This is a genomic window from Luteimonas lutimaris (assembly GCF_039537065.1).
GTDB lineage: Bacteria > Pseudomonadota > Gammaproteobacteria > Xanthomonadales > Xanthomonadaceae > Luteimonas > Luteimonas lutimaris.
In genome coordinates, this window is sequence record NZ_BAAAZU010000003.1 from 419146 (window position 1) to 463732 (window position 44587).

40 protein-coding genes and 4 tRNA genes are annotated in these 44587 nt (G+C 69.6%); 23 read left to right on the forward strand and 21 right to left on the reverse strand.

Annotation, left to right across the window (positions count from 1 at the left end; genetic code table 11):
* Positions 1–12: 12 nt before the first annotated feature.
* Positions 13–2901, reverse strand: a complete 2889-nt coding sequence (locus ABD679_RS03955) for a TonB-dependent receptor plug domain-containing protein (protein WP_344758632.1) — start codon at positions 2899–2901, stop codon at positions 13–15.
* A 252-nt stretch (positions 2902–3153) separates the two neighbouring features.
* Between ABD679_RS03955 and ABD679_RS03960 the strand changes: the two genes are divergently transcribed.
* The gene (locus ABD679_RS03960; RefSeq protein ID WP_344758633.1) at positions 3154–3951 is read left to right on the forward strand and encodes a DUF1223 domain-containing protein; all 798 of its coding nucleotides are present in this window, start codon (positions 3154–3156) and stop codon (positions 3949–3951) included.
* Between the two features lie 23 nt (positions 3952–3974).
* On the opposite strand, the gene ABD679_RS03965 is transcribed toward ABD679_RS03960, so the two are convergent.
* A complete protein-coding gene (locus ABD679_RS03965; protein ID WP_344758634.1) occupies positions 3975–4466 on the reverse strand; it encodes a hypothetical protein in 492 nt (163 codons plus the stop codon).
* 103 nt (positions 4467–4569) lie between these two features.
* Positions 4570–5079: a hypothetical protein gene (locus ABD679_RS03970; protein ID WP_344758635.1), complete on the reverse strand. Its 510-nt coding sequence runs from the start codon at positions 5077–5079 to the stop codon at positions 4570–4572.
* 128 nt (positions 5080–5207) lie between these two features.
* Between ABD679_RS03970 and pdxR the strand changes: the two genes are divergently transcribed.
* On the forward strand, positions 5208–6731 hold the full coding sequence (gene pdxR, locus ABD679_RS03975) for a MocR-like pyridoxine biosynthesis transcription factor PdxR (protein ID WP_344758636.1): 1524 nt from the start codon (positions 5208–5210) through the stop codon (positions 6729–6731).
* On the opposite strand, the gene ABD679_RS03980 is transcribed toward pdxR, so the two are convergent.
* A complete protein-coding gene (locus ABD679_RS03980; protein ID WP_344758637.1) occupies positions 6640–7053 on the reverse strand; it encodes a hypothetical protein in 414 nt (137 codons plus the stop codon). The two genes, pdxR and ABD679_RS03980, sit on opposite strands and share 92 nt — an antisense overlap.
* 156 nt (positions 7054–7209) lie before the next feature.
* Here ABD679_RS03980 and sufT point away from each other — a divergent pair, with 156 nt between their 5' ends.
* The gene (gene sufT, locus ABD679_RS03985; protein WP_344758638.1) at positions 7210–7761 is read left to right on the forward strand and encodes a putative Fe-S cluster assembly protein SufT; all 552 of its coding nucleotides are present in this window, start codon (positions 7210–7212) and stop codon (positions 7759–7761) included.
* 596 nt (positions 7762–8357) lie between these two features.
* Entirely contained in the window at positions 8358–10646 is a 2289-nt protein-coding gene (locus tag ABD679_RS03990; protein WP_344758639.1) for a M4 family metallopeptidase, read from the forward strand.
* 188 nt (positions 10647–10834) lie between these two features.
* Here ABD679_RS03990 and ABD679_RS03995 read toward each other — a convergent pair whose 3' ends face one another.
* Complete coding sequence (locus ABD679_RS03995) at positions 10835–12451, reverse strand: tetratricopeptide repeat-containing sulfotransferase family protein (protein ID WP_344758640.1); 1617 nt, start codon at positions 12449–12451, stop codon at positions 10835–10837.
* 718 nt (positions 12452–13169) lie between these two features.
* Here ABD679_RS03995 and ABD679_RS04000 point away from each other — a divergent pair.
* Both ABD679_RS04000 and ABD679_RS04005 read left to right on the forward strand, forming a co-directional pair.
* Positions 13170–15434 (forward strand): M4 family metallopeptidase, encoded by a 2265-nt coding sequence (locus ABD679_RS04000; RefSeq protein WP_344758641.1) that lies wholly within the window; start codon positions 13170–13172, stop codon positions 15432–15434.
* A gap of 211 nt (positions 15435–15645) precedes the next feature.
* Positions 15646–17886, forward strand: coding sequence for a M20/M25/M40 family metallo-hydrolase (locus ABD679_RS04005; RefSeq protein WP_344758642.1), 2241 nt, complete (start codon positions 15646–15648; stop codon positions 17884–17886).
* A gap of 249 nt (positions 17887–18135) precedes the next feature.
* Here the strand turns inward: ABD679_RS04005 and ABD679_RS04010 are convergent, their stop codons facing one another.
* From ABD679_RS04010 to wrbA, 4 genes are read right to left on the reverse strand one after another with little or no spacing between them, the layout of a single operon-like run.
* A complete protein-coding gene (locus ABD679_RS04010) occupies positions 18136–18621 on the reverse strand; it encodes an asparaginase domain-containing protein (protein ID WP_344758643.1) in 486 nt (161 codons plus the stop codon).
* 1 nt (position 18622) lies between these two features.
* Positions 18623–19360, reverse strand: coding sequence for a hypothetical protein (locus ABD679_RS04015; RefSeq protein WP_344758644.1), 738 nt, complete (start codon positions 19358–19360; stop codon positions 18623–18625).
* On the reverse strand, positions 19360–19704 hold the full coding sequence (locus tag ABD679_RS04020; protein ID WP_344758645.1) for a DUF2069 domain-containing protein: 345 nt from the start codon (positions 19702–19704) through the stop codon (positions 19360–19362). The genes ABD679_RS04015 and ABD679_RS04020 overlap by 1 nt, the downstream gene beginning before the upstream one ends.
* Positions 19701–20291 (reverse strand): NAD(P)H:quinone oxidoreductase, encoded by a 591-nt coding sequence (gene wrbA, locus ABD679_RS04025; protein ID WP_344758646.1) that lies wholly within the window; start codon positions 20289–20291, stop codon positions 19701–19703. Before wrbA ends, ABD679_RS04020 begins: the two co-directional genes overlap by 4 nt.
* 252 nt (positions 20292–20543) lie before the next feature.
* On the opposite strand from wrbA, the gene ABD679_RS04030 reads away from it, so the two are divergent.
* From ABD679_RS04030 to ABD679_RS04045, 4 genes are all read left to right on the forward strand, one after another.
* Positions 20544–21818 carry a YihY family inner membrane protein gene (locus ABD679_RS04030; protein ID WP_344758647.1) on the forward strand — a complete coding sequence of 425 codons (1275 nt, stop codon included), beginning with the start codon at positions 20544–20546 and terminating at the stop codon, positions 21816–21818.
* Entirely contained in the window at positions 21815–22414 is a 600-nt protein-coding gene (locus tag ABD679_RS04035; protein ID WP_344758648.1) for a TlpA family protein disulfide reductase, read from the forward strand. Before ABD679_RS04030 ends, ABD679_RS04035 begins: the two co-directional genes overlap by 4 nt.
* Before the next feature lie 3 nt (positions 22415–22417).
* Positions 22418–22687, forward strand: a complete 270-nt coding sequence (locus tag ABD679_RS04040) for an acylphosphatase (RefSeq protein WP_344758649.1) — start codon at positions 22418–22420, stop codon at positions 22685–22687.
* Between the two features lie 99 nt (positions 22688–22786).
* A complete protein-coding gene (locus ABD679_RS04045) occupies positions 22787–23254 on the forward strand; it encodes a hypothetical protein (protein WP_344758650.1) in 468 nt (155 codons plus the stop codon).
* A gap of 74 nt (positions 23255–23328) precedes the next feature.
* Here ABD679_RS04045 and ABD679_RS04050 read toward each other — a convergent pair whose 3' ends face one another.
* The 8 genes from ABD679_RS04050 to hemA are packed head-to-tail and all read right to left on the reverse strand — an operon-like array spanning position 23329 to position 29357.
* Entirely contained in the window at positions 23329–23772 is a 444-nt protein-coding gene (locus ABD679_RS04050) for a hypothetical protein (RefSeq protein WP_344758652.1), read from the reverse strand.
* 11 nt (positions 23773–23783) lie between these two features.
* Positions 23784–23924 (reverse strand): hypothetical protein, encoded by a 141-nt coding sequence (locus ABD679_RS04055; RefSeq protein ID WP_344758653.1) that lies wholly within the window; start codon positions 23922–23924, stop codon positions 23784–23786.
* Positions 23924–24262: a helix-turn-helix domain-containing protein gene (locus tag ABD679_RS04060; protein ID WP_344758654.1), complete on the reverse strand. Its 339-nt coding sequence runs from the start codon at positions 24260–24262 to the stop codon at positions 23924–23926. The genes ABD679_RS04055 and ABD679_RS04060 overlap by 1 nt, the downstream gene beginning before the upstream one ends.
* Positions 24263–24264: 2 nt before the next feature.
* Positions 24265–24783 (reverse strand): molybdenum cofactor biosynthesis protein B, encoded by a 519-nt coding sequence (gene moaB, locus ABD679_RS04065; RefSeq protein ID WP_344758655.1) that lies wholly within the window; start codon positions 24781–24783, stop codon positions 24265–24267.
* Positions 24784–24841: 58 nt separating this feature from the next.
* Positions 24842–26530 carry an O-linked N-acetylglucosamine transferase, SPINDLY family protein gene (locus ABD679_RS04070; protein ID WP_344758656.1) on the reverse strand — a complete coding sequence of 563 codons (1689 nt, stop codon included), beginning with the start codon at positions 26528–26530 and terminating at the stop codon, positions 24842–24844.
* Positions 26531–26546: 16 nt separating this feature from the next.
* Complete coding sequence (locus ABD679_RS04075) at positions 26547–27008, reverse strand: GNAT family N-acetyltransferase (RefSeq protein WP_344758657.1); 462 nt, start codon at positions 27006–27008, stop codon at positions 26547–26549.
* A 2-nt stretch (positions 27009–27010) separates the two neighbouring features.
* Positions 27011–28096: a peptide chain release factor 1 gene (gene prfA / locus ABD679_RS04080; RefSeq protein ID WP_344758658.1), complete on the reverse strand. Its 1086-nt coding sequence runs from the start codon at positions 28094–28096 to the stop codon at positions 27011–27013.
* Complete coding sequence (hemA, locus tag ABD679_RS04085) at positions 28074–29357, reverse strand: glutamyl-tRNA reductase (protein ID WP_344758659.1); 1284 nt, start codon at positions 29355–29357, stop codon at positions 28074–28076. Before hemA ends, prfA begins: the two co-directional genes overlap by 23 nt.
* Before the next feature lie 109 nt (positions 29358–29466).
* Here hemA and ABD679_RS04090 point away from each other — a divergent pair, with 109 nt between their 5' ends.
* The 8 genes from ABD679_RS04090 (at position 29467) to ychF (ending at position 36624) form a co-directional block, all read left to right on the forward strand.
* Complete coding sequence (locus ABD679_RS04090; protein WP_344758660.1) at positions 29467–31152, forward strand: tetratricopeptide repeat protein; 1686 nt, start codon at positions 29467–29469, stop codon at positions 31150–31152.
* Entirely contained in the window at positions 31149–31832 is a 684-nt protein-coding gene (gene lolB / locus ABD679_RS04095) for a lipoprotein insertase outer membrane protein LolB (RefSeq protein ID WP_344758662.1), read from the forward strand. Before ABD679_RS04090 ends, lolB begins: the two co-directional genes overlap by 4 nt.
* The gene (gene ispE, locus ABD679_RS04100; RefSeq protein WP_344758663.1) at positions 31829–32710 is read left to right on the forward strand and encodes a 4-(cytidine 5'-diphospho)-2-C-methyl-D-erythritol kinase; all 882 of its coding nucleotides are present in this window, start codon (positions 31829–31831) and stop codon (positions 32708–32710) included. The genes lolB and ispE overlap by 4 nt, the downstream gene beginning before the upstream one ends.
* A gap of 33 nt (positions 32711–32743) precedes the next feature.
* Positions 32744–32820 (forward strand) — tRNA-Gln (locus ABD679_RS04105).
* Positions 32821–32931: 111 nt separating this feature from the next.
* Positions 32932–33894, forward strand: coding sequence for a ribose-phosphate diphosphokinase (locus ABD679_RS04110; RefSeq protein ID WP_344758664.1), 963 nt, complete (start codon positions 32932–32934; stop codon positions 33892–33894).
* A 174-nt stretch (positions 33895–34068) separates the two neighbouring features.
* A complete protein-coding gene (locus tag ABD679_RS04115; protein ID WP_344758665.1) occupies positions 34069–34755 on the forward strand; it encodes a 50S ribosomal protein L25/general stress protein Ctc in 687 nt (228 codons plus the stop codon).
* A 51-nt stretch (positions 34756–34806) separates the two neighbouring features.
* Positions 34807–35412, forward strand: a complete 606-nt coding sequence (gene pth / locus ABD679_RS04120; RefSeq protein WP_344758666.1) for an aminoacyl-tRNA hydrolase — start codon at positions 34807–34809, stop codon at positions 35410–35412.
* A 120-nt stretch (positions 35413–35532) separates the two neighbouring features.
* Entirely contained in the window at positions 35533–36624 is a 1092-nt protein-coding gene (gene ychF, locus ABD679_RS04125) for a redox-regulated ATPase YchF (protein WP_344758667.1), read from the forward strand.
* Here ychF and ABD679_RS04130 read toward each other — a convergent pair.
* From ABD679_RS04130 to ABD679_RS04145, 4 genes are all read right to left on the reverse strand, one after another.
* The gene (locus ABD679_RS04130; protein ID WP_344758668.1) at positions 36614–36769 is read right to left on the reverse strand and encodes a hypothetical protein; all 156 of its coding nucleotides are present in this window, start codon (positions 36767–36769) and stop codon (positions 36614–36616) included. The genes ychF and ABD679_RS04130 overlap by 11 nt on opposite strands.
* 131 nt (positions 36770–36900) lie before the next feature.
* Entirely contained in the window at positions 36901–39936 is a 3036-nt protein-coding gene (locus tag ABD679_RS04135) for a TonB-dependent receptor domain-containing protein (RefSeq protein ID WP_344758669.1), read from the reverse strand.
* A gap of 122 nt (positions 39937–40058) precedes the next feature.
* Positions 40059–41177, reverse strand: coding sequence for a FecR family protein (locus ABD679_RS04140; RefSeq protein WP_344758670.1), 1119 nt, complete (start codon positions 41175–41177; stop codon positions 40059–40061).
* Positions 41155–41742, reverse strand: a complete 588-nt coding sequence (locus tag ABD679_RS04145) for an RNA polymerase sigma factor (protein WP_344758671.1) — start codon at positions 41740–41742, stop codon at positions 41155–41157. The genes ABD679_RS04140 and ABD679_RS04145 overlap by 23 nt, the downstream gene beginning before the upstream one ends.
* A gap of 122 nt (positions 41743–41864) precedes the next feature.
* On the opposite strand from ABD679_RS04145, the gene ABD679_RS04150 reads away from it, so the two are divergent.
* From ABD679_RS04150 to ABD679_RS04170, 5 genes are all read left to right on the forward strand, one after another.
* Positions 41865–42947, forward strand: coding sequence for a cyanophycinase (locus ABD679_RS04150; RefSeq protein WP_344758672.1), 1083 nt, complete (start codon positions 41865–41867; stop codon positions 42945–42947).
* Positions 42948–42984: 37 nt separating this feature from the next.
* A complete protein-coding gene (locus tag ABD679_RS04155; RefSeq protein WP_344758673.1) occupies positions 42985–44022 on the forward strand; it encodes an isoaspartyl peptidase/L-asparaginase family protein in 1038 nt (345 codons plus the stop codon).
* A 120-nt stretch (positions 44023–44142) separates the two neighbouring features.
* Positions 44143–44228, forward strand: a tRNA-Tyr gene (locus ABD679_RS04160).
* A gap of 17 nt (positions 44229–44245) precedes the next feature.
* Positions 44246–44319: transfer RNA gene (locus tag ABD679_RS04165), tRNA-Gly, on the forward strand.
* A 47-nt stretch (positions 44320–44366) separates the two neighbouring features.
* Positions 44367–44442: transfer RNA gene (locus ABD679_RS04170), tRNA-Thr, on the forward strand.
* Positions 44443–44587 lie beyond the last annotated feature (145 nt).

A 44587-nucleotide genomic window follows, 5' to 3' on the forward strand; every position in this document is an offset into this window, starting at 1 on the left:
CGTGGCGCTGCGTCAGAAGCGTTGCTGGTACTTCAGGTACCAGAAGCGACCGATGTCGAAGCCGCCGTAGTAGGCGAAGCTGCTGTTGGGCTGCGAGTACATCTGCGGGCCCATGTGGTCGAAGATGTTGTTGGCGCCCAGCGAGGCGGTGGCGTTCCAGGGCAGCTTGACCGCGAACTGGAGGTCGTGGAACACGTTCGAACCCGTCCGGTTCTGCGGCTGCGGGTTGCCGTAGACATCGACGTGGTCGGGATCACTGCAGGGCTTCCTCGGGTCGGATGCGCATTCTTCCTTCATGCCCGAGTAGTAGCGGGCCATGTAGCTCAGCGAGTAGTCGCCGCGGCTCCAGTCCAGCCCGAAGTTGGAACGCACGCGGAACACGCCGGGAGTTCCGACGAATCCGACGTATCGGGTGTCGGGTTCCTGGTCGGCCCGCTGGTCGAACACGCTGGTGTACGAGGTCTGCCATTTGAGGTTGAACTGCCCGATCGCGAATTCCGGCAATCGGTAGTTGACGCCCAGGTCGTAGCCTTCGGTCTCGATGGTGCCGATGTTCCTCAGGCCGAGGAAGATGGACGTGACCGAGTGGTTGTTCGCACTGCGCTGGATGGTGGCGCAGCGCGACTCGATGTTGTTGAGGTAGCAATCGTTGAGGATCGTCGTCGGGCTTTCGGCGACGATGGCCGAGTCGATCGTGACCTTGTACCAGTCGAGGGTGAAGTCCAGGCCATCGACCCATTTCGGGCTCCAGACGATGCCGGCGGTCTTCGACTCGGCCAGCTCCGCGGTCAGGTCCGGGTTGGACCCGGTCACGAACTGGTTGTTGGTCTGGCACGGAACCGCGGTGCAGGGGATGTTGCCCTGGCCGAGCTGCACGTAGTCGGCGGGTACCCCGTCCTGGGCGCAGCGGGCATTGCCCGCGCCTGCGTAGCCCGCCTGGCAGGGGTCGATGTAGAACGCATAGGTGCCGCCGGTCCCGCCATACAGGTCCTCGATGGACGGCGCGCGGAAGCCCTCGGCGTAGGTGGCGCGGACCAGCAGGCCGTCCATCGGGCGCCAGCGCATCTGGAACTTGTTGTTGACCGTGTTGCCGAAGTTCGAATAGTCCGAATAGCGGCTGGCAACGTTGAACGTCAGTTCCCTGGCGCCGGGCACGTCGGCCAGGACCGGGATCTCGAGTTCGACATAGGCTTCGTCGAGATCGTAGCTGCCGGCCGTGGTGGTCGCCGGCAGGCCCGTGCTCTGGCCCACCTGGTTGACCGCGTCGGGGACGAAGCGGCCCTGCTCGCGACGGTGCTCGACCCCGACCGCGAGGCCCAGGTCGCCGGCAGGCAGGCTGAACAGCGTGCCGGCCAGGTTGGCGGTGTAGTCGGTGGTCCTGGTGGTGCCGTGGTCGTGGTACTCGGGGAACAGGAACTGCTGCAGGGTCGGATTGGCCAGCGACCCGTCGCCGGCTTCGCCGAACGGCAGCAGCGGGTTGAACGGGATGCACTCGCCGGCGCCGAGCGCACCGCCATAGGCGATCGGGTCGGCGGCGGTGCCGCATTCCACGCGTCCGGTTTCGGCGTTGTAGAACGACGGTCCGATCGCGGCCTGCAATGCCGGCAGGTAGGCGTCGCCGTGGTTTTGCTTGTTGTTGGTGTTCTCGTTGGAGAGGAAGCCGACGTCCCAGTTCCACAGGCGGTCCTCGCCGAACTCCAGGGTGCCTTCCAGGCCCAGGGTCACGCGGAAGGTGTCGAGCTGGTTCTCGGTCGTGCGCGGCACTTCCCAGAAGCGGCGGAACCAGGCCTGGTCGTCGCCGGGAGATGGATTGAAGTAGCTGTCGGCGGAGATCAGCCCGTAGTAGTACTGGCCCGGGTAGCCGGCGATCTGCTGGTCGGTGGTGCGGCGGTTGTAGCCGATGTCGGTGGTGAAGCGGATGCTGTCGGAGATGTCGTAGAAGCCGCTGACGAAAAGCGACTTACGCTCGACGCCGGTCTGCACCATCATCTGTTCGTTGGCATTGGCCCGCTCGGCCAGCGTGAGGTCGTGGTAGTTGGCCGGATTGCGCGGATCGGTGCCCCTGTCCAGGGTGCAGTAGCCGGAAGGGCAGGGGCCGCCGACCGGCGCGCCGTCCGCCCCCAGCGGGCCGATCCATACGCCGTTCTGGCTGACCAGGCTCCAGCCGTCGTACGGGATGTCGGGACTGTTGCCGTATTTGGAGAACTCGCGGTCCTTGCCGTAGACCGGATCGTCCTTGGCGTACTCGGCGCTGATGGTGACGCCGCCGCGGTCGTTGCTGGCGCCCATGGTGAGGCTGTAGTTCTGCTTGGCCTCGCCTTCGTCGAACGCACCGACGTAGCCGTTGAACTCGGCGCCTTCGAAGTTGCGGCGGGTGATGACGTTGATCACGCCGGCGATGGCGTCGGAACCGTAGTTCGACGAGGCGCCGTCCTTGAGGACTTCGATGCGCTCGATCGCGGACATCGGCACCTGCCCGAGGTCCTGCAGGCCCGCGGACGAAACGCCAAGGCGCTTGCCGTTGAGCAGCACCAGGGTGCGCTGCGGCCCCAGGTTGCGCAGGTCGACGAAATAGCCACCCACGTCCTCGCCGGACGAGAGCGCCATGGAGCGCGATATCGCGGGCGAGCCGGAAGAGGTGAGGTTCTGCAGGATATCGGCGACCGAGTTGAAGCCCTGCTCTTCGATCTGGGCGCGACTGATGGTGATGATCGGCTGCTCGTTTTCGATTTCCGCGCGCGGGATGCGCGAGCCGGTCACCTCGATGCGGTCGAGCGTGGTGGGCTGGCCCGCTGGCTCCGCGTCCTGCGCGCGGGCGTCCTGCGCAACCGCCAGCGCAAGCGGGGACGCCGCCAGCGCCGCGAGGATCGCGCCGTGAAGCCGGTGGATTTGCAAGGTCATCTCGATCTCCAGGTCTTGGAAAAATGAAGGAAGCCGTCCACCGCGAGCTGGGCGGAGGAGGGACCGGTTCGAAATTACGAATCCTTAACCAGGCGTGCTGCGCGCCCCCGGATGAAAAAGATGTGCCGCGATTGGGGAGTCGACACCGACGCCCGGCGTGCGCCACCGGGCCTTGCAGGAGCGCAAGCGGTGCACATCGCGGGCGGGGCTGCCGCAATACGCTCGCGTGGCTGGCGCAGCCCCGGAGGAACCATGAGTCGACGCGACCCGATGCTTGCAGCCCTGCTGCTCGCGATCGCCGCAACGCCTTGCGCCGCCGGCGCGTGCAAGGTGGAGAGCGGTGCGCAGGTGCTGCCGCTGGTGGAGATCTACACCGCCGAGGGTTGCAACGAATGCCCGCCGGCCGACCGCTGGTTCTCGGCACTCTCGCGCACGACATCGCCAACGCAGGCGGCGCTGCTGGCGTTCCACGTCGACTACTGGGACGAATTCGGCTGGCCGGACCGGTTCGCCGACCACGCCTACAGCCAGCGCCAGGACCTTCGCATCACGCTGGCGAAGCAGAAGGTCACCTACACGCCGCAGGTGATGATCGGCAGCGACGTGCGTGTGAAGTGGCAGGATGCCGCGCGGTTGCGGTCAACGCTCGAGCGCGTGCGTGCGCGGCCCGCGGCGGTCGACCTGGCGCTGGATGTGTCCAGGACGGACGACGCGCTGCACGTCGGCGTCGGCGCGTCGCGCGCGGCCGGGGACGGAGCGGAACCGCTGCTGGTGTGGCTGGCGCTGTACCAGGATGGACTGAGCAGCCGGATCGAGGCCGGCGAAAACAAGGGTGCCGTGCTGGACCACGACCGCGTCGTGCGCGCGCTGGTGGGGCCGTGGCGCATGGATGCGGCGTCGTTGTCCGACGATGTGCAGATCCGCTGGCCGTCGATGGCCGATGCCGCGCACATGGGGCTGGTGCTGTTCGCCGAATCGGGCAGGACCGGAGAAGGCATGCAGGCACTGGCCCTGCCGCTTGATGCCTGCCCGGCGCAGGACCCGGACTGAGCCCGCGGCGGGCGCGCATGACTTCAGGGTGCGTTGCTCGGCACGAGCGCCCGCCGTGCGCCCAGCGCGCAGGGAATGCCGACCAGGACCATGTGGCCGGCGATGTGGGACAGGTTTTCCCAGCGCCACGCCGGCAGCTGGCCGCTGCCGGCATTGGACAGCGGCACCACGACGTAGGTCATCGCCGCGTAGAGCACGAGCCCGTACAGCGCGCCGTATACGGCAGGCCGCAGTACCAGTGCCGGCCGGCGCCGGGCTGCGAGGAAGAAGGCCATCGCCATCGCGATCGCGATGGCGTAGTGCGACGTGGCGCCAAGCAGTGCGGCAGGCACTCCTCCACCGTAGGCCGCGTCGCGCCCGAGCCAGCCGGCGGCCACCGATTGCAGGATCTGCAGCGGCGTGAAGCCCAGCTGGATTCCCCAGAACGTCGATGCGTACACCAGGTCGAGCGTGCCGGCGACGATGCCGGCAAGCGCGACGACGGCGAGCTGCCGGGCGGGAAGGTGGCTTGGCATGGGGCGTTACCTCGGGCTGCGGCGGAGGCGCGATTGGACGCATTCTTCCGCACGCCTGCCAGTTCCAACCCGGCCGCCATGGATGGGGCCAATCCTGTCGCTGCTACCGCCGTCGCGCGCCCGCTGCGCGCGAGAACAGCGCGCATGGAATGCCGACCAGGGTCATGTAGACCACGATGCAGGTCAGGATCCATGCCGGTTCGCCGAGGCTGGCCGGCTTGCCGGCCAGCAGCGAGGCAAGTCCGGCGAAGATCGCGAAATAGGCAACCGCGCCATAGGCCGCACCGCACAGGATCGGCCGCCGCAGCAGGACCGGATGGCGCCTGGCAATGGCGTGGTAGAGCGCCACCACGCCCCACATCAGGTGTCCGTAGACGAGCGCGCCGAGCGTGGCGGTGGCGGCCCCGCCCGAATACGCGGCCGGGCCCAGGAACCAGGCCGCGAAGGTCTGCAGGATCCGGCCCGCGCCCACGCCCTGGGGTGCCCAGTAGGCGATCGCGCAGAGCACGTCGAGGGTGGCGACGGTGTAGCCGCCCAGCAGCAGCCAGGGCAGGGACCGTTGGCGCGCGCGTGCGGCGGGATGCAGGGCGGTGGGTGACAGGGTGATCGGCATGGCGAGTTCCTGCTTTTCCGGCAAATCCGGGGATTGCGACGATTGGCCCTATCAGGAACGACGGAAGTGGCACTATCAAGGGCCAATTGCTGCGATTGAAATGGGGCCAATCCCGGGCGGAGTACGCCATGCACCTGCAACTCGACGGAAACGGACCGCTGCACGCGCAACTGACGCGGGCGCTGAAGGCGGCGATGCGATCGGGCCTGGTGGCCGGCAGCCGGTTGCCGGCGACGCGGCAGTTGGCGCGCGAACTGGGCATGTCCCGGAACACGGTCATGGCCGCCTACGAACAACTGCGGGCCGAGGGCTTCATCGAGGGCCGGGTCGGCTCGGGCAGCTATATCGCCGCGTCGCTGCCGCGCGCGCGGCCTCCGGCGCAGCCGGTGGAAGGCAGTATCGCGCCGCAGTCGGCCTTCGCCAGGCGCATGCGCGAGTGCCACCAGGGCTTCGGCGGGGTCGTCGCCGAAGGCGTGTTGCATGCCTTCCAGTGCGGCGAGCCGATGACCAACCCGATGCTCACCACGGTCTGGGCCCGCGAGCTTTCGCGCGCGGCGCAGTACACGGCGCCCGGATATGCACCGATCCGCGGCCTGCCGGCGCTGCGCGAGGCGACCTGCGATTACCTTGCCCGCCGGCGCGGCGTGCATGCACGGCCCGAGGACGTGCTGATCGTCGCCGGGACCCAGCAGGCGATCGCGCTGATCGCGGACGTGCTGGTCGATCCGGGCGACCTGGTCGCGATCGAGGAGCCGCACTACCCCGCGATCCGCAAGGTGCTGCAGTCGCACGGCGCGCGCATGCACACCACGACGGTGGACCACGAAGGCCTGGTGTGCGCGGCCCTTCCCGAGGGCGGCGCCAAGCTTGTCTGCGTGACGCCGTCGCACCAGTTCCCGACGGGTGCGGTGATGTCGCTGCAGCGACGCATGGAACTGCTCGACTACGCGTCCCGGCACGATGCCTGGATCTTCGAGGACGACTACGACGGCGAGTTCCGCTACGACGGCAAGCCGCTGGCGGCGCTGCGCTCGCTCGACGACCACAACCGCGTGATCTACGTCGGCACCTTCTCCAAGGCGGTGTCGCCGACGATCCGGCTGGGCTACCTGATCATGCCGCCGCAGCTGCAGCGCGACTTCACGTCGGCGAAATGGATGAGCGACTTCTCCTCGCCCGGCGTGGAACAGGCTGCGCTGGCGCAGTTCATCGACAACGGCGGCTTCGAGCGCCACCTGCGGCGCAGTGCCCAGGTGCTGAAGGAGCGCCGCCGGGTGCTCATCGATGGACTGCGCGCCTGCGGCCGCGGGCGCCTGCTGATCGAGGACTCGCGGGCCGGCATGCATTTCGTGGTCTGGTTCCCGGGACGCAGCGATGCCGAGGTGGCGACGCTGGTGGAGCACGCCCGCCGCGCGCGGCTCGGCTTGTATTCGATCGCGCCGCTATACCTGCGTCCCTGTGGCCGCGCCGGGCTGGTGATGGGTTACGGCGGGATGTCCGTCGCCGAGATCGAACAGGCGCTGGTGCTGTTCGAACGCTGCCTCGACGAAATCTTTCCGGTCAGCGCGAAACCGTTGCCGCGACGACCAGCGCAGCGCCCCACCAGGCGAAGTCGGCATGGCCGTTCACGAGCATCGTCAGGGTCCAGATGAAGCCCGGGCCCAGCCGGGTCATCGATTCCCACGGCAGCAGCCCCATGGGCGCGCCCATCTGCATGGCCACGATGCCCCAGTTGGCCAGCGCGATGGCCAGCGCCGTGCCCAGCACCGCCAGCCCCGCGCGCGCCCAGCCGCCGCGCATGCCGCCCAGCCGCAGCATCAGCGCGGCATCCAGCGCGGCCAGCACGGCGATCCAGCTCAGCTGCCCGCTGCCCATGCGCGCGGCCAGGATCCAGGCGGCGGCCATGCCGGCGCTGCCGAGCAGCAGCAGGAACGGGGCGAGCAACGGCATGCGTTGCGGGGAAGAGGCGGGCATCGTGCGGCCGTCGGGACGAAAGCCGGACAGGATACCGCCCGCGCGGCGATACAATGGCGTCCTTGCGTGGCGGCGCACCGCCACCATTTAGGGCCTGTACCGCCGTCGCGCGGAAGCGACCCGCCCGACAGCAACAGACGCAGGCCTTCGAACACCATGTACTCCCGCAGCAGCGAACCCGTCCGCTTCGAACGCGATTGCACCGCCGTCCTGGTCCCGCAGGGCGACGTGGTGACCCTGCCGGCCGGCAGCATCGGCTACATCACCCAGGCGCTCGGCGGCAGCTACACCGTCTTCATCGAGGGCAACCTGTTCCGCATCGCGGGCGAGGACGGCGATGCGATCGGCAAGGAGCCGACCGAGCCGCTGTCGCTGCCCGACGACGCCAGCGACGACGCGGTCGAGAAGCTGGTCTGGCAGCAGCTGCGCACCTGCTTCGACCCCGAGATCCCGATCAACGTGGTCGACCTGGGCCTGGTCTACGAAGCGCAGGTCACCCACCGCGACGACGGCAGCCGGCTGGTGGAAGTGAAGATGACGCTCACCGCGCCCGGCTGCGGCATGGGCGACATCCTCGTCGACGACGTGCGCAGCAAGCTGGAAATGATTCCGACCGTTGCTGAAGCGGACGTCGAACTGGTCTTCGACCCGCCGTGGAACCGCAACATGATGTCGGACTCGGCCAAGCTCGAGACCGGCATGCTGTAGCCCGCCGGTGTGCCCGGTCCCGCCGGCCTCCGCCCAACACCTCCTCAATCCATCCGCTCTCGCGGCAGCGGGGCCCGGGATCGTGCCGGTTCCGTCTGGAATTGTGACTTGAGTCACAAATCATGTAATCGATGCCGGATTATTCCAGCTGAACGCCCGATAAGTTGCCATTTTTCGTCAGTATCGGGACGTGCAGGTCACATGCCGGAATCGCTCCGGCATGGCCATTCCGGCCACCTCGCCAGCCGCCTTCCGCCACCCACCGGGTCCGCGGTGGCCGGTCGGCTCCGGCAACCGGGAGACCTGCGCCATGGGGAGTCGCGGGGCTGATCTCCAGACGGGTTCCGCGCCTGGTTCCATTTATTCGTTGAAGGAGGTTCGTGCGGCAAGAAGCTGCGGGGGGCATCGGCACTCCATCGCGCCCAAGGGTCCCGAGGGACCGCGGGCGCCCGGTGCGGGCCGGCCCAGGACAGCAGCAAGGGTGTGCCGGCCGCGGGGGGTGGCCGGCACAGCCGTTGGAGAACAAGGGAAGACCGGCCAGCCGGCCGGCCGTTTGTCGAACTTATGCGTGTCGAACTTATCGGGAGACCCACAGAGTGACTAACTCCAAGAAGCGTTCCCTGGCGCTGGTGGCATTGACGCCACTCGCACTCGCCTGCATGGCGATGTCGGCCCAGGCCGCCACCCGCGTCAACCTGCACCAGCAGGATGTTTCCGCCATCAACAGCCAGTACGCCAACGCCAGCGTCGCGATCGGCGTGAGCAAGCAGGCCAGCGTCCGCCATGCGGAGATGCTGGGCCTGGGGACGGACTCGGCGCTGTCGTTGATCGGCAGCCATACCAACGCCAACGGCGTGCGCAACAGCCGTTACGTGCAGACCTTCCAGGGCGTACCGGTCTACGGCGAGCACGTGATCGTCAGCGAGGACGCCAGCGGCCAGGTCCGCACGCTGTTCGGCAGCAAGGTCGACGGCCTCGACCAGGACCTGCCGTCGATGACGGCGCGGATCAGCAGCGCCCAGGCGCTGACCTCGGCCAAGCGCGCCGCGCTCGGCAGCCGCCTGCTCGGCCTCAAGGTGCAGGGCGAGAAGAGCCGCCAGGTCATCTTCGTCGGCGACGACGGCCGCGCGCGCCTGGCCTGGGAGGTGTCGTTCTTCGCCGATGCCCCGCAGGGCGGTTCGCCGACCAGCCCCAAGGTCATCGTCGATGCCGCCAGCGGCGCGATCCTCAAGCAGTTCGACGCGCTGAAGAACGCCGAGATCGGCACCGGCCCCGGTGGCAACGAGAAGACCGGGCAGTACGAGTACGGCACGGACTTCGGCTTCCTCGACGTGCAGGAAAACGGCACCGACTGCACGATGGACAGCGAGAAGGTCACCACGGTCAACCTCAACCATGGCACCAGCGGCTCCACGCCGTGGACCTACACCTGCCCGCGCAACACGGTGGAGGAAATCAACGGCGCGTACTCGCCGCTCAACGACGCCCATTACTTCGGCCACGTCGTGTTCGACATGTACAGCGACTACCTCGAGACCTCGCCGCTGACCAACAAGGTGACGCTCAAGGTGCATTACAGCACCAACTACGAGAACGCCTTCTGGGAGCCGGCCACGCAGACGATGTACTTCGGCGACGGCTTCAACACGTTCTACCCGCTGGTGAGCCTGGACGTGCTTGCGCACGAGGTCTCGCACGGCTTCACCGAGCAGAACTCCGACCTGGAGTACTCGCTGCAGCCGGGCGGCATCAATGAGGCGTTCTCCGACATGGCCGGCGAGGCCGCGGAGTTCTTCTTCAAGGGCGAGAACGACTTCCTGATCGGCGGCGAGATCTTCAAGGCGCCGGGCGAAGCATTGCGCTACATGGAAGACCCGACCCTCGACGGCATCTCCATCGGCAGCGCCAACGACTACTACGACGGCCTCAACGTCCACTATTCGTCGGGCGTCTACAACAAGGCCTTCTACCTGCTGGCCACCAGCGATGGCTGGGACACCTACAAGGCCTTCATGGCCTTCGCCGTGGCCAACCGGGACTACTGGTCCCCGAGCACCAACTTCTACGACGGCGCCTGCGGCGTCGAGACGGCCGCCGAGGACCTGGGCTACGCCAAGGCCGACGTGACCGCGGCGTTCGCCGGCGTCGACGTCGAGTGCGGCGGCGGCCCGCCGCCCGACCCGGATCCGGTCGCGCTGGAGAACGGCGTGCCGGTGACGGGCCTGGAGATCGGGACCAACCACGCGCTGCGCTACACGCTGGACGTGCCGGCGGGTGCGTCGAACCTGAGCTTCACCATCTCCGGTGGCACGGGCGACGCGGACCTGTACGTCAAGTTCGGCGAGGAAGCCACGGACACGGTGTACGACTGCCGTCCGTACAAGTCCGGCAATTCGGAAGTGTGCGAGTTCCCGACCCCGTCGGAAGGCACCTACTACGTCCGGGTCAAGGCGTACCAGGCGTACAGCGGCGTGACCCTGGTCGGCGAGTACGAAGGCGATGACGGCGACCCGGGCGATCCGGGCGACCCGCCGGACGACGAAGTCCAGACCTACGACAACGACACCGACTTCGTGATCAACGACTACGGTTCGGTCCGCAGCCCGGTCGAAGTGTCCGGTCGCACCGGCAGCGGCCTGGCCGAAACGCAGGTGAGCGTGGACATCTCGCACACCTACATCGGCGACCTCAAGGTCGACCTGATCGCCCCGGACGGCAGCGTGTACGTGCTGCACAACCGCACCGGCGGCAGCTCGAACGACATCGACATGACCTACACCGTCGACCTGTCGGGCGAGAGCCTCAACGGCGAATGGAACCTGCGCGTGAAGGACAACGGCAGGGGCGACACCGGCACGCTCAATGGCTGGAGCGTGACGTTCTGACCGTGCCCGGTCCCGGCCGCGTGCCGGGACCGGAGTCGGATGGAAGCACGGAAGCAGGGGGCAGGACGCCGACGGGCAGGGACGTCGACCGGTAAGGATGCCAACAGCAGGAAGCACGCACGGGCGGGGCATTGTCCCCGCCCGTTTTTTTCGGCCGGTTGCCGGGTGTCTGGTGCCGGGAAGAGGCGTCAGGTGCCGGACAGGCCGGCGCGGGCCAGCGCGGCGCGCAGGGGGGCGAGCAGTTCGCCGTAGCCGTCGACGCGCCCGGTATCGGCCGCGAGCGGCTGCCTGACCTGCGCGGCGCTGGCGGTGCGCACGCTGCGGCGGGCTTCGTGGAAGCGCAGGCACGCCGGGTCGAAGGCCAGCCCGCAGGCGTCGAGCAGTGCGCGGATGACGCCTTCCGGGTCGCGCAGCAGGGCTTCGTAGGATTGCAGGTGGACGTGGCCCGGGTCGCGTTCGCGCCACGTGTCCATCGCCCGCTGGCAGTCGCGGATGAAGGCGGCGATGTCGTCGAAGTCGCAGGAAAAATGCGGCAGGCGGTAGAAGTGCTGTTTGTAGCAGGACCACGCGGTTTCGAGCGGGTCGCGGCGCGTCTCGATCACCGTCGCACCGGGCAGCATCGCGCGCAGCACGCCGGCGTGCAGCCAGTTCTCCGGCATCTTGTCGGTGAAGCGCGGGCACCGTTCGCGCCAGCGCGCGGTGCGTTCCAGGTATTCGCCTCCCAGCCGCCGCCAGTCGCCGGCGGTGGCCTGCGCGACCCACGCGGGGAAGGGCTGCCCGCGCCGCGTCGATTCCCCGCGCAGCACCAGTTCCAGGTCCGGCAGTTCGCTCGCCCCCTCGACTTCGGGGTGCGCGGCGAGGATCTGTTCGAACAGCGTCGAGCCCGAGCGCGGCATGCCGACGATGAAGATCGCTTCGCGCCCGGGCAACGGCTCGACCGGCGCGGGCAGGTGCGCCGTGGCGGCGATGATCGCGTCCACGCGCGCGCCGAAGGCGCCCGCGTCCCACGGCGCTTCGCGCCGCAGCCGTCCGTTGGCCGACTGCAGGGCGGCCAGGGCCTCGGCGTGGCGGCCGTGGTCCTCGCAGGCCTTGCCCAGCGCGTAGCCCATCGCCACGCGGTCGGGCTCGCCGATGTCGGCGCGGTCGTGATTGAGTGCCAGCTGCTCGCGGTCTTCCTCCGACAGCGGCCGTGTCTTCAGGTTGGCCAGCCCGCGCCAGGCGTCGCCGCAGGCCGGATTGCGCCACAGCGCCTCGCGGTATTGCGCGTCGGCCTCGTCGAGGCGGCCGGCGTGCACCAGCGCGTCGGCCAGCAGGATGCGCGCGGGGATGAAGTCCGGCGCGAGCCCGGCCGCCTGCGAGAGCAGCTCGATCGCCGCGTCGGTCCGACCCTCCAGCTGCAGGCTGCGGCCCAGGTTGTAGGGCGGCATCGGGTGCGCCGGCGCCAGCGCGGCGGCGCTGCGCCAGCTCGCGCGTGCGCCCTCCCGGTCGCCGCAGCGCTGCTGCGCATTGCCCAGATCGATCAGCACCAGGGCGTCGCCCGGGCGTCGCTCCAGCGAGCGCTGCAGGGCGTCGCGCGCCAGTTCGTGGCGGCCGCCCACGGCATGCGCGATGCCCGCCAGGCGCAGGGCCTCGGGGTGGTCCGGGGTGCCGGCGAGGACCCGGCCGGCCTGCTGTAGCGCCGTGTCCGCATCACCGCGCTGCAGCGCCTGCAGCGCGGCCTGCACGTGCGCCACGGCGCTGGCCGGGAGCCCGGCCAGGCGCGGATCGGCCGCAGGGGCGCCGGGAGTCGTTGTCTGTTGCGTCATCGGGAGGCCTGACGGGAAAGCCCCGATGGTAAGCGCCATGCGGCGCCGAGGGCGGCCGATCCGGATCGCCCCCGGCCGCGGCCGTTTTGCGGCAAACCTTGGCGGCATCTGCCGGGCAGCGGTTCCGGAATAGTTCCGGATGTAACCGTCTACATTCCATATTTGTGATTAATGTCACTATTGATCGCCGAAAAATGCTGCGGTTGCAGCGTGAATCGCTTCTGAACTGTCCGATATTGTCGATTAAGGACGCATTGCGTCATGCGTCCTCATTTCCCGGCGGACAGGGAGTTCGACACGGTCCGCCGGCTTGCCGGTCACGGCGATCCTTCCAGGCATGAGGCTGTCGATGTCGGGTCACTCCAGCGTTGCATCCCACCTCCGCGTGCCGGCCGCCAGGCCGGACTGCGCGGAGGCAGGCGCGGCGCGGAGACCCTGGCCAGGTCCCGGAAGGCCGCGCGTGGCGGCCGCGTCGACAGCATCGTCGGCGCGCCTTGCCGGAATTTCGTCGGACGCACCAACGATCGATACCTGAAGAAGCTGCAGGGAGCCCGGAGCCAGCGGACGGGGGGCCGTCGTCGCCGGTGGGCCGGGTCCCGCACAAGCAGTGCTCCAGCCGGATGCGGGAGGGACGGGCAAGCCCGCACCGGTGCAGTTGGAAACAAGAACGGCCGCCATGAGGCGGCCGGCCATCCAACCATTCGGGAGAAAACCAATCGTGACCCATTCCACCAAGCACCCGCTCGGTCTGTACGTCGTGACACCGCTGGCGCTCGCGCTTGCGGCCGTGTCGGCGCAGGCCGCGACCCGCGTCAACCTGCAGAAGCAGGACGTGGCAGCCATCAACAGCCAGTACGCACAGGCCAGCACGGCCATCGGCGTCAGCAAGCAGGCCAACCTGCGCCACGCCGAGATGCTCGACCTCGGCAGCGATTCGGCGCTGAACGTGATCAGCGCCCGCCAGATCGAGGACGGCGCGCGCAACTACCGCTACGAGCAAACATGGCACGGCATCCCGGTGTACGGCGAGCATATCGTCGTCAGCGAGGACGCCAACGGCCAGGTGCGCGCGATGTTCGGCCGCAAGATCGCAGGCCTGGAGAGCGAACTCCCGGCCACGATCGCGCCGAAGCTGACCAGTGACCAGGCCCTGGCCACCGCCAAGCGCGCAACGCTCGGCAGCCGCCTGCTGGCGATGCACGTCGAGCGCGAGGAAAGCCGGCAGATGGTCTACGTCGACGACAACGACCGCGCGCACCTGGCGTACGTGGTCACGTTCTTCGCCGACGCCGCCAACGGAGGCAGCCCGACCCGGCCGGTGGTGATCATCGACGCCAACAGCGGCCGCATCCTCAAGCAGTACGAGAACCTGCAGAATGCCGAGATCGGCACCGGCCCCGGCGGCAACCAGAAGACCGGCCAGTACGAATACGGCACCGATTACGGCTATCTCGACGTGGCGCAGAGCGGCAACAACTGCACCATGGACAATTCCGTGGTCAAGACGGTGAACCTCAACCACGGCACCAGCGGCAGCACCGCGTTCTCGTACACCTGCCCGCGCAACACGGTGAAGTCGATCAACGGCGCCTACTCGCCGCTCAACGACGCGCACTACTTCGGCAAGGTCATCTTCGACATGTACGACGCCTACGTCGGCTCGTCGCCGCTGACCTTCAAGCTGACGATGAAGGTGCACTACAGCAACAACTACGAGAACGCGTTCTGGGACGGCTCGTCGATGACCTTCGGCGACGGCCGCAACACGTTCTACCCGCTGGTCAGCCTGGACGTGTCCTCGCACGAGGTCTCGCACGGCTACACCGAACAGAACTCCGGCCTGAACTATTCCGGCCAGCCCGGCGGCATCAACGAAGCGTTCTCGGACATGGCCGGCGAGGCCGCCGAGTACTTCTTCAACGGCGGCAGCAACGACTTCCTGGTCGGCGCGCAGATCTTCAAGGGCAATGGCGCGCTGCGCTACATGGCCAACCCGCCGCAGGATGGCGCCTCGATCGGCCACGCCGACGACTACTACAACGGCCTGGACGTGCATTACTCGTCGGGCGTGTACAACAAGGCGTTCTATCTGCTGGCCAACAAGAGCGGCTGGAACACGCAGAAGGCATTCCAGGCCTTCGCCCGCGCCAACCGCGACTACTGGACGCCGAGCACCAACTTCGACGACGGCGCGTGCGGCGTCGAGGAAGCCGCGAGCGACCTGGGCTTCACCGTCGCCGACGTGACTTCGGCGTTCGCCGGCGTCGGCGTCAGCTGCGACGGCGATACCGGCCCGGGTCCGGGTCCCGGTACCGTTGTCCTGAGCAAGGGCGTCCCGGTGACCGGCCAGTCCGGTTCGTCCGGCACGTCGCTGTCCTATACGCTGGCCGTCCCTGCCGGCGCGTCGAACCTGGTGTTCACGATGTCGGGCGGCAGCGGCGACGCCGACCTGTACGTGAAGTTCGGCAGCGCGCCAACCGACAACTCCTGGGACTGCCGTCCGTACAAGGCCGGCAACAGCGAGAGCTGCACGTTCGCCGCACCGTCGGCGGGTACCTACTACGTGCGGATCAAGGGCTACTCGGCGTTCTCGGGCGTGAGCCTGGTCGGTGACTACTCCACCGGAAGCGGTGGCGGCGGAACCCAGACCTACAGCAACTCGACCGACTACACGATCTACGACTACGCCACCGTCAACAGCCCGATTACGGTGTCCGGCCGCAGCGGCAAGGCGTCGACGAGTAGCTCGGTGAGCGTGGACATCAAACACACCTACATCGGCGACCTGAAGGTGGACCTGGTCGCGCCGGACGGCAGTGTGTACGGGATCCACAACCGCACCGGTGGCAGCGCCGACAACATCATCGGCACCTATACCGGCGACCTGTCGAGCGAAAACCTCAACGGCACGTGGAAGCTGCGCGTGACCGACTATGCCGGCGGTGATACCGGCAAGATCGACAGCTGGAGCATCACGTTCTGACCAGCAGTGCAGGGGCCCCGGTCGAAGGACCGGGGCCCCGTTTCCGCGCAAGCGGGCCTGGCGGCCGGCGGGGCAGGATGCCCGCCGGTCGGCACGGTCCGCTTTCCGTGCTTTCCGGTCCGGGCTTTTCCGGCGCCGGACGCTTTGCATCTCCGTCCCCGAACAACCCGGTCTGCCGCGCCGCGCGGCTGGCCGCCAAGGAGCAACCCCGATGAAACCGCATTCCCTGCTCGCCGGCCTGCTCGCCGGCGCGCTGCTGTCCGGCGCGCCCGCCGTGCACGCCGGCGCATCCCCGCACGACCACCACGCGGATGAAACCGCCGCGCTGGCGCGGCAGTCCGATCCGTTCGCGCCGGTCTACATCGTCGCCTCGCGCGACACCTGGCGCGGCGGCCTGCAGGCGATCGCCGGCGACGGCGTCGAACGCCGCGACAGCGTCGGTACCCCGCTGGTACTGGCGCGCGTCCAGGCCCACCAGCTCGGCGAGGTGAGCGAGTTCGTGCACGTGCACGAGAAGCGCTGCGGGGGCTACTTCGCATTCCCGACCCTCGCAGAGGCGGAGGCGTTCATCGCCGCCGACCGTTCCGCGCTGGCACGCAACGCGGTGTTCCTCGCCGATTACACGGTCGACAACCAGGCCACGGTCGGCCCGTGGTTGCCGCAGGTGAGCGAGGAGAACATCCACGCCACCATCGAGCACCTGTCGACGGCGTGGCCCAACCGCTACTACAGCAGCACCCACGGCAAGGCAGCAGCCGAATGGATCCGCGACACCTGGCTGTCGCTGGCCGATGGCCGCAACGACGTGAGCGCCGAACTGTTCACCGGCTGCAGCGACTGCTCGACCCAGCCATCGGTGATCCTGACCGTGCAGGGCGCCGAACTGCCCGACGAAGTCGTGGTGCTCGGCGGCCACCTGGACTCGATCTCCTGGTCCGGCAGCGGCGACAACATGGACGCGCCGGGCGCCGACGACGACGCCTCCGGCATCGCCACGCTCACCGAGGTGCTCCGCGTCGCGCTCGCCAGCGGCTGGCAGCCCAGGCGCACGGTGAAGTTCATGGGCTACGCCGCCGAGGAAGTCGGCCTGCGCGGCTCGAACGCCATCGCACAATCGTTCCAGGACCAGGGCGTCAACGTGGTCGGCGTGCTGCAGCTGGACATGACCAACTACGCGGTCGGCGCCAGCGGCGACATGCAGCTGATCACCGACTACAGCAACGCCGGGCTGCAGCAGTTCGTGCGCGACGTGTTCGACGAGTACCTCGCGCCGCTGGGCCTGACCCGCAGTACCTACACCTGCGGCTATGCGTGTTCGGACCATGCCTCGTGGACCAGCGCCGGCTTCCCGTCGACGATGATGTTCGAGGCCGGTTTCAACAACGACATCCACACGCCGGACGACACCCTGGCCAACATGGGCGACACCGCCGCGCCGAGCGTGCCGCTGGCCAAACTGGGCCTGGGCTTCCTCGGCGAGCTGGCCAAGAGTGCCGGTGGCGGCAGCGACGAAAACGTGCCGCCGGTGGCCGACTTCAGCGCCGTCCCGGACGGGCTGTCGGTGGTGTTCACCGATGCGTCGAGCGACAGCGACGGTAACATCGCGACGCGCGACTGGGACTTCGGCGACGGCGGCACGTCGGCCGACGCGAACCCGGTCCACACCTACGCCGCGCCCGGCACCTATGACGTCACACTGACGGTGACCGACGATGACGGCGCCAGCGACAGCAGGACCGTGGCGGTGACGGTCAGCGGCGGCGACACCGGTGGCGGCGTTCTCGAAAAAGGCGTGCCGCAGGACGGGCTGTCCGGCGCGGCCGGGCAATCGCTGGACTTCACCATGGAGGTGCCGGCGGGCGCGGCGAACCTGGTGTTCACCCTGTCCGGTGGCAGCGGCGATGCCGACCTGTACGTGCGCTTCGGCAGCGCGCCGACCGACAGCGCCTACGACTGCCGCCCCTACAAGTCCGGCAACGCCGAGAGCTGCAGCTTCGCGTCGCCGTCGGCCGGGACCTGGCACGTGCGGATCAAGGGCTACTCGGCGTTCTCGGGCGTGAGCCTGGTCGGCGACTACGCCGCCGGTGGCGGTGGTGACGACGGCGGCGGCATGCAGACGTATGCCAATGACACCGCTTACGCGATCGACGACTACGCCACGGTGTTCAGCCCGGTCACGGTGTCCGGCCGCAGCGGCCAGGCGCCGGCCGACGCGCAGGTCGACGTCGATATCCGCCACACCTACACCGGCGACCTGCGGGTCGACCTGGTGGCGCCGGACGGCAGCACCTACCTGCTGCACAACCGCAGCGGCGGCAGTACCGACAACCTGGTGCGCAGCTACAGCATCGACCTGTCGGCCGAAGATCTCGACGGCACCTGGAAGCTGCGCGTCACCGACCGCGGCAAGGGCGACACCGGCACGCTCGTCGGCTGGAGCGTGACGTTCTGACAGGGCGCGGCCGCCTGGCCGCAGGGAACGCAACGGCCGGGGCCAAGGCCCCGGCCGTTGTCTTTCGGGCCGGGCCCGCGGTTCCGCCGGCTGCCCGCCGCGTGCAAGCGGTGCGCAAGCGACCACCAGCACATCGGACATGGCGGCTGGGCGGCCGCTTCCAGTGGGTTGCCCCGGCAATAGGCCGAGGAAGAAGGAGATTCCGGCGCGCGCCGGGGCCTCCAGGCTGCCGGATTGACCCGTGCGGCGTCAGACCGCCTCGAACCTGTTCGCGTCCACGTTCTTGCGCACCTTGAGCGGGTCCCAGATGCGGCCGTTCATGGCGATGTGGACGCCGCCGGGCAGCGATTGCACCGCGCCGACCGCGCAGCCGATGTTGAACTCGGCGTCCGAGCCGCGGAAGCGCGCGGGGTTGAGCGCGCCGGTCAGCACGATGGTCTTGCCGGGGATCGAAGCGAGCACCTTCGCCGTCTCCACCATCGTGTCGGTGCCGTGCGTGACCAGCACGTGCCGCGCCGGCTGCGCGGCGATGGTGGCACGCAGCAGCTCTCGGTCGTTGGCGTTGATGTGCAGCGAGTCCTTGCGGATGATCGGGATCACCCGGAACCGGAACGCCACACCCAGCTCTTCCAGGATGCGTCCGATCTGCGGCTCGCCGACCTGGTAGTCGGACTTGTCGTCGAAGTACACCTTGTCGATCGTGCCGCCGGTGGTGACGACGAGAAGCTCTTCCATTTCACTGCTCCTGCCGGCGCGCTTCCGCGCCTGGCGTGGGGTCCGGGGGTTTGAGGCGGTAGTCCTTGTCATAGACCTCGCACAGAGTTTCGAGCGCAGGCGAGGGCGGGGCAACCGCCTGCCAATTATCGCCGCTGCCGCGCAGGAAGACGCAATCGAAACCCTCCTCGTCCATGATGGCGCCGACCTTTACCATGAGGTCCATGGTGTCGTATTCCCCCAACGGCAAGGTGTGGTTTCCTCCGAGGTTCCAGAGGTGGTACTCCCAGGCGCAGCAACTCGCGCGACCGCTTTCCACCAGCCAGCCATCACGCGTGAAGAGCTCCGAATAGCCACCGCTGAACAGGTGGACGAGCTTGCCCGCGTCCGGGTCGACAGCGTAGACATCGCCTTCGCAATTCGGCCCCGCGCCGCAGGAGCCGGTGACCTCGATTTCGTGCATGCCGTCGTCGCCCAGGTCGATGATCCGGGCGCCGCCTGTCAATGCGTATTCGCCGGGCTGCTCCAGTTCCATGCGGTCGCAGCGCCGGCCGTTGGCGCAGTCCAGCGTGACCACGTGGCGGCGCAGGTCCGGCGTGGGGCATTCGGTTGCCAGTGCCAGGACGCTGCCGTCGCTGTTGCGGACCTGTTCGACGGGCCGCGGCGAGCAGTAGCCGTCCCCCGCGTCCGCATCGACCTGCGCCTGCGCCGGGGCCATGACGGACAGCAGGAGGAGCAGGACGCACGCGCGCATCGTCATCAGCGGCGCCCGAACCGTGCCTGCAGCCCCGGCCAGCTGCCGGCCACGATGACCACCAGCGACAGCGCGATCTCCGCCCAGGCCCAGCCGGCGTCGGTGCGGTGGCTCCAGGCGATCATCACCCCGTGCGAGAACCAGAACAGGCCGAGCACGCCGGCCCAGAACGCGGCCTTCGACGCCGTGGCGCCGCCGCGCAGCACGCCGGCCAGCGCCAGCAGCGGGGGCAGGGCGAACACCAGCATCGCCGCCAGCCGGTGGCGGTCGTCGTGGAACCAGGTTGCGTACAGCACCGACAGCGCGAGCAGCGCCGCCGCCAGCACGATCCGCGAGCGTGGCGCGCTCATGCAAGCTTCGCCGCGATGGTGGCCACGCGCCGGCCCAGGGCGCGCGCCAGCTGTGCTTCTTCGTCGCTGGGCTGCGGGTCGTCCTGCAGGCCGGCGACGTGGCTGGCGCCGTACGGCGTGCCGCCGCTGCGGGTGGTGTTGAGCGCGGACTCGATGAACGGAATGCCGGCGACCAGGCAGCCGTGATGCAGCAGCGGCAGCAGCATGGTCAGCAGGGTCGACTCCTGGCCGCCGTGCATGGTGGCGGTGGAGGTGAACGCCGCCGCCGGTTTGCCCACCAGCGTGCCGCTGGCCCACTGCGCGCCGAGGCCGTCGATGAAGTGCTTGAGCGGCGCGGCCATGTTGCCGAAGCGGGTGGGGCTGCCGATCAGCACGCCGGCGCATTCATCAAGGTCGGCCGGCTGCACGTAGGGTGCGCCGTCCTCGGGCACCGGCGGCGCGGCGACCTGGGTAACCGCCGACACCGGCGGCACCGTACGCAGGCGCGCGGACATGCCGTCGACTTCGCCGACGCCGCGGGCGACGTGCCGGGCGAGCCTGGCGACCGAGCCGCCGCGGCTGTAGTAGAGAACGAGGATGTCGGGCATGGCGTTCGTCGCGGCGTGCAATGCCGCACATTGTCGCAGGTAGCAGGCCTTCCAGCCCCTCCCGCCTGCGGGAGAGGGAGGCGCAGCGCCGGGGGCCTGCTTTTCACGGCGACCCGGCGTGCCCACCCCAAACCCCCTCCCGAGTCGCAGGAGAGGGGCCATGACCGCTTCGCGGGTGAGGTCTGAAGCGGAATGCAAATCAAGCCCGGGCAGCGCCGTCCCCTGCCACCACCCTTTGCTACCCTTCGCCCGATGGAGCCCCTCGACACCCTGTACCGCTGGAGCGAACGCCTCCGTGACCGCGCGCGGACGGGAACGTTTCTGCGCTTCCTGTGGCGCCGCTTCCTCGACGACCGGCTGTTCGAATCGGCCGGCGCGCTGTCGTTCACGATGGTGTTCGCGCTGGTGCCGCTGTCGATGGTGGTGTTCGGCGTGCTGTCGGTGTTCCCGGCGTTCAACGACTGGAGCGACCGGCTCAGCGACTACATCTTCTCCAACTTCGTACCGGGCTCGGCGCGCGCCATCGAGGGCTACCTGCGCGAGTTCTCGCAGAACACCGACAAGCTCACCGCGGTCGGCGTGGTCGCGCTGGTGGTGTCGCTGCTGGTCACCCTGGTGAGCGTGGAGGCCACGTTCAACAAGATCTGGCGGGTGAAGACGGCGCGGCCCAAGTTCAGCCGCTTCCTCGTCTACTGGACGGTGCTGACCCTCGGTGCGCTGGTGGCCACGGCCAGCCTGGCGCTGTCGACGCGCTTCTTCGCGCTGGGCATCTTCAAGACCGCTTCCGGGCAGTGGCTCGAAGGCGTGCTGTTGCAGATGGCGCCGATGCTGATCGAGCTGATGGCGTTCACCGCGATCTACCGCGTGGTCCCGCACCGCACCGTGCAGTGGCGCCATGCGATCGCCGGCGCCGCGCTGGCGGTGGTTCTGCTGGAGTTCGTCAAGTGGGGCATCGGCCTGTACCTGGGCAGCTTCGGCGCCTACGCGAAGATCTACCAGAAGCTCGCCTTCGTGCCGATCTTCCTGCTGTGGATCTACTTCGGCTGGATCTCGATCCTGCTCGGCGCGTCGTTCGCCTCGTCGATCTCCGCGTTCCGCTACCAGCCCGCGTCGATGCGGCTGCCGGTCGGGCACGAGATCTATGGCCTGCTGCGGATGCTCGGCCGCTTCGCGATGGCGCGCCAGGCCGGCAAGGGCCTGCACAGCGACGAGATTCAGGACAAGGAGCCGATGCTCACCGACGCGCTGGTGCAGCAGATGCTGGCGCAGCTGGGCGAGATCGGCCTGGTCACGCGCGCCGAATCCGGCGAGTGGCTGCTGGCGCGCGACCTGGACGACCTGTCGCTGGCCGAGCTCTACGAAGCCTGCAACCTGCGCATCCCGATCAACGAAGCGCACCTGCCCTGCCGCGACGACGCGCTGGGCCAGAACGCCATCCGCACGCTCGACGACCTGCGCATCCCGCTGCGCGAACTGCTCAAGCGCCGCGTCTCCAGCCTGTACGAACTGCCCGGTGAACCGCCATGAACCTCCGCCACCTGATTGCCCTGTGCCTCGCCGTCGCCGTGCTCGGCGGCTGCAAGCGCCCGGCCGACGAGCCCGCCGCTGTCGCGCCGCCCGCCAAGCCGGCAACCGAAACGCCTGCCGCCCCGGCCGATGCTCCTGCGGCGGCACAGGACGACGCGGTCGTGGAAATGCCCGCGCTCAGCGTCGTGACCGTCGACGGCAAGGCCTACGACCTCGCCGACCATCGCGGCAACTGGGTGGTGGTGAACTTCTGGGCGACCTGGTGCGCGCCGTGCCTGAAGGAGATGCCGGAGCTGTCCGCGCTCGACGCCATGCGCGAGCACATCGAAGTGGTCGGCCTGGCCTACGAGGACATCGAGCCGAAGGAGCTGCGCGCCTTCCTCGAAAAACACCCGGTGGTGTATCCGGTCGCGATCATCGACGTCTACGATCCGCCGGCCGACTTCGCCACGCCGCGCGGCCTGCCGATGACCTACCTGATCGCGCCTGACGGGCGGGTCGCCAAGCGCTTCCTCGGCCCGGTGACGGCGCATGACATCGAGGCCGCCATCGCCGCGGCCGGCGGCCCTGCGGTGACGGGCGAAGCGCAGGGCTGACCCGTGGCCGCGGCGCGCTTCCTGGTGAGCGGCCGGGTGCAGGGCGTGTTCTTCCGCGCGAGCACCCGCGAGCAGGCACAACGGCTGGGCCTGTGCGGCCACGCGCGCAACCTGCCCGACGGGCGCGTCGAGGTCGTGGCCGCGGGCACGGACGAGGCGATTGACGCGCTGGCGCAGTGGCTCCGGCACGGCCCGGCGAACGCGCGCATGGAAGAGCTGCGGCGCGAGGCGGTGGAGGGACCCGCAGTGAAGCAGGGCTTCGCGGTCCTGTAGGGCCGATACGGGCCGGCGTGCGCCGTTCCCGTGCCGGCCCTGGTGTTTGCATTATCTGGACCACGATTTCGATCGCGCACGACCGACAAGGAGGTCACCATGCAGGACAATCCCTACACAGCACCCAACGCGCGGCTGGATGCAGCCGGCGCCGCCGATGCGGTCCGCCTGTACTCGCCGGGCCAGGTCGCTGCGGCCGGTTTCCTCGGCGGACCCGTGGGGCTGATCTGGTTCCTGAAGGCGAACTTCGCGGCGCTGGGCAACTCCCGGCTCGAAACGAAGACGGTCGTGCTGGGCGTGGTCCTGCTCGTCGCGCTGGTCGCGATCATGCCGTTGCTGCCCGAGCAGTTCCCCGGCGTGCTGTTCACGGTCGTGTACATCTTCATCGGCCGGTACGTGGCCGAGAAGTACCAGCTGACCAGGAAGGCGATCGCCGAATCGGAACGTTTCACGCTCCATTCGAACTGGCGCGTGTTCGGGCTCGGGCTGTTGTGCCTGCTCGCATCGGTGGCGGTGATCGTGGTGCCGCTGATGCTGCTGGCGGCCTCGGGGGTCTGGACTCCGTGAAGCCGCGCGCGGCGATGGCTCAGTCCTCGAAGTCCGGGATCGGCCCGAGCACGCGGTAGCGCTCCTTCAGCGCCTCAGCGCGGCTGCGCGCCGGGCGAGGACAGGTCTTGCGAACGGTCCATCTGCTCGTCGTCGAGCGGAGGCGCGCGCGCGATCGCAGGCTGCACCTCGCGCTTCCAGCCAGGCAGGCTGCGTGCGGTGGCGGTCGCACCGCGTATGAGCTGCTGGCCGAGCCACGCCGGCACGCCGCCGTCGAGTCCGAACTGCTCGGCACTGCGCGGCGGGCGCCAGTTGCGCTGGAGGTGCCCGCGGAACTGTTCCTGCGCCGTCGGCGGCCGCTGCGCCGTGACGTGCAGCGTTTCCAGCGTCTGCGCGTCGTCCTGCGCATGGTCGTCCTGCGGCCTGGCGTCGTGCGCCGACGGCGGGCCGGGCGTCTGCGCATGCACGGGCCGGCCGCATGCCAGCGTCGCAAGCAGCGCCATCGCGCAGGCATGCGCCGGTGTGCGGACCCGGGACACGCAGCAGCGACTCAGGCGCCGAACGGGTGGAGCGGTGTCGGCGCGGAGTCAGGCGACTTCCGCGGCGTGCCGTCCGGTAGCGGGAGTGCGACACGCTCCGGTGCGACCGTCGCGTCGGGCAGGCGGTCGGGCAGGGCGAAGGACGTGTCCATCACGCTTTCCTGCGCGCCTTGTGGCCGGCCATGCCGCGCGCGACTTCGAGCAGCGCGCCCTGCTGGCGGGTGTTGAGGTCGCGGTAGGCCGCGAGCAGGTCGTGCTCGCCCTTGGTCCGCGCTGGATCAAGCGTGCTGGCCAGCTCCGAGAGCAGGGCGCTGGCAGGCACGCCGAAGGTGCGGGCGAGGGCATCGAGCTGGTCGCGTCCCGGCAGCTTGTCGCCGCGCATCCACGCCGACACCGTGGCCGCGCCGGCGCGCGGGATCGCCGTGGCGATATCGGTCACGGTCAGGCCACGGGCTTTCGCCAGCAACCGCAGGGTCTGGTCGATCGACATGCTCACTCCTTCAGCCGGGGCTTCAGTGTCGCCAGGTTGCACGGGCGGGTGCGTGCATCGAGCTGGGCGCGGATGATCTTCTCCCACGCCGTGCGGCAGGCGGACGTCGAGCCTGGCAGCGCGAACACGAAGGTGCCGTTGGCCAGCCCGGCGAATGCCCGCGACTGCAGCGACGAGGTGCCGATTTCCTCGAAGCTGACCGAGCGGAACAGTTCGCCGAACCCCGGCATCTGCTTGTCCAGCAGCGGCAGCAGCGCCTCGGGCGTGGAGTCGCGCCCGGTGAAGCCGGTGCCGCCGGTGACCAGCACGCCGTCGACGGCGTCGTCGGCGATCCACTGCGAGACCGTCGCGCGCATCCGGTAGCGGTCGTCGGGCAGCAGGCTGCGTTCGTGCAGGCGGTGGCCCTCGGCTTCGAACGCGGCGACGAGGTAGTCGCCGGAGCTGTCCTCGGCCAGCGTGCGCGAATCGGACACGGTCAGCACGCACAGCGACAGCGGGATGAAATCGGTCTTCGCGGTCATGGCGTGAAGCCTACGCCATCTGCCCGCGCGTGCGCTTGGGCGTAACGCGGCGCCGGTCTCAGGTGCCTGAGGCCATGGCGCGCGCCGCTGCCGCGAAGTCGCTGGCGAAGCCGGCCATGTCGAACAGGCCGGAGGCCTGCTTCGCCACCCGCAGTTGTTCGCGCAGCGCCTGCAGGCGCGCCGGTTCGCGGCCCAGGGCGACGGCGAGTGCGACGTAGGCGTCGTCGTCGCCGACGTTCATCGCGTCCATCCCGAGGTGGTGGTTGAGGCTGCCGGCCACGCGCGCGGCGAAGGTGTCGCCGGGCCGGCTCAGCACCGGGCAGCCGGCCCACAGCGCGTCGGACGCGGTGGTGTGGGCGTTGTAGGGATTGGTGTCGAGGAACAGGTCGGCCAGCTGCAGCCGGGCGAGGTATTCGTGCTGCGGCTGCTTGTCCATGAACACCAGCCGCGCGGGATCGACGCCGGCGGCGCGTGCGGCCTCGCGCAGGCGCTCGTTCGAGCGTCCCGGTCCGGACAGCAGCCACAGCACGCTGTCTTCCACGCCGTCCAGCACCCGCATCGCGCGCGCGAAGCTGGCCGGATTGAGCTTGTAGCTGTTGTTGAAGCAGCAGAACACCACGCCGCGCTCGGGCAGGCCGTAGTCGGCGCGCGGCCGCGGCGCGGGGATCGCGCGCGTCGTGTCGGAGGGCTGGAAGCAGCGCGGCAGGCGCACCACGCGCTCGCTGAAGTGCGGGGCCAGCGGCGGCGGCAGCACGAAGGCGTCGGCCAGCACGCAGTCGATCCATGGCGCGCCCGAGGTGCCGGGGTAGGCGAGCCAGTTCACCTGCACCGGGGCCGGGCGCAGCGCCAGCACCTCCGGTGCGCCGCCGCCGCCCCAGCCGCGCAGGTCGAACAGCACGTCGATGCCGGCGCCGCGGATCGCGGCGGCGACGCGGTCGTGCGGCATCCGCGCCACCTCGTGCAGTCGCGTGCAGGCCTGCAGGCGGCGGCGGATATCGCTGCCGTCGTCGGGGTTGAGCGCGAACAGCTGCGCGCGGATGCCGGCGTGCGCGGCGAGCGCTTCGAGGAAGGCGACCACGAGCAGCCCGGTCGGGTGGGCGCCGAAGCCGTTCGAGAGGAAGCCGATCTGCAGTTCGCCATCCGCAGGCGCCGCCGGCAGCGGCAGCGGCAGCGGGCGGATCGCGGCGGCGATCGGCGCGGCGCGCAGGCGCGCGCACTGCAGCTGTTCGGCGGCGCTGGCGTCCTCGCTCAGGAACGCGAACGGCTCGACCGAGGCCTGCGCGCGGCGCACCGACTCGCGCACCTGCCGCGAGAGCCGGTCGACGTCGCGCCAGTCGCACAGGCGCCGGCGCCAGGCCAGCAGGTAGGCAGCGACCAAGGGGTTGCCGGGTTCGAGCAGGTGCGCGCGGGCGTAGGCCTCGCTCGCCGCCTCGGCTTCGCCGATGTCTTCCAGCACGTGGCCCAGCCAGACGGCGATGCCGGGGTGCTGCGGTGCGTTGTTCGATGCCGCGCGCAGGCTGTCGGCGGCGGCGCGCAGGTCGCCCAGCATCCAGTGCGCGCGACCGAGGCGCGCGAGCGCTTCCGGATGTCCCGGCGCGAGCTGCAGCGCGCGCTGTGCGGCGGACGCACCGGCCCTGGCGTCGCCGGCGTCGAGTTCCGCGTCGGACAGCAGGATCCAGGCCAGGGCGCGCCGCGGTTCGCGCTGGACCGCGCGGCGGGCTTCGAGGCGGGGATCCTGCGGGAGCATCACCACGCCCGGCCGGTCAGCCGAAGGACCGCGAGTACCACTGCGTCGCGTCTTCCTGCCAGCCCGCGCTGCGGTACAGCGCGCGGGCGGCGGCGTTGTCGACGGTGGTTTCCAGGGCGATGCCGGCGGCACCGTCTTCGCGCGCGAAGTCGGCGGCGGCGTCCAGCAGCGCGCGGGCCACGCCCTTGCGGCGCGTGGCGGCGTCGACGTAGAGGTCGTTGAGGATCCACGTCCGCGCCATGCGCACCGAGGAATACATCGGGTACAGCTGGACGAAGCCGGCCATCGCGCCATCGCGCCGCGCCACCAGCACCACCGATTCGCCGAAGCGCAGCCGCTCGCGCAGCCACTGCCGCGCGCGCGGAACGTCGGAGGCCTGTCTGTAGAACCGGCGGTAGGCGTCGAACAGCGCGGCCAGCGCGTCCAGGTCGGCCGGGGTGGCGCGGGACACCGTGGTGTCCGGGGGCGTGGAATCCATGCTCATGCCTCCTGCGTCAGCCGCGCCAGTTCGTCGGCCTGGTGCTCGCGCGAGAGGCGTTCGACCAGTGCGTCGAGCGCGCCTTCCATCACGTTGGGCAGGTCGTACAGGGTCAGGCCCTCGACGCGATGGTCGGTGATCCGGCCCTGCGGGTAGTTGTAGGTGCGGATGCGCTGGCTGCGGTCGCCGCTGCCGACCTGCAGCTTGCGCGTGGCGGCGGTGGCGGCGGCCTGCTTCTCGGCCTCGGCCTCGGCCAGCATCGCCTTGAGCCGCTTCATCGCCTTGTCGCGGTTGGCGTGCTGCGAGCGCTCGGTCTGCGATTCGACCACGATCCCGCTGGGCACGTGGGTGATGCGGATCGCCGACTCGGTCTTGTTGACGTGCTGGCCGCCGGCGCCGGAGGAACGGTAGGTGTCGACCTTGAGGTCCGCCGGGTTGATCTCGACCGGCGGGCCGTCTTCCTCGACCGGGATGATCGCCACCGTCGCCGCCGAGGTGTGGATGCGGCCCTGCGATTCGGTCTCGGGCACGCGCTGCACGCGATGGGTTCCGGATTCGAATTTCAGGTGCGCATACGCGCCGCGGCCCTCGACGCGGGCGATCACCTCGCGGAAGCCGCCGTGCTCGCCGGGGCTGGCCGATTCGATCTCCACCCGCCAGCCCTGGCGCTCGGCGTAGCGCGTGTACATGCGCAGCAGGTCGCCGGCGAAGATCGCCGCCTCGTCGCCGCCAGTGCCCGCGCGCACTTCCAGGTACAGGTCGCCGTCGTCGCGCGCGTCGCGCGGGACCAGCAGCGCCATGAGGGCGGTGTCGAGGTCTTCCAGCCGCGCCTTTGCCGATTCGATTTCCTCGGCGGCCAGCTCGCGCAGCTCCGGGTCGTCCTGCATCGCCTGCGCGGCGGCGAGGTCGTCGCGCGCGCGGCGCTCGTCGGCCAGCGCGGCGGCCAGCGGTTCGAGCTGCGCGAATTCGCGCGAGAAGGCGCGGAAGCGGTCCTGGTCGGCCGCCACGCCGGGATCGGCGAGCAGGCGTTCGAGTTCGTCGCGTCGTTCGGCCAGTGCCTCGAGCTTACGGCGCAGGGTCGGCAGCATCGTCGTCCTTGTCGGCGGCCGCGCCGTGCATCAGCCGGTCGACGGCGTGCATCAGGTCGGTGTCGCCGCTGATCGCGGCCTCGCGCAGCGCCACGGTCGGCGCGTGCAGGAGGCGGTTGGTGAGGGTGTGGGCAAGGAAGTCGAGCACCGCCTCGGGCGATTGTCCAGCGGCCAGCTGCTGCCTGGCGCGCGCCAGCACCTCGGCGCGGGTGCTTTCGCCGTGCGCGCGCAGGCGCTTGAGCGGCGCGTTGCGGGTGCCGGCGGCAAGCACCTCGACGTAGCGGGCGACCTGCAGGTCGACGATCGCCTCGGCCGCGTCGGCGGCCTCGCGGCGGCTCTGGCGGTTGTCCTCCACTGCGCGCTCCAGGTCGTCGACGGTGTAGAGGAACGCGTCCTTGAGCGAGGCCACGTCCGGCGCGATGTCGCGCGGCACGGCCAGGTCGACCAGCAGCATCGGCCGGTGGCGGCGCGCGGCCAGGGCGGCGGCGACCTGCGCCTTCGACAGGACCGGTTCGCGCGCGGCGGTGGCCGAGAACACGATGTCGGCGAGGAACAGGTGGCGGTCGAGTTCGTCCAGCGGCAGCGCCACGCCGCCGTGGCGCGCGGCCAGGTCCTGCGCGTGCGCGTACGTGCGGTTGGCGACCAGCAGTTGCTTTACCTTGGCCTGGGCGAGGTGGCGCGCGGCCAGCTCGATGGTTTCGCCGGCGCCGACCAGCAGCACGGTCGAATCCGACGGCTGCGCGAACGACTCCTGCGCCAGCCGCACCGCCACCGACGCCACCGACACCGGGCTGTTGCCGATGCGGGTTTCGGTGCGCGCGCGCTTGGCGGTAACGAAGGCATGCTGGAACAGCCGGTCGAGCTGCCCGCCCAGCGTGCCGGCGCCGCGCGCCAGCGACCAGGCGTGTTTGACCTGGCCCAGGATCTGCGGCTCGCCCAGCACCAGCGAATCCAGCCCGGTGGCGACCCGGAACAGATGCCGCGCCGCGTCCCCGTCCTGGTGGCGGTACAGGTAGGCATGCAGCTCGTCGCTGCCGGACGGGTGCGTGGCCAGCCATTCGACCAGCGCATTGCCGTCGCCCTCGGCCACCGCGTACAGCTCGGTGCGGTTGCAGGTCGACAACAGCGCAACCTCGCGCACCTGCGGCAGCGCGCGCAGCTGCGCCAGCGCGGGCGCGATGGCGTCGTCGCCGAAGGCGATGCGCTCGCGCAATGCGACCGGTGCGGTCTGGTGGTTGATGCCGAGTGCGAACAGGCTCATGGATGGCGGGCTGACCGGATGCAAAGCGCTCTGGGAGCGTCCTGCATTCAGGCGCTTGCGATAAGCTCGTTGGACTTGAGGCCCTCATTTTACGGCCCGGCCGCCCCAGATGCCCGTGACACTCCGTTTCAAGCCACTCGCCCTGCCGTTCGCCCTGCTGTTGTCCGCCTGCCTGGCCGCGCCGCCGGCACTGTCCCGGCAGCCCGAAAAGGCTCCGGTCGACACCCTGACCGCCACCATGGCAGGCGAATTCGCCGTGCAGTCCGGGCGCCTGGACGAGGCCGCCGACTGGTACCTGCAGGCCGCGAGCAGCGCCGACGGCGACGCCGGCCTGGCCGAGCGCGCCACCCGCATGGCGCTGCTGGCCAACGACAACGACCGCGCCGCCCGCGCCCTGGCGCTGTGGCGCGAGCGCGCGCCCAGTTCGCTGCAGATGGTGGCTGCGCAGGCCACGCTGTCGCTGCGCAACAACAACCTGCGTGCCGCGCGCCGCCAGCTCGAATCCCTGCTGCGCGACCCCGACCCCCACGGCTGGGGCTACGCCGTCGCGGCGCTGGGCAGCGGCAGTCGCAGTCCCAAGGCAGCGGCCAAGGTGCTGGGCCAGCTGGTCGATTCCGACGCCATCCCCGACAACCTGCAGGCTTGGCTGGTGATGGGCGGGCTGGCGCAGCGGCTGGGAGTCCCGGCGCTGACCGAGCGCATCGTCGACAAGGTCATCGCGCACTTCCCCGACGAGCCGCGCGTGGCCCTGCTGCGCGCCACCCAGCTGCGCGAGGCGGGCAAGACGGAGCAGGCCCGCGAGGTGCTGGCGAGGCTGGCACGGGCCGAGCCGATGGGCGCGGACCTGCGGCTGTCGGTCGCGGTCGAATTCAACGCCCTGGGCGATACGCGCGAGGCGGCGGCGGTGCTGGCCCGCGGCCCGCAGGACGACCAGGTCTACCGCCTGCGCGCCTCGCTGCTGGCCGATGCCGATGACAAGCAGGCGCTGGAAGCGCTGTACGGGGAGCTGAAGCAGGACTCGGCCAGCCCGGATCCCTCGCGCCGGCTGCTGCTGGGCCAGGTGGCCGAATTCTTGGAGCGCCACGAGGAAGCCCTGGAGTGGTACCGCGGCGTGCCCGGCGGCCCGCAGCGCGCGCAGGCCCGGCTGCGCACCGCCAAGGTGCTGCACGACCTCGAGCGCGACGACGAAGCCTGGACCGAGCTGCGCCAGATCCAGTCCGACGCCTCGGTGGACGACGACGCGCGCCGCGACGGCTACCTGCTGGAGGCCGAGCTGCGCCGCGAAGCCGGCGACGCGGACGGCGAGTTCGATGCCTACGCGCGCGGCCTGGCCGCCTACCCCGATGACCCCGGCCTGCTGTATTCGCGCGCCCTGATGTGGGAGCGCCGCGACGACATCCCGCGCGCCGAGGCCGACCTGCGCAAGATCCTCGTCGCGGACCCGGAAAGCATCCCCGCGCTCAACGCGCTGGGCTACACGCTCGCCGACCGCACCAACCGCTACGAGGAAGCGCTGCAGCTGATCGACCGCGCCCGCGTCGCCGAGCCGGACAATCCCGCGATCATCGACAGCTACGGCTGGGTGCTGTACCGGCTGGGCCGCAACGAAGACGCGCTGGTCGAACTGCGGCGCGCGTTCTCGCTGCAGAAGGACGCCGAGATCGGTGCCCACCTGGCCGAGGTGCTGTGGGTGACCGGCAACCGCGACGAGGCGCGCCGGTATTTCGACGAGGCGCGCAAGATCGACCCCGAGAACCGCTCGCTGCAGCGCGCGCTGGAGAAGACCGGCGCATGAAGACGCTGCATTCCCTCGCCGCGGCCTGCTGCCTGGCGCTGGCCGGCTGCGTCAGCGTGCCCGATCGCGGCGGCCCGGCGATCGGCGACCTGCCGGCTACTGCCGAAGCGGCGGCGCTCGCCGCGCAGCAGGCCCGCGAACAGCGGGTGCGGGCGCTGCCGGTGCTGGCCTTCAGCGGCCGGGTCGCGCTGTCCAACGGCCGCAACGGCGGCACCGGCCGGATCGAATGGCAGCAGTCCGGTGACCGCTACGAGGTCACCCTGAGCGCGCCGGTCAGCCGGCAGAGCTGGCGGCTGGCCGGCGATGCGTCCTCGGCCACCATCGACGGCATCCAGGGCGGCCCGCGCAGCGACAGCGACGTGGAGCGCCTGCTGCGCGACGCGACCGGGCTGGACATCCCGGTGGGCGCGCTGGCCGCGTGGGCCGGCGGCGCGCGTGCGGACGAGGCCACCTTCGGCCCCGCGCGGCTGGCGTTCACCGGCGACGGCCGGCTGGCGCGGATCGAGCAGGACGGCTGGACCATCGACTATCTCGGCTGGCGCGAGGAGCATCCTGGTGAAGGCCAGCCCGGTGACGGCCAGCCGCCGCTGCAGCTGCCCGACCGTATCAACGCCGCGCGCGGCGAGGCGAAGGTACGGCTGGCGATCGACGCCTGGTCGTGGGCGCCGGACAGTCCGTGACCGCGCCGCCGGACGCGGGGGCGGGCTGGTCGCAGTGGCCGGCACCGGCCAAGCTCAACCTCTGCCTGCGCGTGGTCGGCCGCCGCGCCGACGGCTACCACCGCCTGCAGACGGTGTTCCGGCTGCTGGACTGGGGCGACACCATCGGCCTGCGGCCCCGCGCGGACGGCGTGGTCGCCCGCCACGGCGACGGCGCGCCGGGCGTGGACGAGTCGTCCGATCTGACCGTCCGTGCCGCCATGTTGCTGCAAACGGAGTCGAAAACGCCGCGAGGTGTCGACATTGTCGTCCAAAAGCGCATTCCGGTCGGCGGCGGCTTTGGCGGCGGATCGTCCGATGCGGCCACCGTGCTGCGCGCGCTCGACCGCCTCTGGGGGCTGGAACTGGGCGTCGAGCGGCTGGCCGCACTGGGCCTGGCGCTGGGCGCGGACGTGCCGGTGTTCGTCCGCGGCCGCAACGCCTGGGCCGAGGAGGTCGGCGAGCGCCTGACCCCGCTGGACCTGCCGCAGGCCTGGTACCTGCTCGCCGACCCCGGCGTCCACGTCGCTACCGCTGAACTCTTCCATGCCCCCGAATTGACGCGAAATGCCGCGCCCGCGACAATATCCGACTTTGTTTCAGGTGCTTCGCTCGGCAACGCGTTCGAGCCCGTGTTGCGCCGCCGCGAACCGGCCGTAGAAGCCATGTTCGCCGCGCTGGCGCAAGTGGGCTCGCCGCGACTGACCGGGACGGGCAGCGGCTGCTTCGTCGAATTCCCGGACCGGGAGTCCGCCGAAGCCGCGCTGGCGCGGTTGCCGGCCGGCCTCAGGGCCTGGGTGGTGCGCGGCGTGGCGCGGTCGCCGCTGCTCGACGCGCTGGATGCATGGCAACACCCGTAGGCAGGCAGGGCAGAGCGAACGTTTTCACACCGCAGGGGCGTCGCCAAGAGGCCTAAGGCACCAGGTTTTGATCCTGGCATTCGCAGGTTCGAATCCTGCCGCCCCTGCCAATCGACGGGAACCGGGAATCGCGGGATCGGCTGGCATCGTGCCGGCGTCCCCGGTTTCCCAATCCCGACTCATCCACCGCAACGGTCAGAGCGCAGCGGAGCACGACGCAGATGAAGAACGAGGACGGCAACCTGCTGATCTTCTCCGGCAACGCGAACAGGCCGCTGGCCAAGGCGGTCTGCCGCGAGCTCGGCGTGCGCCAGGGCAAGGCGCTGGTCTCGACGTTCTCCGACGGCGAGGTCCAGGTCGAGATCGAGGAGAACGTCCGCCGCCAGGACGTGTTCGTGGTGCAGCCGACCTGCGCGCCGACCGCCGAGCACTTCATGGAGCTGCTGGTGCTGATCGACGCGCTCAAGCGCGCATCGGCCGACAGCGTCACCGCGGTCGTCCCGTACTTCGGCTACGCCCGCCAGGACCGGCGCATGCGCTCCTCGCGCGTGCCGATCACGGCGAAAGTCGCGGCCAAAATGATCTCCACCGCCGGCGCCGACCAGGTGCTGACCGTGGACCTGCACGCCGACCAGATCCAGGGCTTCTTCGACATCCCGGTCGACAACGTCTACGCCTCGCCGCTGCTGCTGGCCGACATCTGGCGCGCGCACGGCACCGACAACATGGTGGTGGTCTCGCCGGACGTGGGCGGCGTGGTCCGCGCCCGGGCCATCGCCAAGCGACTGGACGACGCGGACCTGGCAATCATCGACAAGCGCCGGCCGAAGGCCAACGTGGCCACGGTGATGAACATCATCGGCGACGTGGCCGGCAAGATCTGCGTGCTGGTGGACGACATCGTCGACACCGCCGGTACCCTGTGCGCGGCCGCGGCGGCGCTCAAGTCGCAGGGCGCGACCCGGGTGGTCGCCTACTGCACCCATCCGGTGCTGTCGGGCGCGGCGATCGACAACATCACGCGCTCGGAGCTGGACGAACTGGTGGTGACCGACACGATCCCGCTGTCGGAAGCGGCTGCCAGCTGCGGCCGGATCCGCCAGCTCAGCGTGGCCGAGCTGCTGGCCGAGACCATCCGGCGCATCGCGTTCGGCGAATCGGTGAGTTCGCTGTACGTGGATTAGGTAATACGGGACTCGGGACCCGGGACTCGGGACTCGGAAGATCAAAGGCGACAGCGCTTCTGACTTTCCGGGTCCCGGGTCCCAGTCCCGGGGCCCAACCCGACTCTCCTGGTCGCGGGAGAGTCACCAAGTCGCCGCGAGGCGAATCAACACAAGAAAAGTGAGTAAACACAAATGTCAGACAACAAGCTTTCGGCCAAGAGCCGCAGCGACGAAGGGAAGGGTGCGAGCCGCCGCCTCCGTCACGCCGGCCAGATCCCGGCCATCGTCTACGGTGGCGGCAGCGATCCGCAGAGCATCCAGCTCGAGCACGAGAAGACCTGGGTCGCCAGCCAGAAGGAATGGTTCTATTCCTCGATCATCGACCTGGACGTCGACGGCAAGCTGGAGAAGGTGCTGCTGCGTGACATGCAGCGCCATCCGTACAAGCAGCTGATCATGCACATCGACTTCCAGCGCGTGAACCAGAACGAGGCGATCCGCATGTCGGTGCCGCTGCACTTCGTCAACGGCGAGCAGTCGCCAGCGGGCAAGGCCGCGGACGTGGTGATCATGCACGAGCTGACCGAAGTGGCGATCAGCTGCCTGCCGGGCGACCTGCCGCTGAACATCGAGGTCGACCTGTCCAAGCTGGAGCTGGGCGACACCATCCACCTGTCGAGCCTGGTGCTGCCCGAGGGCGTCGAGATCCCGCAGCTCAAGCTCGGGCCCGACCATGACGTGGCCATTGTCGTGGCGCGCCAGGGCCGCGTCGAAGCCGAGCCGGCCGCCGAGGGCGAGGGCGAAGGCGAGGAAGCCGCCGCCGCACCGAAGGCCGCCGGGGACGAGGCCGCGGACGACGCCGAAGGCGAGGAGAAGTAATCGCCGCCGCCGCTGCGCCCCGCGCGGGCGCAGCGTGCGGCTGCCATTGCGATGGAAGGCCTGCGACTCATCGTCGGGTTGGGCAATCCCGGCCCGGAACACGCACGGACCCGGCACAACGCCGGGTTCCGTTTTGTCGACGAGCTCGTGGAGAAATCCGGCGAGCGTTTCAAGGTCGACGCCAAGCTGTTTGGCGAAACCGCGAAGGTGCACGTCGGCGGCCAGGGCGTCTGGCTGCTCAAGCCGGCGACCTTCATGAACCTCAGCGGCAAGTCGGTGCTGGCCGCGATGCGGTTCTGGAAGATCGAGCCGGAACAGACCCTGCTGGTCCACGACGAACTCGACCTGCCGCCCGGCGTGGCGCGGCTGAAGTTCGACGGCGGCCACGGCGGCCAGAACGGCCTGCGCGACACCATGCGCCTGCTGGGGCACGGACGGTTCCACCGCCTGCGCATCGGCATCGGCCATCCCGGCCACAAGGACCGCGTCACCCCGTGGGTCCTCGGCCGCGCCTCGGCCGGCGACGACGTCGAGATCGCAAGGGCGATCGACGACGCACTCGACGTGCTGCCGCTGGCGGTCGCCGGTGACTTCAACGAGGCGATGAAGCGGTTGCATACGAACCGGGACCGGGGACCCGGGACCCGGGACTCGTAGCAGTCCCCCGTGCGGACGCGATGTCCGCCCATTTTCTTTCCAGTCGGATATCAGTACCCATGAGCCTTGCCCTGCTTTTCCGCAGCCCCGAGTCCCGAGTCCCGAGTCCCGGAGTTCCCCGTGGGAATTAAATGCGGCATCGTCGGCCTGCCGAACGTCGGCAAGTCGACCCTCTTCAATGCGTTGACCAAGGCGGGCATCGCCGCGGCCAACTTTCCCTTCTGCACGATCGAGCCGAACGTGGGCGTGGTGCCGGTGCCGGACCCGCGCCTGAACGCGCTGGCCGAGATCGTCAAGCCGCAGAAGGTGCTGCCGACGGCGGTCGAGTTCGTCGACATCGCCGGCCTGGTCGCGGGCGCGGCCAGCGGCGAAGGCCTGGGCAACAAGTTCCTGGCCCACATCCGCGAGGTCGACGCGATCACCCACGTGGTGCGCTGCTTCGAGCACGGCGACATCGTGCACGTGTCCGGCAAGGTCGACCCGATCGCCGACATCGAGACCATCGACACCGAGCTGGCGCTGGCGGACCTCGAATCGGTCGACAAGTCCATCGCCCGCTACGAGCGCGTGGCCAAGAGCGGCGACAAGGACGCCAAGGCCCGGATCGAGGTGCTGCAGAAGCTGCGCGCCGCGCTCGACGAGGGCAGGGCGGCGCGCACGGTAGAACTGGACGAGGACGAGCGCGGCCTGCTGCGCGAGCTGTTCCTGCTCACCCTCAAGCCGGTGATGTACGTGGCCAACGTGCTCGAGGACGGCTTCGAGGACAACCCGCACCTGGACGCCGTGCGCGCGCGTGCCGCGCGCGAGGGCGCCGAGGTGGTGCCGGTGTCGGCGGCGATCGAGGAGGAGTTCTCGCAGCTCGACGACGCCGACCGCGACGAGTTCCTGGCCAGCATCGGGCTCGAGGAGCCGGGCCTGAACCGCGTGATCCGCGCCGCCTACAAGCTGCTGGGCCTGCAGACCTACTTCACCGCCGGGGTGAAGGAAGTGCGCGCCTGGACGGTCAAGGCCGGTTCCACCGCGCCGCAGGCCGCGGCGGTGATCCACACCGACTTCGAGAAGGGCTTCATCCGCGCCGAGACCATCGGCTACGACGACTTCATCAAGTACCGGGGCGAAGCCGGCGCCCGCGACGCCGGCCGCCTGCGCCTGGAAGGCAAGGAATACCGGGTGCAGGAAGGCGACGTGCTGCACTTCCGCTTCAACGTCTGAACGCGTTGCCCGGAGCCGGCGGGAAAGCCGTCTGCTTTCGGACCATCGGGCAAGAAGAGCCAGCAATCGTCGTGCCTTCAAGGGAAACCCTGATCAATTCGTTCTTGATCGGCATTCCCCCGAACGCGGAAATGACCGCGATCATTCGGAGCTCCCCCGGCGCTTGTTGGCCACCGCGCAAGCCGGAACCGGTCTGTTCACGGGCACGTTCTTTGACTCTCGGGGACCAGAAAAAAGCCCTCCATCCAGGAGGGCTTTCCGTATCCGGGTTGGCAACTACAGCGGCTTGCCGCCGAACTTCCAGGTGAAATCCAGGTAGTACGTACGCCCCATCGTGTCGTACCAGTTGAAGTTGTAGAACGGGTAGTCGATGTTGCTGAAGTCCCGCGGCGGCATGGCGTTGGTCAGGTTGTTCACGGCCAGCGAAATACGGGCATGGTCGTTGATCCGGTAGCCAACCGAGGCGTTGTAGCGCCAGGTGGCGGGCAGGTATGCCTTGACTTCCGGCAGGTAGTCCTCGTCCCAGTCCTGGTACCAGAAGTTCTCATCGGTGGGGATCTTGCCCAGGCGCGATGCGTACAGCGTGGCATCCCAGTCGTTGAACTCCCAGCCGATGCGGGCATTGAACTTGTTGCGCGGGATGTCGTAACCGCTGTTGATCGCGAGCATGTCGACCAGCGTCGCATCGGGGGCATCCTTGCGTTCGTGCGAGTTCACCCGGGTGTAGTTGGCGGAAAAACGGAACGTGCCGGCCCCGGTTTCCAAACGGTAATTGGCGCTGGCATCCAGGCCGCTGGTCCTTTCCATGCCGATGTTCACGTAGCCGCCGTGGACCGAGGCGATGTGGTTGTCCGCGCCGCTGCGCACGACGCGCGCGATGGTGTCGGCGCAGAACTGCGAACCGGGATCCTGGTCGATGCCCAGGCGGCAGTCGTACTCGTCCTGCAGGATCTTGTTCACGCTCAGCGATTGCGTCTGGTTGCGCATCTCGATGTCGTACCAGTCCAGGGTGAAATCCAGCCCCGGCATCGGCGACCACACCACGCCCGCGGTCCAGGAAGTGCTGGTTTCGGGCTCCAATGTCATGTCGCCGCTCCGATCCAGCTGGAAACCCTCGTTGGAGAAATCGCAGTCGCCGAACGGGACGTCAGGCTGCTCGGTGGCGCAGCGGTAGTAATCGATGCCGCCGCTGTCGACGGAACCCTGGCCGGCGTACAGGTGGTGCAGTTCCGGCGCGCGGAATGCGGTGCCGTAGGATCCGCGGACCAGCAGCGTGTCGATGGGCCGCCATTCCAGGCCGCCGCTGTAGGTGAACTTGCTCTGGGTGCGGCCGGAATAGCGGTACTGGTCATAGCGACCGGCCATGCTGAGGTTCAGGCTGTCGAGCACCGGCATGCGCAGTTCGCTGGCAAGCGCCCAGCGTTTGCGGCTGCCGTGGCCATCCTGGTCCTTCCAGCCCCAGTAGTAGAAGGAGTCGCCGGTGGCCTTCGGGTCGGTGTTCAGGTCGTAGCCCTGGTTGCCGAACTCGGCCGTCGCGGCAATTCCCGCTGCGCCGCCGGGCAGGTCGAACAGGCTCGCATTGGTCACCGTGAACGACAGCGTCTCGTTGTGCGACTCGGGGTTGTACACGATGTGCGCCAGCATCGAGTCGAGCTGTGCGGTGGTCAGCGGCGTGTAGAAGCGATCCAGGTCGCCGCCATAGATGGGATAGCCGTCGTCATCCGTGCCCAGTTGCGGGCCCATGAAGAAGTCGTTGGCCACGTCGGCAACGATGCGTGGCCAGCTCACCTTTGCCTTGTACCGCGAGTAGCTCAACGCCGCTTCGTAATCCCAGTCCTGGGCGAAACTGCCGCGAAAGCCGGTACTGAGGCCGATGGTCTTGCCTGTGGTTTGGGTGAAGCTGTTTTGCACGCCACCCAGTTCTTCGGGCGTGAACCGGCGGCGCCACCACTCGAGCTGGCCGGTGCTCTGGTTGAAGAAGTAGTCGGTGATGGCATCGGTCTGCGCCGTTTCCCAGGTGGGCAAGCGACCGAGCTGCTTCATCTTCTGGTAGCCCAGCTGCACGTCGGCGAACCATTCCGTGCCGCCGCCGAAGTCGTAACTGAAGGAGCCGTAGGCGGTGATGCCGCGGCGCTGGTGGACGATGGTCTTCAGCGCGACGGCGGTATCGCTGCCGCAGTAGGATTCGCCGTAGCGGTTGTCGGTGACGTAGTGGGAATCGCGGTTGCCCGGCGCGTTGCAGGTCGCTTCGCCGGGGTCGAGCCAGTCGTCGTACCAGTCGCTGCGGGCGAAGTAGTCCACCGGCCTGTAGTAATTGTCGAAATCGGCGACGTCCCGGGACGAATCCTGGCGGTCGCGCTGGTAGCCCCACAACGGCTTCTGCTCGTTCAGTTCAACGCCCATCACCGCGTTCAGGCCGCCACGCGAGAAGCCGCCGGCCAGGGTCAGGTTGTACGACTCGCCGCCGCCAAGCTCGGTATCGCCGTAGCGGAAATTCATGGTCAGGCCGTCGGCCTGCTTTTTCAGGATGATGTTGACCACGCCGGAAACCGCATCGGAGCCATAGATGGCCGAGGCGCTGCCGGTCAGCACTTCGATGCGATCCACCATGCCCAGCGGAATGCCGGAAATGTCGGTGGCGCTGACCCCGCCATCCATCGGCAGGGGGAAGTCGGCCAGGCGGCGACCGTTGACCAGCACCAGGGTGTGGTTCGGGCCCAGGCCGCGCAGGTCGACCTGCTGCGCACCGGGGGTGAAGTCCGAGTTGCTGATCGATTGCGGGCTCTGGGTTGCGCCGTTGTTCTGGGTCATGGACCGCATTACTTCCGGCATGTTGGTGAAGCCGCTGGCGCTGATCTGCTCGGCGGTGATCACGCTGATCGGCGAAGGCCCTTCGATCTGGGCACGCGGGATGCGCGAGCCGGTGACCTGCACGGCCTGCAGTTCGGTGGTGTCCGGTTCCCCGGCAGGAGGCGGATCCTGCGGGGCGGGCGCGGCGGCGCGCGGAGTCGCCTGTGCCTGGATGCCGTCCTTGACGATCAGGACCGCGCCCGACGCGTCGCGCCGCGGCACGTAGCCGGTGCCCTGCAGCAGGCGGTCGAGCGCGGCGTCGGCGGGCAGGTCGCCCTGCACGCCCTGGGTGCGCGCGCCGCGGACCTGGTCGGGCCGGTAGATGAACTGCGCCCCGGACTGCCTGGCCAGACGGTCGAGCGCGGTGGCCAGGTCGCTTGCCGGGATGTCGATCCGGCTGGCGGGTTCGGCCTGGGCGTGGGCGGCCATCGCCAGCAGGCAGGCTGCGGCGATGGGAAGCATGCGGATGCGACTGGACAAAGGACCCCTCCCCGATGGCGGGCGACGCCCGCTCTCCTCCTTAGCTGACGAACGAACGACCCGAATCCCGCCTGCCCGGCGCGGGCGGCGCATCCGTGCGGCGCTCAGTTGCCATGCACCACGATCGCCGCATCGCCGTACTCGGCGCGCACCGGGAATCCCTGTTCCAGCAGCCGCACGAACGCCTCGGCGTTGGACCAGCGGAAGTTGCCGCCGATGCGCAGCGCGCCCGCGTGCGGGTCGGCGATGACGATCTTGCGGGCGTTGTAGCGATTGAATTCGGCGGCGGCGGCGGCCAGCGTCGTGTCGTGGAAGGCGAGGAAGCCGTCGCGCCAGCTCAGCGCCTGCAGCGCCTGGTCGACGCTGCCGGCGTGCACGACCATGCCGTGCGGCCCGGCCAACGCCACGCTGCCGGCCGGCAGCAGGGTGGTGGGCTGGCGTTCGCCGCCCGCGCCCGGGTCGGATTCCAGGCGCACCAGTCCCTCGGTCACCACCACGCGCACGCCGTCGGCATCCCGGCGCACGGCGAAGCGGGTGCCGACCGCGACCGCGCGGTGCCCCGCCGCGGCGACCACGAACGGGCGCTGCGGATCCGTGGCGGCGTGGAAGAACGCCTCGCCGCGCTGCAGGTCGATGTGGCGTTCGCCGCGCGAGAGCGCGACCACGATGCGGCTGTCGCTGCTGAGCGTGGCCTCGGAGCCGTCGGGCAGCGCCGTCGTCTCCAGGGTGCCGACCGGCGTGTCGTACGCGACCGGATGGACCGCGGGCGAATGGGCGCGCCAGCCCAGCGCCAGCGCCAGCGACACGGCTGCCATCGCGGCCGCGGCCGCGGCGACGCGATGCGGCCGCGACCGGGTGTCCCGCCGCCGCGGCGCGAACACGAGCGCGGCCGGCTCCAGCGGGCCGGGCCGGGCCGCGACCGCCTGCGCATCGCCGGCGGGCGGGGGACGCATGCCGGCGGCGGAATCGGCTTGGCCGAGCGCCTGCCGCCGCGACCATTGCCCCGGGGCGGGCACCGTGCCGGCAGGCAGCCCGGCCCCGAGCGCCTTCAGCCGGCCGCTTTCGCGCCACGCCGCCTCCAGGCGCAGCCAGGCGACGCGGTGCGCGGTGGATGCCGCCAGCCAGTCGTCCAGTCCGGCCTGGTCGCGCGCAGCCCAGCCCCCCGCATCGCGCCGGGCCAGCCAGGCGGCGGCGGTGCGTTCAATCCGGATGCTGGTGGCCATGTCCTTCCTCATCCTCGGCCTCCGCCGTGTGCGTCCGCGCGGGCCCGGGCGCCTGTCCGTTGCCGTAGAAGTAGCCGGCCATCAGCCGGACGCCCTTGGCGACCTGCTTCTCCACCGTCTTCTCGCTGATGCCCATCCGCGCCGCGACCTCCTTCTGTGGCAGGTCCTCGACCCGGCGCAGCCACACCACCTCCCGGCAGCGCGGCGGCAGCCGGTCGAAGGCCGCCCCCAGCCGAAGCAGGACCTGGCGCGCGTCCAGCCGCCGTTCCGGGGACACCTCGTCTATCAAGACGTTCAAGGCGTCCGGATCACCCATCGGTTCGATCGACACCACCCGGCCGCGGCGCAGGCGGTCGGTGATCAGGTGGCGGGCGGTGGCGAACAGGAAGGCGCGCGGCGCGGTCGGGCGGCACTTGCCGGCCGCCTCGTAGACGCGGATGTAGGTTTCCTGGCGCAGGTCATGGATTTCGGCGCGATCGGACCAGGCGCGATGGAGGAAGGACACCAGCGCCCCCTCGTGGACGAGGATCTCGCGTGCGAACCAGTCGTCCAGGGAATCGTCCATTCTCCACGTTATATCGCCATACCGGTGCGAAGCGGCAGTGGCTGTGGCCATCCGGGGTAGGGAAACGGGCGCATCCGCTCGTCTTCCTTCCCGACCGCCACTGCCGCGAGGGAAACCAGCGCATGTCCCTGTTCGCGAAACTGTCCGCCTTCCTTGTCCGTGGGCGGACGCGCCTGTTTTTTTCCGGCGCCGTGCTGGCGGCATGCCTGCTGTCGGGCGTCGCGGTCGCGGCGTCGCCCGCGCCGGTCGCCGAGGGCGATGGCTATCGGTACTACGCGATCGGCGACCTGGCCGCGGCCAGGCCGGGGCCGGTGGAGCCGGGCCTGATGCTGGTCGGCGGCGGCGAATGGCCGTACGACGCCTTCCGCTGGATGATCGCGCGTGCCGGCCATGGCCACATCGTGGTCCTGCGCGCGTCCGGCGCCGCCGAGGCCCAGGACGAGTTCTACAACGCCATCGGCGGCATCGCCTCGGCGCAGACCTTTGTCTTCAGCGATCGCAAGGCGGCCAGCGACCCGGCCGTGCTCGCGGCCATCGCGGCGGCCGACGGGATCTTCATCGCCGGCGGCGACCAGTCCAACTACGTGCGTTACTGGAAGGACACGCCGCTGGGGGCCGCGCTCGACCGCCACGTGCGCGAGGGCAAGCCGCTGGGCGGGACCAGTGCAGGGCTGGCGATCCTCGGCGCCTGGACCTACGGCGCGATGGACGGCGGCAGCATGACCTCGGAGGTGGCGCTGCGCGATCCGCTCGATCCCGGCATGACCCTGGTCGGCGACTTCCTGCACCTGCCCTATCTGGAGCAGGTCATCACCGACAGCCATTTCGCCCGGCGCGACAGGCTTGGCCGGCTGGTGGCCTTCGTCGCCAGGCTGCGCAGCGATGGCGTGGCCGGCGCGGTCGGGCTGGGCATCGACGAAGGCGCTGCGCTGTGCATCGATGGCGACGGCGTCGGCCGGCTGTACCCCGGCGACCAGGACGGCTTTGCCTGGCTGGTGCGGCCCACGCAGCCGCCGGCGCGGGTGGTGCGCGGCCAGCCGCTGGAATTCAGCGACGTGCAGGTGACCGGCATCGGCGCAGACAGCCGCCTGCGGCTGCCCGGCCTCGAAGTCCAGGCGCCGGCCTTCGAAAAGGTCGCCCGGGCGAGCGGTGGCGAGCTGGTACTGCGTGACGCCGCGCCATTTGCGCCTGCAACCAGCCGCTAGAATCCCCCGCTCCTCCATTCTCCCGGGAACCCTCGACATGAACGCACTGCGCCCCCTGTGTGCCGCCTTGCTGCTGTTTGCCGTCACCCCGGTGTTCGCCGCGGAGGACGCCGCCACCGTGTTGGTGATCCATGGCGGTGCCGGCCTCCAGCGGGAGGGCACCAGCCAGGCCGACGAGGCCGCGCTGCGCGCCGCGATCACCCAGGCGTTGCGCAAGGGCCACGCAGAACTGGCCGCCGGCAAGCCGGCGCTGGACGCGGTGACCGCCGCGATCACCGTGCTCGAGGACGACCCGCTGTTCAACGCCGGCAAGGGCGCGGTGTTCACCCACGACGGGCGCAACGAACTGGATGCGTCGCTGATGGATGGCGCCACCCGCATGGCCGGGGCGGTCGCCGGCGTGCACCACGTGAAGAACCCGATCCTGCTCGCCCGCGAGGTCATGCAGCACTCGCCGCACGTGATGATGGCCGGCGATGGCGCCGAGACGTTCGCTAAAGAGCAGGGTGTCGAACTGGTCGACCCGTCCTATTTCCGCACCGAACGACGCTGGAAGCAGCTGCAGCGGGCGCTGAAGGAGGACGCCGCCGGGCAGGCCCACGCCGAACCGGAGGTCGCCAAACACTTCGGCACCGTCGGCGCCCTGGCCCTGGACCGGGAGGGGCACCTGGCGGCCGGCACTTCGACCGGCGGGATGACCGACAAGCGCTATGGCCGGATCGGCGATTCCCCCGTCATCGGTGCCGGGACCTATGCCAACGGCCAGTGCGCGGTGTCCGGCACCGGCTGGGGCGAGTTCTACATCCGTGTCTCGGCAGCCCATGAGATTTGCGCCCGTATGGCCTATCTCAAGGAAACGCCGGCCCAGGCCGGCGCGGCCGTGATCAACGAGGAGATTCCCGGCATGGGGGGCGACGGCGGCGCGATCGTCCTGTCCGCCAGCGGCCAGGTGGCGATGCCGTTCAACACCGAAGGCATGGCACGCGGCTGGATCGGTGCCGACGGCGTGCCCCACGTGGCGCTGTATTCGGACGAACCGCTGGCCCTGCCCGGCGAGGCCACCACGGCGCCGTGAGCGGATCGCGGCCGGCAGGGTCCGGCTGCGCGGCGAGGCGAAGAAAAAACGCCTGCCACCGTTGACATGCTTTCGCCCGCCGGTCAAAATCGCGGGCTGTTTCGTGGGTTTGCAACGACCGGAGGGATACCCAAGCGGCCAACGGGGGCAGACTGTAAATCTGCTGGCTTACGCCTTCGGTGGTTCGAATCCACCTCCCTCCACCACGCCGGTTCCGCAGTCCGCGGGAGTAGTTCAATGGTAGAACCTCAGCCTTCCAAGCTGATGGTGCGGGTTCGATTCCCGTCTCCCGCTCCATTGCAACTTTCTTCCGCTGGCGCACGCAAACCACTGCAATCCAATTCGCTCACGTAGCTCAGTCGGTAGAGCACCTCCTTGGTAAGGAGGAGGTCGATGGTTCGATTCCATTCGTGAGCACCATCTCCAGGCAACACGCAACACCGCTCCACCACATTCCGCATTCAGCCACCACAACAGTTCAGCGAGAAGCACAGTCATGGCCAAGGGTAAGTTCGAGCGCACCAAGCCCCACGTGAACGTGGGCACGATCGGTCACGTGGACCAC

Bases quoted from the DNA above. Each gene is read 5' to 3' on its own strand.
- ABD679_RS03955 (WP_344758632.1), bottom strand. From the start codon at position 2,901: ATGACCTTGCAAATCCACCGGCTTCACGGCGCGATCCTCGCGGCGCTG.
- ABD679_RS03960 (WP_344758633.1), top strand. From the start codon at position 3,154: ATGAGTCGACGCGACCCGATGCTTGCAGCCCTGCTGCTCGCGATCGCC.
- ABD679_RS03965 (WP_344758634.1), bottom strand. From the start codon at position 4,466: ATGCCAAGCCACCTTCCCGCCCGGCAGCTCGCCGTCGTCGCGCTTGCC.
- ABD679_RS03970 (WP_344758635.1), bottom strand. From the start codon at position 5,079: ATGCCGATCACCCTGTCACCCACCGCCCTGCATCCCGCCGCACGCGCG.
- pdxR (WP_344758636.1), top strand. From the start codon at position 5,208: ATGCACCTGCAACTCGACGGAAACGGACCGCTGCACGCGCAACTGACG.
- ABD679_RS03980 (WP_344758637.1), bottom strand. From the start codon at position 7,053: ATGCCCGCCTCTTCCCCGCAACGCATGCCGTTGCTCGCCCCGTTCCTG.
- sufT (WP_344758638.1), top strand. From the start codon at position 7,210: ATGTACTCCCGCAGCAGCGAACCCGTCCGCTTCGAACGCGATTGCACC.
- ABD679_RS03995 (WP_344758640.1), bottom strand. From the start codon at position 12,451: ATGACGCAACAGACAACGACTCCCGGCGCCCCTGCGGCCGATCCGCGC.
- ABD679_RS04005 (WP_344758642.1), top strand. From the start codon at position 15,646: ATGAAACCGCATTCCCTGCTCGCCGGCCTGCTCGCCGGCGCGCTGCTG.
- ABD679_RS04010 (WP_344758643.1), bottom strand. From the start codon at position 18,621: ATGGAAGAGCTTCTCGTCGTCACCACCGGCGGCACGATCGACAAGGTG.
- ABD679_RS04015 (WP_344758644.1), bottom strand. From the start codon at position 19,360: ATGACGATGCGCGCGTGCGTCCTGCTCCTCCTGCTGTCCGTCATGGCC.
- ABD679_RS04020 (WP_344758645.1), bottom strand. From the start codon at position 19,704: ATGAGCGCGCCACGCTCGCGGATCGTGCTGGCGGCGGCGCTGCTCGCG.
- wrbA (WP_344758646.1), bottom strand. From the start codon at position 20,291: ATGCCCGACATCCTCGTTCTCTACTACAGCCGCGGCGGCTCGGTCGCC.
- ABD679_RS04030 (WP_344758647.1), top strand. From the start codon at position 20,544: ATGGAGCCCCTCGACACCCTGTACCGCTGGAGCGAACGCCTCCGTGAC.
- ABD679_RS04035 (WP_344758648.1), top strand. From the start codon at position 21,815: ATGAACCTCCGCCACCTGATTGCCCTGTGCCTCGCCGTCGCCGTGCTC.
- ABD679_RS04045 (WP_344758650.1), top strand. From the start codon at position 22,787: ATGCAGGACAATCCCTACACAGCACCCAACGCGCGGCTGGATGCAGCC.
- ABD679_RS04055 (WP_344758653.1), bottom strand. From the start codon at position 23,924: ATGGACACGTCCTTCGCCCTGCCCGACCGCCTGCCCGACGCGACGGTC.
- ABD679_RS04060 (WP_344758654.1), bottom strand. From the start codon at position 24,262: ATGTCGATCGACCAGACCCTGCGGTTGCTGGCGAAAGCCCGTGGCCTG.
- moaB (WP_344758655.1), bottom strand. From the start codon at position 24,783: ATGACCGCGAAGACCGATTTCATCCCGCTGTCGCTGTGCGTGCTGACC.
- ABD679_RS04070 (WP_344758656.1), bottom strand. From the start codon at position 26,530: ATGCTCCCGCAGGATCCCCGCCTCGAAGCCCGCCGCGCGGTCCAGCGC.
- ABD679_RS04075 (WP_344758657.1), bottom strand. From the start codon at position 27,008: ATGGATTCCACGCCCCCGGACACCACGGTGTCCCGCGCCACCCCGGCC.
- prfA (WP_344758658.1), bottom strand. From the start codon at position 28,096: ATGCTGCCGACCCTGCGCCGTAAGCTCGAGGCACTGGCCGAACGACGC.
- hemA (WP_344758659.1), bottom strand. From the start codon at position 29,357: ATGAGCCTGTTCGCACTCGGCATCAACCACCAGACCGCACCGGTCGCA.
- ABD679_RS04090 (WP_344758660.1), top strand. From the start codon at position 29,467: ATGCCCGTGACACTCCGTTTCAAGCCACTCGCCCTGCCGTTCGCCCTG.
- lolB (WP_344758662.1), top strand. From the start codon at position 31,149: ATGAAGACGCTGCATTCCCTCGCCGCGGCCTGCTGCCTGGCGCTGGCC.
- ABD679_RS04110 (WP_344758664.1), top strand. From the start codon at position 32,932: ATGAAGAACGAGGACGGCAACCTGCTGATCTTCTCCGGCAACGCGAAC.
- ABD679_RS04115 (WP_344758665.1), top strand. From the start codon at position 34,069: ATGTCAGACAACAAGCTTTCGGCCAAGAGCCGCAGCGACGAAGGGAAG.
- pth (WP_344758666.1), top strand. From the start codon at position 34,807: ATGGAAGGCCTGCGACTCATCGTCGGGTTGGGCAATCCCGGCCCGGAA.
- ABD679_RS04130 (WP_344758668.1), bottom strand. From the start codon at position 36,769: ATGATCGCGGTCATTTCCGCGTTCGGGGGAATGCCGATCAAGAACGAA.
- ABD679_RS04135 (WP_344758669.1), bottom strand. From the start codon at position 39,936: ATGCTTCCCATCGCCGCAGCCTGCCTGCTGGCGATGGCCGCCCACGCC.
- ABD679_RS04140 (WP_344758670.1), bottom strand. From the start codon at position 41,177: ATGGCCACCAGCATCCGGATTGAACGCACCGCCGCCGCCTGGCTGGCC.
- ABD679_RS04145 (WP_344758671.1), bottom strand. From the start codon at position 41,742: ATGGACGATTCCCTGGACGACTGGTTCGCACGCGAGATCCTCGTCCAC.
- ABD679_RS04150 (WP_344758672.1), top strand. From the start codon at position 41,865: ATGTCCCTGTTCGCGAAACTGTCCGCCTTCCTTGTCCGTGGGCGGACG.
- ABD679_RS04155 (WP_344758673.1), top strand. From the start codon at position 42,985: ATGAACGCACTGCGCCCCCTGTGTGCCGCCTTGCTGCTGTTTGCCGTC.